Origin of the sequence: Plectonema radiosum NIES-515, assembly GCF_025753815.1 — a bacterium.
GTDB classification, from domain to species: Bacteria; Cyanobacteriota; Cyanobacteriia; order Cyanobacteriales; family Nostocaceae; genus Hassallia; species Hassallia radiosum_A.
In genome coordinates this window covers 1-47,910 of sequence record NZ_JAOWRF010000133.1, presented here as the reverse complement: position 1 = coordinate 47,910, position 47,910 = coordinate 1, and the positions used below count along the sequence as shown (strand labels likewise).

General features: G+C 40.0%; 42 protein-coding genes. 21 read left to right on the top strand and 21 right to left on the bottom strand.

From position 1 onward, the window contains the following. Positions 1–22 precede the first annotated feature (22 nt). The gene (locus tag OGM63_RS08555; RefSeq protein ID WP_263745092.1) at positions 23–1,045 is read right to left on the bottom strand and encodes a glycosyltransferase family 4 protein; all 1,023 of its coding nucleotides are present in this window, start codon (positions 1,043–1,045) and stop codon (positions 23–25) included. 1,086 nt (positions 1,046–2,131) lie between these two features. On the opposite strand from OGM63_RS08555, the gene OGM63_RS08550 reads away from it, so the two are divergent. The 3 genes from OGM63_RS08550 (at position 2,132) to trpE (ending at position 6,551) form a co-directional block, all read left to right on the top strand. Beyond that, entirely contained in the window at positions 2,132–4,171 is a 2,040-nt protein-coding gene (locus OGM63_RS08550) for a DICT sensory domain-containing protein (protein WP_263745091.1), read from the top strand. A 219-nt stretch (positions 4,172–4,390) separates the two neighbouring features. Beyond that, the gene (locus tag OGM63_RS08545) at positions 4,391–4,810 is read left to right on the top strand and encodes a photosystem I reaction center subunit II PsaD (protein WP_263745090.1); all 420 of its coding nucleotides are present in this window, start codon (positions 4,391–4,393) and stop codon (positions 4,808–4,810) included. A gap of 205 nt (positions 4,811–5,015) precedes the next feature. Then, positions 5,016–6,551: an anthranilate synthase component I gene (gene trpE, locus OGM63_RS08540; RefSeq protein ID WP_263745089.1), complete on the top strand. Its 1,536-nt coding sequence runs from the start codon at positions 5,016–5,018 to the stop codon at positions 6,549–6,551. A gap of 2 nt (positions 6,552–6,553) precedes the next feature. Here the strand turns inward: trpE and OGM63_RS08535 are convergent, their stop codons facing one another. The 4 genes from OGM63_RS08535 to OGM63_RS08520 form a co-directional block, all read right to left on the bottom strand. Further along, the gene (locus OGM63_RS08535; protein ID WP_263745088.1) at positions 6,554–6,817 is read right to left on the bottom strand and encodes a type II toxin-antitoxin system RelE family toxin; all 264 of its coding nucleotides are present in this window, start codon (positions 6,815–6,817) and stop codon (positions 6,554–6,556) included. After that, entirely contained in the window at positions 6,810–7,100 is a 291-nt protein-coding gene (locus OGM63_RS08530; protein ID WP_263745087.1) for a hypothetical protein, read from the bottom strand. Before OGM63_RS08530 ends, OGM63_RS08535 begins: the two co-directional genes overlap by 8 nt. 83 nt (positions 7,101–7,183) lie before the next feature. Then, the gene (locus OGM63_RS08525; protein ID WP_263745086.1) at positions 7,184–9,337 is read right to left on the bottom strand and encodes a Piwi domain-containing protein; all 2,154 of its coding nucleotides are present in this window, start codon (positions 9,335–9,337) and stop codon (positions 7,184–7,186) included. 95 nt (positions 9,338–9,432) lie between these two features. Next, a complete protein-coding gene (locus OGM63_RS08520; RefSeq protein WP_263745085.1) occupies positions 9,433–10,251 on the bottom strand; it encodes a PD-(D/E)XK nuclease family protein in 819 nt (272 codons plus the stop codon). A 363-nt stretch (positions 10,252–10,614) separates the two neighbouring features. Here OGM63_RS08520 and OGM63_RS08515 point away from each other — a divergent pair, with 363 nt between their 5' ends. From OGM63_RS08515 to OGM63_RS08500, 4 genes are all read left to right on the top strand, one after another. Continuing rightward, positions 10,615–11,202: a Uma2 family endonuclease gene (locus tag OGM63_RS08515; protein WP_263745084.1), complete on the top strand. Its 588-nt coding sequence runs from the start codon at positions 10,615–10,617 to the stop codon at positions 11,200–11,202. 628 nt (positions 11,203–11,830) lie between these two features. Further along, a complete protein-coding gene (locus OGM63_RS08510; RefSeq protein WP_375340469.1) occupies positions 11,831–13,540 on the top strand; it encodes an ABC1 kinase family protein in 1,710 nt (569 codons plus the stop codon). A 224-nt stretch (positions 13,541–13,764) separates the two neighbouring features. After that, a complete protein-coding gene (locus OGM63_RS08505; RefSeq protein WP_263745083.1) occupies positions 13,765–14,139 on the top strand; it encodes a hypothetical protein in 375 nt (124 codons plus the stop codon). A gap of 260 nt (positions 14,140–14,399) precedes the next feature. Further along, complete coding sequence (locus OGM63_RS08500) at positions 14,400–15,281, top strand: hypothetical protein (RefSeq protein ID WP_263745082.1); 882 nt, start codon at positions 14,400–14,402, stop codon at positions 15,279–15,281. A 470-nt stretch (positions 15,282–15,751) separates the two neighbouring features. Here OGM63_RS08500 and OGM63_RS08495 read toward each other — a convergent pair whose 3' ends face one another. The 7 genes from OGM63_RS08495 to OGM63_RS08465 all read right to left on the bottom strand — a co-directional run bounded on the left by OGM63_RS08495 (position 15,752) and on the right by OGM63_RS08465 (position 24,042). Beyond that, positions 15,752–16,672, bottom strand: a complete 921-nt coding sequence (locus OGM63_RS08495) for an Npun_R2821/Npun_R2822 family protein (RefSeq protein ID WP_263745080.1) — start codon at positions 16,670–16,672, stop codon at positions 15,752–15,754. A gap of 10 nt (positions 16,673–16,682) precedes the next feature. Further along, on the bottom strand, positions 16,683–17,687 hold the full coding sequence (locus OGM63_RS08490; protein ID WP_263745079.1) for an Npun_R2821/Npun_R2822 family protein: 1,005 nt from the start codon (positions 17,685–17,687) through the stop codon (positions 16,683–16,685). A 26-nt stretch (positions 17,688–17,713) separates the two neighbouring features. Next, entirely contained in the window at positions 17,714–18,670 is a 957-nt protein-coding gene (locus OGM63_RS08485; protein WP_263745078.1) for a glycosyltransferase family 10 domain-containing protein, read from the bottom strand. A 37-nt stretch (positions 18,671–18,707) separates the two neighbouring features. Next, the gene (locus tag OGM63_RS08480; protein WP_263745077.1) at positions 18,708–19,931 is read right to left on the bottom strand and encodes a glycosyltransferase; all 1,224 of its coding nucleotides are present in this window, start codon (positions 19,929–19,931) and stop codon (positions 18,708–18,710) included. A 34-nt stretch (positions 19,932–19,965) separates the two neighbouring features. Further along, positions 19,966–22,200 (bottom strand): ABC transporter ATP-binding protein, encoded by a 2,235-nt coding sequence (locus tag OGM63_RS08475; protein ID WP_263745076.1) that lies wholly within the window; start codon positions 22,198–22,200, stop codon positions 19,966–19,968. A gap of 72 nt (positions 22,201–22,272) precedes the next feature. Further along, on the bottom strand, positions 22,273–23,445 hold the full coding sequence (locus OGM63_RS08470; protein ID WP_263745094.1) for a glycosyltransferase family 4 protein: 1,173 nt from the start codon (positions 23,443–23,445) through the stop codon (positions 22,273–22,275). 462 nt (positions 23,446–23,907) lie between these two features. After that, positions 23,908–24,042, bottom strand: a complete 135-nt coding sequence (locus OGM63_RS08465) for a hypothetical protein (protein WP_263745075.1) — start codon at positions 24,040–24,042, stop codon at positions 23,908–23,910. 480 nt (positions 24,043–24,522) lie between these two features. Here OGM63_RS08465 and gloB point away from each other — a divergent pair, with 480 nt between their 5' ends. From gloB to OGM63_RS08445, 4 genes are all read left to right on the top strand, one after another. Beyond that, the gene (gloB, locus tag OGM63_RS08460) at positions 24,523–25,296 is read left to right on the top strand and encodes a hydroxyacylglutathione hydrolase (protein ID WP_263745074.1); all 774 of its coding nucleotides are present in this window, start codon (positions 24,523–24,525) and stop codon (positions 25,294–25,296) included. A gap of 401 nt (positions 25,297–25,697) precedes the next feature. After that, positions 25,698–26,156, top strand: coding sequence for a 50S ribosomal protein L9 (gene rplI / locus OGM63_RS08455; protein ID WP_263745073.1), 459 nt, complete (start codon positions 25,698–25,700; stop codon positions 26,154–26,156). A gap of 346 nt (positions 26,157–26,502) precedes the next feature. Next, a complete protein-coding gene (dnaB, locus tag OGM63_RS08450) occupies positions 26,503–27,858 on the top strand; it encodes a replicative DNA helicase (protein ID WP_263745071.1) in 1,356 nt (451 codons plus the stop codon). A 145-nt stretch (positions 27,859–28,003) separates the two neighbouring features. Continuing rightward, the gene (locus OGM63_RS08445) at positions 28,004–28,270 is read left to right on the top strand and encodes a ribbon-helix-helix domain-containing protein (protein WP_263745069.1); all 267 of its coding nucleotides are present in this window, start codon (positions 28,004–28,006) and stop codon (positions 28,268–28,270) included. Positions 28,271–28,477: 207 nt separating this feature from the next. On the opposite strand, the gene OGM63_RS08440 is transcribed toward OGM63_RS08445, so the two are convergent. Together OGM63_RS08440 and OGM63_RS08435 are read right to left on the bottom strand one after the other, a co-directional pair. Then, on the bottom strand, positions 28,478–28,999 hold the full coding sequence (locus OGM63_RS08440) for an FKBP-type peptidyl-prolyl cis-trans isomerase (RefSeq protein ID WP_263745068.1): 522 nt from the start codon (positions 28,997–28,999) through the stop codon (positions 28,478–28,480). 84 nt (positions 29,000–29,083) lie between these two features. Next, positions 29,084–29,407 (bottom strand): phasin family protein, encoded by a 324-nt coding sequence (locus tag OGM63_RS08435; RefSeq protein WP_029634212.1) that lies wholly within the window; start codon positions 29,405–29,407, stop codon positions 29,084–29,086. 141 nt (positions 29,408–29,548) lie between these two features. On the opposite strand from OGM63_RS08435, the gene OGM63_RS08430 reads away from it, so the two are divergent. From OGM63_RS08430 to OGM63_RS08420, 3 genes are all read left to right on the top strand, one after another. After that, positions 29,549–29,857: a TIGR03792 family protein gene (locus tag OGM63_RS08430; RefSeq protein WP_263745067.1), complete on the top strand. Its 309-nt coding sequence runs from the start codon at positions 29,549–29,551 to the stop codon at positions 29,855–29,857. 1,330 nt (positions 29,858–31,187) lie between these two features. Next, positions 31,188–34,007: an AMP-binding protein gene (locus tag OGM63_RS08425; RefSeq protein ID WP_263745066.1), complete on the top strand. Its 2,820-nt coding sequence runs from the start codon at positions 31,188–31,190 to the stop codon at positions 34,005–34,007. Between the two features lie 153 nt (positions 34,008–34,160). Beyond that, positions 34,161–35,177 (top strand): sulfate/molybdate ABC transporter ATP-binding protein, encoded by a 1,017-nt coding sequence (locus OGM63_RS08420; protein WP_263745093.1) that lies wholly within the window; start codon positions 34,161–34,163, stop codon positions 35,175–35,177. 28 nt (positions 35,178–35,205) lie between these two features. Here the strand turns inward: OGM63_RS08420 and OGM63_RS08415 are convergent, their stop codons facing one another. From OGM63_RS08415 to OGM63_RS08390, 6 genes are all read right to left on the bottom strand, one after another. After that, positions 35,206–35,409 (bottom strand): DUF6887 family protein, encoded by a 204-nt coding sequence (locus tag OGM63_RS08415; RefSeq protein ID WP_263745065.1) that lies wholly within the window; start codon positions 35,407–35,409, stop codon positions 35,206–35,208. Next, the gene (locus OGM63_RS29775; RefSeq protein ID WP_263745064.1) at positions 35,406–35,591 is read right to left on the bottom strand and encodes a DUF6888 family protein; all 186 of its coding nucleotides are present in this window, start codon (positions 35,589–35,591) and stop codon (positions 35,406–35,408) included. The genes OGM63_RS08415 and OGM63_RS29775 overlap by 4 nt, the downstream gene beginning before the upstream one ends. A 231-nt stretch (positions 35,592–35,822) precedes the next feature. Then, positions 35,823–36,209 carry a hypothetical protein gene (locus OGM63_RS08405; RefSeq protein ID WP_263745063.1) on the bottom strand — a complete coding sequence of 129 codons (387 nt, stop codon included), beginning with the start codon at positions 36,207–36,209 and terminating at the stop codon, positions 35,823–35,825. 47 nt (positions 36,210–36,256) lie between these two features. Then, positions 36,257–36,913, bottom strand: a complete 657-nt coding sequence (locus OGM63_RS08400) for an Alr2735 family protein (protein WP_263745062.1) — start codon at positions 36,911–36,913, stop codon at positions 36,257–36,259. A 963-nt stretch (positions 36,914–37,876) separates the two neighbouring features. Then, on the bottom strand, positions 37,877–38,929 hold the full coding sequence (gene hisC, locus OGM63_RS08395) for a histidinol-phosphate transaminase (protein ID WP_263745061.1): 1,053 nt from the start codon (positions 38,927–38,929) through the stop codon (positions 37,877–37,879). A gap of 179 nt (positions 38,930–39,108) precedes the next feature. Further along, positions 39,109–39,858 carry an SDR family NAD(P)-dependent oxidoreductase gene (locus OGM63_RS08390; protein WP_263745060.1) on the bottom strand — a complete coding sequence of 250 codons (750 nt, stop codon included), beginning with the start codon at positions 39,856–39,858 and terminating at the stop codon, positions 39,109–39,111. 357 nt (positions 39,859–40,215) lie between these two features. Here OGM63_RS08390 and OGM63_RS08385 point away from each other — a divergent pair, with 357 nt between their 5' ends. From OGM63_RS08385 to OGM63_RS08360, 6 genes are all read left to right on the top strand, one after another. Further along, the gene (locus tag OGM63_RS08385; protein WP_263745059.1) at positions 40,216–40,596 is read left to right on the top strand and encodes a general stress protein; all 381 of its coding nucleotides are present in this window, start codon (positions 40,216–40,218) and stop codon (positions 40,594–40,596) included. 285 nt (positions 40,597–40,881) lie between these two features. Further along, positions 40,882–41,451: a DUF981 family protein gene (locus OGM63_RS08380; RefSeq protein WP_263745058.1), complete on the top strand. Its 570-nt coding sequence runs from the start codon at positions 40,882–40,884 to the stop codon at positions 41,449–41,451. Positions 41,452–41,636: 185 nt separating this feature from the next. Beyond that, positions 41,637–41,861 (top strand): pentapeptide repeat-containing protein, encoded by a 225-nt coding sequence (locus tag OGM63_RS08375; protein ID WP_263745057.1) that lies wholly within the window; start codon positions 41,637–41,639, stop codon positions 41,859–41,861. Between the two features lie 231 nt (positions 41,862–42,092). Then, the gene (locus OGM63_RS08370; protein ID WP_263745056.1) at positions 42,093–42,542 is read left to right on the top strand and encodes a hypothetical protein; all 450 of its coding nucleotides are present in this window, start codon (positions 42,093–42,095) and stop codon (positions 42,540–42,542) included. 480 nt (positions 42,543–43,022) lie between these two features. Continuing rightward, positions 43,023–44,243 carry a geranylgeranyl reductase gene (gene chlP / locus OGM63_RS08365; RefSeq protein ID WP_263745055.1) on the top strand — a complete coding sequence of 407 codons (1,221 nt, stop codon included), beginning with the start codon at positions 43,023–43,025 and terminating at the stop codon, positions 44,241–44,243. Positions 44,244–44,930: 687 nt separating this feature from the next. Continuing rightward, entirely contained in the window at positions 44,931–45,659 is a 729-nt protein-coding gene (locus OGM63_RS08360; RefSeq protein ID WP_263745054.1) for a choice-of-anchor K domain-containing protein, read from the top strand. Between the two features lie 333 nt (positions 45,660–45,992). Here OGM63_RS08360 and rpaA read toward each other — a convergent pair whose 3' ends face one another. After that, positions 45,993–46,736, bottom strand: coding sequence for a two component system response regulator RpaA (rpaA, locus tag OGM63_RS08355; protein WP_263745053.1), 744 nt, complete (start codon positions 46,734–46,736; stop codon positions 45,993–45,995). 186 nt (positions 46,737–46,922) lie between these two features. Here rpaA and OGM63_RS08350 point away from each other — a divergent pair. After that, positions 46,923–47,910: YheT family hydrolase (locus OGM63_RS08350; RefSeq protein WP_375340468.1), on the top strand; the 988-nt coding region annotated here is incomplete at its 3' end.

The window sequence follows — 47,910 nt, the reverse complement described above, 5'->3', positions numbered from 1 at the left end:
CTCCCCCACACCCCGCTCCCGTTCAAAGCACCATCGCGTAAGCCCTTTCATACTCATCGGTCATAGACTCGACGCTAAAGCGGCTAACAACATACTCCCGACAAGTATACCGGTCTATTTTCATCGCATCTGGCAGAACTTCAATCATTTGTTCGAGAGAGTGACAAACAAAACCAGTTTTGCCGTCAGCAATTACTTCTGGTACTGAACCTAACCCCATACCAATTACAGGTGTACCAGTTGCCATTGACTCAATCATTACTAAACCAAAAGGCTCTCTCCAATTAATTGGGAATAAAGTGATTGTCGCTCCACCAAGAAGTTTAACTTTGTCTTCGTGGGAAATTTCACCTAAGTACTGAATCTGTTCCCCATCAATTAGCGGTTCGACAAGTTGAGTATAAAAATCTTTGTCTACAACGTCAATTTTGCCAGCCATTTTCAAAGGTAAACCAACCGCACGCGCTATTTTAATCGCTTGGACTGGTCCTTTTTCGGGAGATATTCGTCCGACAAAGGCAAGATATGCAGGTTGTGTTGGTTCGGGATAAAACGAATAAACCGCAGTGTCAATGCCGTTGTAGACGGTATGGATGTAGTTTAAACCTAAGCTATTTTCTCGTTGTGCCTCGCTTATACTGATTAAAGGTTGCCAAGAAAATTTTTGGAATATTTTTTCGTTATCAGGTGTGAAAATGCCATGCATTGTATGAACGGTGGGCGTTTTCACAAAACTGCAATAACTAAGGGCGCTATAGCCTACATGGGAGTGAATAATGTCGAAATGATCGGCTTGTTGATAAACTTCGGCAAGCATCATTTGCTCGTAAATTGATGGCTCTTTAATTTTGGGGTCGAGCCGCAAAGCTTGGGGATGAACTGAGCGGATCTTTGCTGTAGTAATTGAGTCACCAGAGGCAAATAAAGTAACTTCATGACCGCGCCGAACTAATTCATCTGTGACTAGCTTCACAATTAGTTCTGTACCGCCGTAGCGAAAGGGAGGAACACGCTCCCATAAAGGAGAAATTTGGGCAATTCTCATGTCTCACCTGAGCCGTTAAATTTCAGCATATGGTCTGAATAAATTTGAATGCAAGAAACTAATTGTTTCTGGAAAATTCAGATCCTATGCCATGTATGTTTGTTTAGTGTTGAAAGCCCTGATGGTGGAAAATCACGTAATTTGTATCTGCTTTTAATTAAGGCATTGGAGAATGATTTTTTCGGCTTTTTTATTTAATATGCCATCATTCTCCCTTCACCAAGGCTTGTTTTGCCAATCCAATATTTAAGCCGATTTTACTCAGTTGTAATTGCATTAATTGCTGTGAGTAAAAGGCAGAGATTTTACTTGTGCTACATTGCTTGAAAAATATTGATTTTTATTGACTAAAGCATATTACCTGAAATTGCTATATTTAGCAAGACGCTGAATAATTACGTGCAATAAATACTAATAGAATATCCGTAATTGAGTGGTAAAAATATTAAGTGCAATGTAAATAGTGATACATTTAAAGGTAGATTTACAACAATCAAATTAAAATATTTAGAAAAGCATAAAACCTTTTATTTAATAGCTTTTGTGTGGAAAAAAGGTAATTGCACACCAAAGCTACTCATTCAAAATATGTACTCATGTGTGACAAATATCAACATTGCCGACAAGAAAATAGTTGGTTAAGTTTTGTATTATTTTTGGATAAATATTTATACAAATTGGTTGCATGATACTGAGAAAAGCTTTTTAATCTAAGTTGTCGATTATGTAATCTAACTGCTTCTTCTTTGGTTCTGCCTGATGGAGAATCGAATTTATATTTCGGGAATTGCCTGCAATACATGGAGGTTAGAGACGTTACATGTAACGTCAGAACATTGTTCGTTGTGGTGTATTTGATTCTTGAGGATAAATATACTAGGAACGAAAGACTTTGAATTTTGTAAAGAAACTCCTATACGTTCGGTTTAAGTGATATGGTAGCGGTGCGCTTTTGGGAAAGCTGAAAAATATATTCAGGATTCTTTACATATTGCAACTATCTACTTAACTTGAAAGTCCGTTGTAATTTGTACAATGCAGCTGTGACGTCGATATTGTCCAACTTGGGCTTCGTTAAAGACATTCATGAGCATTTCGACTTCTGTGTTGAGCGATCTGCTACAGACGCTACCTCACGTGCGACCCCAGCTATATTTCAAAGCTTCTCTAACAGCGCTCTCCCATGCGATGGAAGATCAGGTTTTGGCGGCAACTTTAGACCATCCCTTGGTCATTGCGAGCTTCCAACGAGAAAGATTTTACCGCCAAGAAGCTCATCGATATCAGCGACTTGCCGATCGCAGCAATCAAGTATACGTGTTAGCTGCACCGGAAACGGATTTCACTAATAGTTCGGAATACTACGAAAAAATCGCCTTTGAGCAAGAAGATGGCTTAAGTCACGAATGGCATTTGGTGGTGATTGCCCAAAACTATGCAACTTGCTTGGTCTGCCGAGAAAGCCAAGGTTCTGTGACTAAAAATAAGCAGATGCCAGAATTAAACATCGGTTTGGATATGGAGACAGCGCGAAGATTTGAGGGGATTTGGACTAGTGAGCGAGAAGTAAGTATAAAAGCAGCCGAGTTGCTATTAGACAGAATTATCGTTTACAGACCAGAATTGGTAGACAAAGTTGAGCAGGTCAGCCAGAGATTTGGTATTGGGGTGCATCGGGGTAACAGAGGGGTGACTCAGGATTTGCTGTCCAGCTACTCAAAAGTAGAAGAAATACCTTTAGATTTTTGTGACATTGACACTGACCCGTTTGTGCAGCGTTTGGTGACTTACTTACAAGCAAGCCAGTATAAATTGCACAAAGCTTATCGTTCAATTGCCGCTCAAGCACGCAAAGAGCGCTTGATTAACTCGATTACCACCGCAATTAGGCGATCGCTTAATCCTCACGAAGTTCTCCAAGTCGCAGTCCAAGAACTAGGAGAACATCTAAAAGCTTCGAGGTGTTTAATTTACCGCGCTCAAGCTACAGATGCAAGCGCGAAAATAGAACACGAGTTTTTGAGTCCTGGTGTTTTATCTGTTGTCGGGCAAACTTGGCATTTACGAAATAATCCTTTATTTGGGGCGATCGTACAACAAAGTGAGGGTATCAGTGTTGTCAATACTGTAGGTGACGATCGCATTAACAGTGATAGCGAACTTTCTTTAATCACCAAAAAATTTGCGATTCGTTCAATGCTGATGGAACCAGTATTATTTCAAGGACGATTGTTGGGCATAGTCGAGTTGCATTATTGCAGTTTGCCTCCCCATCAGTGGCAAGCTGGAGAATTGGATTTAGTCAAAGCGATCGCTACCCAAGTTGGCTCGGCTCTGATCCAAGCTGAAGCTTATGCTAACCTAGAAGACCTCAACCAACAACTTGAAGCCCTCGACCGCACCCGCAGCAACCTCATAGCCATCACCGGGCACGAACTCCGCACCCCTCTATCCACTATTCAGGTGTGCCTGGAAAGCCTCGCCAGCGAACCGGATATGCCTCTAGAATTGCAACAAGTGATGCTGAGTACCGCTCTAACTGACTCCGAACGAATGCGGAAACTGGTGCAAGATTTCTTAACACTTTCTAATTTAGAAAGTGGTCGGGTAGAATGGCATCCAGAATCTTTGACCATAGAAGAGTGCGTGGAATTAGCAATCAGCCGCTTTCGCACTCGCCCGAATACAGAAAAGCAGCCAAAAATCAAGAGTAAAATTGCCCAAAATTTACCTTTGATCAGAGCGGATGGCGATTGGTTAGTAGAGGTACTAGCAAAAATCGTCGATAACGCTTGTAAATTTACACCTCCCCAAGGAGAAATCACCATTAAGGCGACTCGCAATAGCGATCAAATGCTTGAAGTGACTGTGGCTGATACTGGACGTGGTATTGAACCGAATCGATTAGAAGTAGTTTTTGACCGCTTTTATCAAGAAGAGGGAGCGTTGCGACGTACAACTGGCGGCACTGGTTTAGGACTAGCAATATGTCGTCAAATTGTCAATGGTTGGGGTGGAGAAATTTGGGCTTCCTCAACTGGCAAAGACAAAGGCAGTCAGTTTCACTTTACCATCCCCATTGTCAGTCAAAAAAGTGAGGAGTTGAAAATGGGGCATGGGGCATAGGGCTTTTTTAAGAGGGGAAAAGGGTAAAGGGTAAAGGGTAAAGGCATGGAAATAAAGAGTTATTTAAATATACGTATTATATTTTTCTTCCCCTTTCCCCATTCCCCTTTGCCCAATGCCCAACAATTAACAAAGAACTGTTACAGTCTATAACGCGATCGCAACATGACCCAGGTCGCAGTGTTACGATGCCCTAAAAACGTTGAGAGACAATTTTTTATGGCAGAAACACTAACTGGACAAACTCCCATATTCGGTGGCAGCACTGGCGGTCTGCTTTCAAAAGCATACGAAGAAGAAAAGTACGCTATCACCTGGACTAGCCCCAAAGAACAAGTGTTTGAAATGCCTACAGGCGGCTCTGCTATCATGAACCAAGGCGAAAACCTGCTTTACTTGGCTCGTAAAGAATACGGTATCGCTCTAGGCGGTCAACTCCGGAAATTCAAAATCACAGACTACAAAATCTACCGGATTTATCCCACCGGCGAAACTCAGTATCTCCACCCGGCTGATGGTGTCTTCCCTGAAAAGGTAAATCAAGGTCGTGAGAAAGTGGGTTATGTCCCACGCAACATCGGCAGCAACCCCAGTGCAGCTAAACTTAAGTTTAGCGGTAAATTTCCTTCCGATGTATAGGGAATAGGGACTGGGGACTGGGGACTGGGGACTAGGTAAATGAATTATTATCGATGCTTGATCGTCAATTCCCAATCCCTAACAGACATCTCCATAAAAAACGTAGAGACGTTCCAATGGAACGTCTTTACAAGGGTTTCGCGCGGGGTGGCGTAATAATTTTTACCAGATGTCTAATCGCCAATTTTAAATACCTAAGCTTTTTATGATTTTTCCCGATTTTGCCGAATTTCAAGAGCAAGCTAAACAAGGTAATTTTGTCCCAGTGTATCAGGAATGGGTAGCAGACCTGGATACGCCCGTATCTGCTTGGTATAAAGTATGCGCGGGTCAGCCTTATAGCTTTTTGTTGGAGTCGGTAGAAGGTGGCGAAAAACTGGGACGTTATAGTTTACTGGGTTGCGATCCTTTATGGATTTTGGCAGCAAGGGGAAATAACACCACTCAAACCCACAGAGATGGTTCGCAAATTGTTTTTGAAGGCGATCCATTTGCAGCTTTAAGTAAATGTCTGGAACCTTTTCATCCAGTAAAGTTACCGCAATTACCACCGGGAATTGGCGGTTTGTTCGGATTTTGGGGCTATGAATTAATTAATTGGATTGAGCCGCGCGTGCCAATTCATGCCCAAGATGAGCGTAATATTCCGGATGGGTTATGGATGCAGATAGACCACCTGTTGATTTTCGATCAGGTGAAGCGGAAAATTTGGGCAGTTGCTTATGCTGATTTACGTGATGTAGAGACCCAAAATTTTGCGTCTTTACAAGCAGCATATCAACAGGCGTGCGATCGCGTCACCCAGATGGTTCACAAGTTATCTTTGCCTCTGTCGCCCCAAAATACTATCTTGGAATGGACACCGCCAGGTAGAGGAGTGGGGGAGAGGGAGAGTGCGGGAGTGGGGGAGTATACGAGCAACTTCACGCGAGATGAATTTTGTGCCCAAGTTGAAAAAGCAAAGGATTATATCAAAGCTGGTGACATTTTTCAAGTAGTTGTTTCCCAGCGATTATCAACAGAATACACTGGCGACCCCTTCGCGCTTTATCGTTCTCTGCGCCAAATTAATCCTTCCCCTTACATGTCTTACTTTCACTTCAATGATTGGCAAATTATCGGTTCCAGTCCAGAAGTGATGGTGAAAGCAGAACGCGATGGAGATGATATAATCGCCACAGTCCGCCCAATTGCCGGAACCCGTCCACGAGGGAAAACAACCCAGGAAGATGCAGCTTTAGCCGCAGATTTGCTACAAGACCCCAAGGAAATCGCCGAACACGTCATGCTGGTAGATTTAGGGCGTAACGATTTGGGGCGGGTATGCGAAAGTGGTAGTGTGAGAGTTGATGAATTAATGGTGGTAGAAAAATACTCTCATGTAATGCATATTGTCAGTAATGTTGTGGGTAAACTAGCGTCGGGTAAAAGTGCCTGGGATTTACTCAAGGCTTGCTTTCCAGCGGGTACAGTCAGTGGCGCACCCAAAATTAGGGCAATGGAAATTATACACGAATTAGAACCGTGTCGGCGGGGTGTATATTCTGGGGTGTATGGGTATTACGATTTTGAAGGACAATTAAATAGTGCGATCGCTATCCGGACAATGGTAGTCCATGATGGTAAAGTCACCGTGCAAGCAGGCGCCGGTATGGTAGCTGATTCCCAGCCAGAAAAAGAGTATGAAGAAACCTTAAATAAAGCACGGGGGCTTTTAGAAGCGATTCGCTGCTTGCGGTGAAGTTATGAATCGTAAACTTCGCTACGGTGAGCGATCGTATCTACCAACACTTGCATAGTTTCATCATCAATTGAGTAAATAACCCGATAATCACCAACCCGAAAACGGTAGTAACCTGAATAGTTTCCCTTGAGAGGTTTAATGTTTGGGTGAAAGCGAGGATTTTGCTGTAGCAGTTCTAAGCATCTAGCAATCTTTTTCGCAAGCGCTTTGTCAGCCTCAGCATAGAACTGTTGAGCATCAGGATACAAGATTACTTCATACATCAGAGCGAATCGCTTTCCAATTTACTAAGCTAGCCTTGGAAATTGTTTCTCGATTCTTCTTGATTTTTTCCAGAAGCCCAGGAATTTTCTCAAGTTCTTGAGTTGCTTCCTCACTCTCTTTATCTGCAAGGTAAGCTACAAAGTCAGCGACAACTTGTAAGCGTTCTAAGGATAATTGTTTGAGGTGTTGATTGATTTTATCTTGGATTTGTATCGCTTTAGCAAGAGCGATCGCTTCTGTGTTTTCGCAACTTTCTTCAATCGTGTTAATTGTGTCTTCCATTCTAGAAATCTCAGCGTAGAAAGTTGGAATATTTAGCTTTAATATAGCGCTTGGGGATAAAAGGTTGTGGAGTGCGATCGCGACTACAGCCAAAACTCGCAATCACCTTCCAACTTACTGCTTGGATAAATACCCCTTAATCGCAGTTTTGCCATTTTATGCGCTCCATATACTGGCTTTGGCAAGCGAGGCATTTTTAATGAACCATAATGCAGCAAAGTAAGTTTCAAGGTAGTTTCAATTATTTGTTCTATAGGAGGAGATATTAAAACTCGGTGGTTTCCAACAATAACTGTTAAGCGTAAAGGAAGAGCAAGACCCATCTTCTCAATTACCTGAGTTGTTACCAGAACTGCTTCGCGAGAAGAAATACGCAGCGCTAAACCTTTTTCCGGTGCAGTTATGACTTTATTGATCGCGTTATATAGTCGAGGAATATTAGATTTTTTACACTCTATTAATATAAGTTTGCAGCCAATTGCTTCAGCCCATTGTAGTAGATTAGCTATTTCTTGACCGCAAAAGCGTCCATCACGATAAATAAGTACAGTTTTGCTTTCTAGCTCATTTGCTGGTAACAATCGTTCTAGCACTCGTTTAGGAATTTCTTCACCTTCAATCAAAGCATCTTCTAGCCGATAGCGAATAAACTCTCCTTGCTTGCCATAAAGACGAATACTTGCACAAGCATTAACTGTTCCAGACAGTTTTGCCTTAGACTCTCTAGAAATATCCAAACCAATGAAATAGTCAGCAATAGATAAAGATTCAGCCAGGACAAATGGTAAATTACCCAGCTTGGCGAGAATTCCTGGAACCACCTGATGGAGAACATATTTGTAATTTTTGGGATTTCTCAAGGTATGCTCATAAATCATCTGGCTAGCTATCTGGCGAGTGAGCAATAGGTCGTATATTTTATGATAAAGACTACCCCCCTCTTGCTCATCAGCATTACGGTCACTCTGGGGTAAAAACGCCAAAACTACATCAGGTGGAGTCTCTATTAGTTCATTGACTGCTTTCTCCACTTTGACTCTTGCTTCAGTTCCGCTTAAGTTTTTTAGCGATATTGAGTCGCTAAAAAATAGGCTCTCAAATTTATAGCTTTTTAACCGTTGCTTAAGTTCTTTCTGAAAGACATCTAAAGATAAATCACAAAGGTTCAAAACAGTAATCCGAATAGGTCTGGATGCGTCACTATATTTAAAATGACGGCGGTAAACACCACCTTTAGAAAGACCTGTGAGGATTTTGCTTTGAATGCCAATAAAGCCGTTGCCAAATAGCAGGGGTGTATCTTCAATCGGAACAGGAGGTTGCCAAAACAATTCTCGATTCTGAACGCTGTTGATGCTAAGTCCTAGCTCAAATCCATAAGCACCTAAAGCCTGATTTGCTTCTTTTTTGTAGTCAACTAAAAGTTCTTTCCGTTTTTGGTAAGGAATTTTAGTTTGATTAAGTAATTCTCCCCACTCTACCCCAAATCGGCTGGCTGTTTCAGATGTGACACAGGGACGCAAAGCTGTCATACCATATTCATATAGCTTTTTACTTTTGCCAAACTTGACAGCCACTAAGAGTTCGTCAGATAAAACATCTTGCAAAGCTTGCTTACTAATTTCGCTCTTTGCCAGACCAATAAGTTTTTGCTTATGTTCTAAGGTAGGCTGCCTAATAAGCTGGGTGATAATACCGTTACCTTCTATATCACGAGAACGAACATTCAGACCAATTAAAAGCTTCTCTGGGTTTTGCTTGTCGAGATGATTTAAATAAAACTCAGCCAAATTATTGATTGATAAAAACTTGCTCTTAATTGTTAAAGTAATACCAGGCTGTAAAACTTCGTTGATTTCGATAGGTTCTGCCCAAAACCTTGGCTCTTGCCTTACTTGCACACCATTTTTATACGGAATAGTTTTTGGCGAAAAGGGATACGTTTTAGCTGTCTTTAATATCTGATAAGCCAGTTGAGAAATAACATTTGCTGGTGCTGTTCGAGTAAGTGGAACTTCTTGAAATTGCCAAGTGCGATCGCTAAAGTCTGTTAATCCTTCTTCAACAACCTGTTCGAGGATATCTTGCCACTCTTCAGCTAGAAGACGGATAGGGTAATTGGGAATTGCCAGAGCATAAAAATATGGCTTATCCCAAATAACGACAATTTGGGGTAAGGTACGACTAAGATGGAAGCTCAAGCGGATGCCTTCCTCCTGTTCCAGATCAGGACTCAATTGAAAGCACATTATATTAAGATGTGAAAAATTTAGACGAAAAATTTCGCTTGAAAATGCTGCTGGTTTATGAACACTTACAGTTGCAGTCGCAATCACCTCAAAACCTCACACACAGAAAATTTGCAAATTGAACTAAATATGCAGTAGTTACAGGAAGTACCAGGATTAGGGGGAAATATTGTCGCAAAATCATCTGGATTTTCCCAGTAACGCTTTTTTTCCAACTCATGCTGTTTCGCTATATCTTGTAGCTCTATCTGCACGAATTTAAGTTGTTCTGAAGTGGCTATAATTATGTCAGATGTTAAGCCAATTTCTAAGTTGTAGAATGAGGCAACAGATGGTTGTTGTGGATAGAGATAGCTAGCTGCTAACAGGTAAACGTAAGCCTGTCGTCGGTCAAAGTCTGATTTACCTGTCTTGAAATCTAAAATATGAATAGTACCATCTGGCTGTTTAAAAGTGCAATCAGTTGGTGCATATAGGTTGAAACAATAACTACCCTCTTGGATAATTATCGGTGAAGGAAATCCCTCATCGCCTTTGCTCAACTGAATAATTTGTTTGCCAACTAAAATAGGTTCTTTACAATAGTTCTTCAGAATCCGAATGATTCGCTCTTGAACTTCCTCTGGCTCTTGATTTAGTTTCAAAATAGCTGCAACTTTTTCCACACCATCAGACTGTGACAAAAGTTTGGGGTCTTGATAAAATTCATAAACCCCGGCTTGTGCTAATTTACCAATTCGCTGATGTTTGTTGTCTTCCAAGAGAACTTTAACTTGAGGTTCTTTCTGACGAACTTTCTTAAAGCCTCGGTTCATATCACAAAACAAGAATTCTTGACCCACTCGTGAATTTGATAAAGACCAAAGATTATAACTTGCAAATGGTAGCCAAGCTTGTCTCATAAGTTTCAATTTCCTATGATGGAAGCTGGTGTTTGGCGTACCTGCTCTAAATCTCGAATCATAGACAGAATTTCTCTGTATTTAGTTAACAAGAGACTATACACTAACTTATGCTTAGTGGTCAAAGCTTTTAGAAAAAAACTATATGCTATATCTGGAAATTGACTTTTTGCCAATAATTATTTATGTAATTCCATAGGACTTACGCCTGTGTGTGTTGGTATCTTACGTTTTGTTGCAAGTTGTGTGGTGTGCGTTTTCCATCACGTCGTAAAGCGATGCCTACGGCAGGCAGAGCGATCGCATTAATATATAAGATTAAAATAGAAAGTATTCACCATCCACAAATCTTTAGGTAAGTTTATGGAAGCACTGCAAATTGCCTTACCTTCTACACTAAAATTGAATATCGATTTGACTGATGAGCAATATTTCCAACTGTGCCAAAACAACCGCGATTATCGATTTGAATGCACAGCATCAGGGGAATTATTAATTATGCCACCTACAGGTAGTGATACTGGCAGACGTAATGTTAAAATAACCACTCAACTAGATATTTGGAATTCTCAGAATAATTTAGGCGAAGTTTTTGACTCTTCAACTGGTTTCACCCTACCCAATGGTGCTAAACGTTCCCCCGATGCTTCTTGGGTGAAAATTGAGCGGTGGAATGCTTTAACCCCAGAACAACAAGAAAGTTTTGCTCCAATTTGTCCTGACTTTGTAATTGAGTTGCGATCGCGTACTGATTCTCTCAAAGAATTGCAGGATAAAATGCAAGAATATATTGACAATGGTGCAACATTGGGTTGGTTAATTGACCGCAAAAACAAGCGAGTCGAAATTTATCGTCCTCTTAAAAAAGTAGAAACTTTAGAAAATCCTGCTTATTTATCAGGTGAAGATATCTTACCTGGATTTGTGTTGGATTTAACGTTGATATTATAAGAAAATTATAAGTGCGATCGCTCCTGTCAAAGACGGCAGCGATCGCACAAATCCCAAACTAACCAAAACGCGATAACTACGTTAAGCTTCCCTAAGGCAGTTATTTGAACCACACATCAAAAAACAAAACCTATGTAGAGACGTTACATGTAACGTCTCTACAATAAGGGTCTATTTACCCGAAAATTGCTGTAATTGCATAAACAAAGGGGTAAAGAGACAAACTTTATTTACGTCTTATGTCACTTTGCACCTTTGATTTCTCGCCAAGCCTTTGAATTTAGGTTTAACCACAGGCTTGGAAGTATTTTAACCTCAAGCCGCAACACTATTAGATATTTTACCAGCTTTCCTAACCTTTACAAAACTTTACAAAGCCTATTTTCTTAAACTTTCTGCAAGAAGTCTTTGTACTTTTATAAAGTATAATTAAGAATAAAGATAAAAAAAACGGGGAACCGACCAGGCTAACATTGCCTTGAAAGTTACCCGGAAATGTAAAAAGTTTAATAGTTGTAGATAGTTGTAGATAAAAACTACAAACATATTGTCTTTTGAACCAACTTGTGATTGGGCAAGACAAGCAAAGAAAACAGTAAAATTATCGGTTTAAGAGGCAAAGGTCGGCGTGGGTCAGTATCAACTTGCTCAGTTAATGAGCTACAATCCAAATGCGATCGCTCGCTACTACAGCTTGCGTCCCTGGCTAGCGATCGCACGGGCAATAAAGGTAGTTTGGTTTTTTGCAGGATTTATTCTTGGTTTAAAGTGGGATGAATGGCGTGGAGAAGTTGAACGAAACAAGTTCAAACGAGCCATCCAGTTGCGACAAATATTAACGACTTTGGGTCCAACTTTTATTAAAGTAGGTCAGGCTCTCTCGACCAGACCGGATTTAATACGCAAAGATTTCTTAAACGAACTGGTAAAGCTACAAGACCAGTTGCCACCTTTTGATAATGCGATCGCTTATGGGATTATCGAAACTCAACTCAAGGCAAGCGTTGCAGAAATTTATAGCGAATTATCACCAACTCCAGTCGCTGCGGCTAGCTTAGGTCAAGTATACCGTGGTCGTCTCTACAGCGGCGAAGAAGTAGCCGTAAAAGTGCAACGACCCAACTTACGTCCAGTAATTACACTCGACCTTTATCTAATGCGCTGGGCAGCCGGTTGGCTGAGTCCTTGGTTGCCACTCAATCTCGGTCACGATTTAAGTTTAATTGTGGACGAGTTTGGCACAAAGTTATTTGAAGAAATCGACTACATCAATGAAGGTCGCAACGCGGAAAAATTTGCGAGTAACTTCCGCAACCATCCGCAAGTCAAAATACCAGCTATTTATTGGAGTTACACCAACACTTGCGTTTTAACCCTGGAATGGATTAACGGCTTCAAACTCACAGATACGAAAAACATTCGCGGTGTCGGTTTAGACCCAGAAGCGATTATCCAAATTGGTGTCACCTCAGGTTTACAACAGTTGTTAGAACATGGTTTCTTTCATGCTGACCCCCATCCGGGTAACTTGTTTGCCATACCTGATGGTCGCATGGCTTACATTGACTTCGGCATGATGGATCAGCTAGAGGAAACCACCAAAGAAACTCTTGTAGATGCGTTGGTGCATGTAGTCAATAAAGATTATAATGAGTTCGCCGAAGACTTAGTAAATTTAGGGTTTCTCACACCAGAAACGAATATTGCTCCGATTGTGCCGGCATTAGAAGCGGTGCTGGGAAACGCAATTGGCAAAAACGTCAAGGATTTTAATTTCAAAACAATTACCGATGAATTTTCGGAATTGATGTATGAATATCCTTTCCGCGTTCCTGCGAAGTTTGCCTTAATTATTCGTTCTTTGGTGACGCAAGAAGGTATTGCTTTAAGCCTCAATCCTAATTTTAAAATAGTCGAGGTAGCTTATCCTTACGTAGCACGAAGGTTGCTAACAGGGGATTCTCCAGGATTACAGCGACGCTTATTAAATGTGTTATTCAAAGATGGAAAATTCCAGTGGCAGCGATTAGAAAATTTAATTGCGATCGCTCGCACTGATAACAACTTTGATTTATTACCAACAGCGCAATTAGGTTTACAATATTTACTGTCTGATGAAGGCAAGTTTATCCAAAGACAGTTGCTGCTTGCTCTAACTGAGGATGACCGTCTTCACACCGAAGAAGTTCAACGACTGTGGAATCTGGTGAAAGATGACTTAAAGCCGAATCGTTTGTTGAATGTAGCGATCGGCATTTTGACAGAATTTTCTAGAGAAAGTGCAGCCGCTATTTTACCAACTGCTACATCCCTTGTTTCTTTTGGAAAAAAACAGTAACAACACACGCTGTGGAGAATGGGGAAGGCAAGGTAAAGATTGCCTGTACTCAAAAGTAGTATATTCCTGAAGTAGGCAGGCTTAATTAAATATAAGATAAAACCTCAAAGAGCCGACCGCTTTCCTCTCCTTACCCTCGTAAGGATTGAGGGTGAGGTTTTATATTTAATCTAAACCACCCACTTACTCCCTATTCCTAATTACCATATAAATCAGGAGTTTTCATGTATTATTACCCTCTACATCCACCATACTTTCTGTTAGCTGTAGGCTTATTTGTTGCATTAACCTCTGGTGCAGCCTTATCTGGAACCCTAAAGTTAATTATGCAAAAATTGCAATTAAAGAGTGCAGAAAATTTCGGTTCTCGTTTCTGGATAAAAAAATTATTTGTCCCATTTCTCGGAATCGCTGGTGGTGTTTGTTTATTTCTTACATCAGGTTTTGAGATATTCGGTTTTCCACCGTTCCTTGCTTATATAATTGGTGTAACAGTTTCTCTTTTAACAAGCGTGCTAGTTTGGTTGCAGTTAGGAAGTATGCTGGCTTTTATAGAACGTCAAGGAACAGCATCTCTAGATTTAGATTCTATGCCTTGAATATAAATTTGGACACATAAATCCTGTGTCCAAATTTATTGTATTATGTCAAGTGCGTTCGATCGCTTTTTATAAAAATTCTACGTCTTTTTCTGCGACTCTGGATGAATTTTGATAATACTCTAAATCGAAAATTTAAAAATATTTTATTTAATATTGTTTAATTTATTCAACTACATCTTAAGTAAAACTACTGAATTTAGTAGCTGTACTTAATTGTCAGAAAGTTTTTTCTATCTCAAGTAGTAAATTAAAAAAAAATGAATCAAGCAGAGCCAGAATTTTGCTTTTGCACTATAGCATTTGGTAAGAAATATCGCGCTCTTGCCTTGTTAGTAGCACAAGATATAGAGAGATATTCACCGAAAACTTGTTTTATAGTTTTAACAGACAATCTCAGCGACTTTAATAAACAACCCAACATTTTAGCCTTTAAGCATCGCTCCCAGAACGTTAAGTTTTATCATGACAAAAGATTTGCGATCGCAAAAGCATTATCTCTCTTTAATTCCTGCATATTCATTGATGCAGATATGCGGATACTAGCACCAGTGCCAGCAGATATGCAATGGATTAAAAAAGTAGGAATAACAGCAAGAACTTGTGAAATTATGCCCAAAAAGTATGCCAAAGTTCTTGCAGGGACTGCTAGTGCTAAATTGGAGAGAGAATTTAAAGTCACCAAAAAAGCTGCACAAAAGCTAAATATAGACCTAGAAAATGAAAAGGTAAAATTTGTTTACGAGTATTTATTTGCAATTACAAAAGACTCTGGAAAAGAACTTGAATTTTTCAAACAATGGGAGACACTCGGCAATTATTTTGAATTAAATGGAATTTATGATGGGGAAGGAAACGCAATAGGTTTAGCTGCTGCTAAGGCAGGTTTAGACGTTAGATCAAGTGAAATGGATGGTATTTCCTTTTTTAAGGATAAAACCGAATTAGTCAGAATCCAAAAGGGACAGTCAAAGATAGAGGAGATGTCCATATATTTTGAGCAACAGAAAATGCTCGAATACCCCAAGCGATCGTTTATGGAAAAAGTCGCAGTTAAACTCCGTCAAAGCATTACTCATTTATATAATTTAGTGCGTTTGAGAATTGTTACCTTGAGTAAGTTTGATTTTTATTATCGATAATATCATGTCCGTTTAATTGACATTAAGAAAAAAATCCTAACCCCAAGAGACGTAGCACTTGGTAGTCTCTACATCATATGTAATCTACCCGACATGATATAAGTAGGTGAAAATTCAGCGTTGCTGATTTCAAATATGAATTCTAAATTTTGGGGTTTGATTGTAACATTAAAACCCTTATTGTAGAGACGTTCCGCTGGAACGTCTATGAGCGTTGAATTAGTATTTTCATATTAAAATTCAGCAATGCCGAAAATTCGCAGCATCCAGATCCCCGGCTTCTTTAAGGATGCAGAAGAGCGAATAGGGGTTAACACCCCTCATTTTACCAAAAACCCTCGTAGAGACGTTCCGAACCGAAGGTCTCTACAATCGTCTGGAATGACTAAAAATCGTTATGCGAGGGGTAATACCCCTGATTCATCAACGGTATCCTTTAAGAAATCGAGGATCTAGCTTTTCAGAAAAACTTACTTTTTAAGAAAGCGGAATAGAGTTTTAATTTGACTTAAAGTTTGCTGCCAAGAACTTTTTTTGACCTTAACTGGGAAAATTGGTGGTGGCAATGATGGATTTCGATTGCGGTAATACTCCCAAATTTCCCAATAAGGGCAACCAGGTTCAATTCGCATTCCTGCCCAGTGAAGAAACTGTAGAGGTTGATTCAACTTAGAATCTATAAGTATATACCCTTGAGCTTGAAAATGAGGGCTACCTGCCCAGTTCCCAGGTGCTTTACCAGGTCTATTAACTATATTAAATCGGCGCTTTATATGCTTTAATACGAGATAGTTAATGATAGGTTGATCGACTGTTGATAAATCAAAATAGTCTGGATGCGCTGCAACTTCCTTAAGTGCTTTCCAAACATCTTCTTCGGAAATCACATGCTTTTTGGAAGCCCAAAAACCGCTATTAAAAACATCTTTGACCTCATGAAATGAGAAAAGTTGATTTTCTAATATTGGTTGTTTAAAGACTTCAAAAATACCACTTACGTGTTGATAGTCATAACAGACAAAATCATATTCTTTTAGATATTTGAGATTATCAATTATTTTATCAAAAACAATGATATCCGTATCAATATACAGAAACTCGTCGAAAATTCCAAACCAGCAAATTAGCTTGCGAAGCAAATTCGGTCGTTCAAATAAATCTTCACCACAGATTTGATTAGCTTGGTCAGAAAACTTCTGAATAAATTCCAAGTCTTCATAAATATTTACTTTGGTAAAATTGCTAATAATGTTTGCGATCGCTTGATAATTTTCATTGTATGGAATCATCACAATTGGCGTATCCTGGTCATAAAATCGGATACTGTTAATTAAAGCGATCGCATTATCCATCACCCGGTCGTTGGCAACAATATAAATTCCGCGATTCATTTCTTATTCCTCAAGTTTTTAATCCTAATTTTTTGAAAACTCTCATAGTTAAACTAGGAGGTGCATTGTAATATCTTGGCTTAGTTGTAAACTTTGGTCGCTTTTCTGGTTCATGTAAATAGCGATAGTGCAAGAAAATATCTCTATAGGGAAAATCAATATTTTCACCATTGCACACTCTATCAAATAGACTAGATGACAAACCAATATAATGCAGATAAGTAAGTTGGCTATCTTTGTCGTACAAAAGGTTATCTCTTAACTCAAAGTGCCCAGAAGTAACAGCACAACCAGTTATTTCATTAGGAGGTAATTGCAAAGATAAGTTATAAACTGGGATATTGCATCGCATGACCATATAGTTCAAAACAGATTGATTTGGGGCTTTCATCAATAAAATTTCTGCTTCCCCACTTTCTAATTTTGATACTATGTAATCCCGCTCTTCTGGGGTAAATAAACCCTTAGTCCCGGCATAAAAACCCGCGCAAAAAATATCTGAGCTTATGCGTTCTTTGCTGAAAATAGTTGCTAATTTTTCCGATTCAGTATTGAAAATAAATGATGGATCTTTGTACTGAAAGTCATAAACAATTAGGGGATGAGCCTGCAATTTTTCAAAAACTAATTGCAGAGAATTTAAGATTAAAATATCTGCATCAAAATAAGCAAACTTATCAAAAAGACTATTATTGTCAAAAGCGCAGTATCGACGATTCATGCCAATTCGACGCACCCCTTTAATGCCTTGTTCTTCCCAAACTTTTAAAGCAGTGGGATGTGTTTGCCACACTCGCAGAGAAAAATCTTCCCAACTTTTAAACAATTGGGCATCATTTAACAGAGTCACATTTTTTCTAGTAGCGACTTCTGCACTAACTTTTTCAATGTTGTCGTCATAGGCAATTACACATACTGGAATATCTGTACCTACATTGACTTCAACACTATTAAGAAAAGCTACGAGTTGGTTATAAACTACATCGTTGCCGATTGTATAGATACCATTAGTCATGGAAATTTCCTGAATTAAAATTTTATTTATGTAATTTGGTTAACTGCGTTATCTAACCAATTCAGCAGATTTAATTTGTGCAAAATAATCTGCCTAGCTTCAGCGATCGCTTCTTTCGCTGCGTACCAAGCATCAGGAGTAGACGTTACTTCCTGAATGTATGCCAAACCCTTTTCATCTATACTTGGTAGTCTCAAAAAGCTTCCTGGTGGCAATAATTTATCAGCGGCAGAACCACCGTAATAAATTGGCAAACACCAAGCCAAAATAGAATCCCAAAGCTTCTCACTCACATACCAATTATTGTCAGCATAATTTTCTATTGCCAAGTTGTAATAATAGGGAGCCATGCAATGCCATTTATTATTAACTTTGCCATTTCCCTCTGCCCAATTTGGTAAATCTCGTCCATATAAATCGAATACTAAACCGCTTTGTCGCAACATTTTTAAAAAATTAAGACGTTGCTGATGATTTGCCGTGCGATCAATTCCCGATGTAATCCAACTGCAAGGACGAACCTTTTCTGGAGGTGGCATTTCGTTCAGTTCTCTAAACGAATTTGCATGATACCAAATAGCAGGCATATACTCAGGTATTGGTGCAAAATCATCGGGACCAGAGACATAACCGCAGTATTTAGAAGCGTTTTCGTAATCAGCAATTCGCTTTGATTTTAACTCTGTAAATGGTGGTTCTCTGACTAAAGAAATTATTCTTTCTTTTGATACTCCTCGTAGTATATTTGTTATATTTTCTTTCTGGTGTGGCTGTGTTTTAAACTTATTAAACCAGCTTTTTTTGGCAACAGGCTTAACAAAGTCGCAAAAGTTGTATAACAATAGAAAATCTGGTTTTGAGCTATTTGCTTGTATTTGAATATTTTTCCACTCACCAAATGCATGAGGTGTTTGATGCCAAAGCCAATCACTTTGGTTAATAGCTTGGTAGCTGGTAATCATGCCTATACTTTTTTTCATCATGCTTTCGTAAATTTATTTCTTACTTTTTTTTGGCAATTTAATCTTCATTCAGTGTCACTGGACGCATATAAGTATCAACATAGCTAAGAGTTTTTTTGATTCTATCTTCCCAAGAAAACTGTTTACCAAAAGTTATACTATCTGTATAACCTTGTACTTTTCTCGGATATTTTTCTAATATATGCTGGATACATTCAGCAAATTTTTGCGGATTATCTGGTTCACACCAACCTGCTATTAAAGGTGTATTTTTGAATTCCATTAAAGGTGGAATTTCTGTCACTGCAATGGGAGTTCCAGTAGCCATATATTGGAAAAACTTCACTGGATTCGTAAAATTTGCAGCTTCACCAGAACAGTGAGGATGCGCTAAAACGTCCGCAGCTTGCATCAAGCTAACCAATCGTTCTCTTGGGAGAATCCAGCCTAAGAATTTAACATTATTGATATTTTTATCTTGAGCAATTTTTTGATATTCTTTGACTTGGGAATCTTTTCCTCCTGTAATAGCAAACTGAATTTGTGGTAAATATTTTGCCGCATCAATTAAATCATCAATTCCTTTGAAGCGGTACAAAGCACCAGAATAAACAACCAGATGCTTGCATCCATCGACAAGTAATTCTTGACGCCATGCTTGTGCTTCTTCCGGTTGTCTTTGTAAAAATGCTTGATTAAACCCATTGTGCAGCCAGATAACTTTTTTTTCCGGCATTCCATATTTTATCAAGCTTTGTCTAATGATTTCAGACTGAGTTATTGCTAGTTGAAAATATGGACTATTAATAATTTCTGGCTCAAATTGTTTGTCTGGAAAATAATGGCGTTCGTAGATAACAGGAATCTGATTCTTGATGGCGAGTTTAACAAATTGCCAATCTTGTGTATGAACAATTTTAGCATGGGGTTGGATTTGTTTAGGAAAATAATACTTTGAGACTATTTCTTGAGTATTGAACCATCTTTTAGCTATGCGGTCAATGGGCCAGGGCAGAGGTAATGGTAAAATTTTGAGAGCTTCATCAACGTTGTAAAAATCGATGAATTCTTGATGTGGTTGTTTGGGTTGAGAAGGACGAATTAATTCTAGAGGATTAAAAGTAGCCTTGTGCTTATTTCCATAAATCAAAACTGTGGAATAACCTAAATTAGCTGCGGCATTTGCACAAAGAACATCATGAATTTGATGTGCCGTATTTGGCTGCATATTTAGTTCTCTGGCATAAAAAACGTATTTATTTTTTTGATGAGTATTTGGCATGATTATTTATTTTAGGTAATCTGTAAATATGTATTTACTTTTGATAACTGGTTTCAAAATCTTTGAGAGTGCCAAGTAGATGTACTGCGTCATTGTAGACAGATTTGGTAACTTTATATTCTTCGTTTTTTTGTTCTATTAAATCATCAGTTAGAGAACGAAGAGAATAGAGCATCGGATTTAGATGAGTACGGAATTCATTAGAGATATTGTTCAAAATATTATCATGATGATTTTGCTCACTAACTAATGTTGATTGGTAGCTATTATGTAAGTTGAGCATATCGTCAAAAACATCAACAGCGTTGAGAATTATAAAAGCAGATTTATAAGATTCTGCGATTAATTCCTGCCGCTCTTGGGGATTGTCTACCATATCATCAAGTATTAAGCGCAAAAAACCAATCATTGAGTTAAGACGCGATCGCATCTCATGAGAAATTCTGATCAAGCTTTGATGAGGTTTGGTCTTCACTTGGGAGCGATCGCTAAATTGCATCGAGTACAAACGTGAATAGTAGCCATTCTTGCTTAACAGTTCTTCATGAGTTCCTACCTCAACAACATGTCCTTGATCTAATACGGCAATTTGATGAGCTTTTTGGACTGTGGAAAGTCGGTGTGCAATTACCAAAGTAGTGCGATCGCGACTGAGATCGTCAATTGCAGCTTGTACCAAACGTTCAGAAACAGTATCTAAAGCGCTCGTAGCTTCATCGAGAATGAGAATTTCCGGATTTTGCACCAATGCACGAGCGATCGCTAATCTTTGTCTTTGTCCACCAGATAACATTACCCCGCGATCGCCAATCATCGTTTCAAATCCCTGAGGCAATTTACTGATAAACTCATAAGCATTTGCCCTTTGCGCTGCGGCAATAACTTCATCTTCCGTAGCTTCCGGTTTTCCGTAGGCTATATTATTCCGCACCGAATCATTGAATAGAAACGTATCTTGACTAACAATTCCCATCGCTTTTCGTAAAGACGTAATATCAAAGTCACGCAGGTCAGTTTTGTCAATGGTAATACTGCCAGATATCGGGTCATAAAATCTTGGTAAAAGGTCTGCAAGGGTTGACTTACCCGCACCCGAACCACCTACCAAAGCCAAAGTAGTGCCACGGGGTAAATATAAATCGACATCTTTCAACACCAATTTCTCTTGATTGGGGTAAGAAAACGAAATGTTATGGAAATGCACTCCTTCCTGTAATTTTGTGTAGTCTAACTTTCCCCTGCTCATTAAAGGTTTATTATCGAGTCGTAAAAACTCTGTCACCATATTTACGCTGCTAGTGGTATTAGCAAAAGCACTGCGGACAGTATTTAACTGAGAAATTAACGGCAAAAGCCGCAAAAGCACTAATAAATATGTAAAAATAACCGCTGAAAGAGACGCAATTTGTGATGCAAAAAAGGTGCGACTTAAAAAGACAATTAGCAGTAAAGCCGTAATTCCCATCACCTCACTAACCGGTGCGATTATCTCGGAATTAGCCTGGGATTGGTACTCTGCTTTTTCGCGATCGCGAATTAGTTTTTTAATTCTTTGATATTCCTTCTCTTCATTACCAGTTGCCTTGACTAAGCGAATTCCACTCAGAGTTTCTAGTGTACTGATTGAATAAGCTTTAGACATCTCTGACAATTGCTGACCAAAATTTTTGGAACGACCTATAGCATACTGATTAATTAGCATTACTAAAGATAGCAAAAACGTAGCTGCAATTGTCAATTGCCAAGAAATTGATAACAATAAGCCAATAAAAACTAAAATTGTCATTCCGAGAATAACTAATTTAACGGCATTCCCTATCGCACTAGCCGCACGATTAATTTCTCCACCAAGACGGTTGATTAAATCACCAACTTTCATCTTGGCATAATAATCTATATCAACTTCTAGTAATAACTTTACTCCTGCTTCTCGCATATCTGATGTTAGCATCCGCGTTAAAGTACTAGATGCTAACGTGCTAGCATAAGTTGCCGCATTTTTTAAAATAATTGTAAATATAATTGCCCCTGCCATCAACGGTAATCTGTAACTTTCCGATACCTGATCGAAGGGATACATAATTAATTTGAGAATACCAGGAGCGCTGGTTAAATTCACTTCTTGTCCGACGATTTTTAAAATCACTGGTACAATTAGTGCTGTACTTATTCCATTAAATAAAGCTCCAGAAAACCCCAAGATTATTGTGATAATAATCCAGCCTGGATAAGGTTTAGCAAATTTTATTAGTAGCTTATTGCCCAACATACTGTATGTATTTACTCTCAGAATATTACGTATTAATAATACCGTGAATGACACTTATACATCCATGCACTACTATATCTGTTGCATGATTTTTCCTAAAGTAGCTGTCATTGCATCAATACTGTAGTATTCCACACATCTTTCTCTGGCTAGCTTTCCTCGCTCATTTGCTTCATCTAAATGCTGGAATATGTATTGAATTTTCTCCGCTATTTCAAGAGGGCAACTTGGCTCAACTAGATAACCAGTTTCACCTAAAATATCAGGAATATCTCCTACCCGTGTTGCTAAAACTGGCTTTGCCATTGCCATTCCATCAGTTAATTTCAATGGAAACTGAGCTAAAGCTGCTGGGGTATTCCGTTGAGGGACAACAATAACGTGCGCTGCTGCGACAATTGCAGGCATTTCTGTAGATGGATATTTTGGTAATTTAATTATCCAACGTCCCCATTTTTCAGTGAGTTCAGCATCATAGTTATCATAAGGGCTGCCACCAACAATTACCAGTCTTAAATCTGGTTCATTTAGTTTATCTAACGCTATCAATACATCTTCAACACCTTTGTATGGTCTTGGCGCACCAGGAAACATTAAAATGCGATAGCCAGTCAGTCCATAACGTGTTCTGCTTTCTTCAGGATCGTAGCGTGAGGGATCAAATAGAGTAGTGTCTTTACCATTGGGCAAATAAAAGCCACCAAATCGCTCTTTTAAAAATTTGGTGTGAATTGTAATAGCATTAGCATTTTGTGTCATCCCTTCAACCCACTTTAAATAAAGCGGATGATCCGGATATCTAAGAGCACCATCTGATTTAAAAATGTCTCTAGCAAATTGCTTAATTGAAGGGTGATATTGCCACTTATCACCACCATGCCAACTTAATTCCCAGTCGTCTATATCTAAAATTACAGGTCGATGATTATTTAATTTTTTTAGCAAAGATAAACCGAAGGTTGTTGGTTTCGGTCGCATTGCATAAATAATATCACCATCAAGTTTTTTCAGAAGCCCAGAAGCTGATACGATAAATTTTGGATAGTTGTAGCCAACAAAGCTACTAACTGGAATTTCCGATTGAGGAATTACTGCCGGCTCGTCACCAAAAACAAATCCGACAATTTCTACTTGATATTGAAGCTTTTGGAGTGCTTGAGCTAGTAAAAATGAACGAACACCTCCACCTCCCCACCTTCCTGCTCCAGCGCTCGATAGGTCACTGACAAGTATTGAAACTTTCAATTGAGTTTTGCTTTGCTGTAAACTCACAAGATTTTGCTGTTGTTAATGTGTGCAAAAAAAGTAGTAGATTCACCACACCCTTGTTTGAAAAGTAACATTTAAATATTGGTGATACGGAATGTAAAGATTTTATGTTACTTGCAATCAGAAAAATCAAAATCAATCTAACCTTACATCTGCTACCATTTCAATAGAAAATTCACGGATCAATCAAACTTTTTTTAATTAAGTATAAAAGTTTACTAGTAATTTTACGGTAATTAGCGAAAATATTATAGTATTGCTATTTATGAACTGGAGCAACATTTATTAATATTTATTTACATCAATCGTTTTAATTCTTGTATTTACATCCAATAAACTTATTTATTTATCGTTATTAAAAGTCATGATAAATGTGGCATATTAACTTTTTTAGTGTTGAGTTATAGATAGATAAATAGCCACAATTATCTACGGATGCTACCAGTCAATTAATTTTAGCTGACCTGTCTGGATATAATCAAATACACGATTAATTTGGTGACGGTTTCCTTCGCTACGATTACCTTCAGCGAGCACGGTAGAGGTAAGCAGGATATGATCTTGACGACTCATCTTTCCTGAGCGGAGAATTCGATCTACAATCTTTTTAACAGCCGATTGACATTGATTATTAATGTCTGTGTACGTAAAATTTTGGTAATTCATATTCCTCTACTTGGATGCAAAAAAAGAAATGGCAATACTTGCTCACCTTTTTTGCAAAAGGGAACTGTAGAAAAATTAAAAGATTATTAAATTTCACAGCTTAGAGCAAATATCTGTGATTTATTTTGTTTGGATACTGAGGCTTATTAGTATCTTTATAAAGAAACTAACTAGATAAATTTAACTTTGCGTTTACTACTCAATCCAGAGTATATTTACGTAATTTATGTCTGAAGGTAGGTTTTTTTGATTTTGAAGGTAAATACGGTTGTAATTTATGACAATTTATGGTTATTTTCAGCTATGATTAAAGAATTATAAATAGTTAATATAGTTTGTAAAGTAGACCTGTCGCTGCTAAGTGAAACATAGGATGAGGGTTGTGTCATGCAGGTATTTCGTCTTGACGCATTATCAGACAATTACATCTTTTTGCTTTTCGATGCAAAGCAAAATATCGCTGCTGTAGTCGATCCGGCGGAGGCTGAACCAGTATTAAAGCAACTTGCTAAACTAAACGCTAAGTTGGTGGCGATTTTTAATACGCACCATCATCAGGATCATGTTGGTGGCAATAAAGACTTAATGCAAAAATTCCCGGAAGTGACGGTTTATGCTGGTGCTGAGGATCGGGGGAGAATACCAGGACAGGAAGTATTTCTTGCAGAAGGTTCTATTGTTCAGTTTGCAGACAGAATCGGAGAAATTGTCTTTGTTCCTGGACATACCCCTGCTCACATCGCTTACTATTTTCCCCCAGGGCAACCAGGTGAAACGGGGGAGTTATTCTGCGGTGATACGCTGTTTGCTGGGGGTTGCGGTCGCTTATTTGAAGGAACTCCTACACAAATGGTGGATTCCCTGAGTAAACTACGCTCTCTACCGGATGATACGCGGGTTTGGTGCGCCCACGAATACACTTTAAAAAATCTTCAATTTGCGCTGACTGTAGATACAGAAAACGCCGATTTACAAAATAGATATGATGAAGTGAAGGCTTACCGCAGTCGGGGAGAAGCGACTGTTCCTTCGCTACTGGGGGTGGAGAAGCGGACAAATCCCTTTTTACGTTGGGAGCAGCCGACGTTACAATCATGTGTTAAGAGTAACGACCCAGTACAAACCTTTGCCCGTTTGCGGGGGATGAAAGATAAATTTTAGTTAGGAGTTAGGAATTAGGAGTTGGGAGTTAGGAGTTGGGAGTTGGGAGTTGGGAGTTGGGAGTTGGGAGTTGGGAGTTGGGAGTTGGGAGTTAGTGGGAGCGGGGGAGCGGGGGAGCGGGGGAGCGGGAGTTAGTGGGAGCGGGGGAGCGGGGGAGCGGGGGAGCGGGGGAGCGGGGGAGCGGGGGAGCGGGGTGATCGAGAAGCACTCACAGATTAAGGACTGGTGAAGTTTCTTGTGGCTAATGGTTGCGATCGCACCCTACATGAAGCTAGGATCTGTAAGCTTTAAGCTATATGCTCCGATTAGCTTGTGGGAACACAGCTACAAATCATGTGAGTTACCCTGCCCAAAGCTAAAAACAGACAGATTTTACCGGAAAGAGAGAAAAAAGAAAAACGATGGCGAAACGCGTACAGTTAGTTTTAAACAAAGATGTCAACAAGCTGGGAAAATCTGGTGACTTAGTAGAAGTTGCTCCTGGCTATGCTCGTAATTATCTGATTCCACAGAAGCTGGCAATTAATGCTACTCCTGGTATTCTAAAGCAAGTTGAACGCCGTCGCGAGGTGGAACGTCAGCGGCAATTAGAACTCAAGCAACAAGCGCTTGAGCAAAAAGCAGCTTTGGAAAAAGTTGCTACCTTGAGAATTGCCAAGCAAGTTGGTGAAGGTGAAGCGATTTTCGGTACTGTCACTACTCAAGAAGTTGCAGATGCAATTAAAGAAAGCGCTGGACTAGAAGTAGATCGGCGCGGTATTACTATACCTGATATCAGCCAAACAGGTACTTATAAAGCTGAAATTAAGCTGCATTCGGAAGTAACCGCACAAATGGATATTGAAGTCGTATCTAACTAACGGCTTTTTGTTAAACCACAGATACACACTCTGTTAATTTGTGTTGGTCTGTGGTTTGAAAGTTTGCTATTGAGTGCGATCGCAAATTGTCGCGCTTGGAAGTGGGTGAAATTAAACTTAAAACAACGTAGTGAGCCAGCGCGGTCTTGGGGAGCCACCTCTGTGCGCGGGTTCCCCGCGTTGAGGAGAGTGGCGTGGTCTCCCCCATGAGCGACTTCAGAACCCGGAGGGTGAGCGGTTTACCGCTCAAATCTTCGTTTTTAAGGGCTGAAGCCCTTACTACTTAAGGAATCCCAGGGATTTTGTCAGAGATATAAAATCCCGCTCTTTATATATAAAATAGTTTATGGCTGAAGAACTAAGTTTTCAAGGTGATGGAAGCGATCGCTTGCCACCCCAAAATATCGAAGCGGAAGAAGCGATTTTGGGGGGAATTTTATTAGACCCAGAAGCGATCGGACGAGTTAGCGAAAGTCTTATTCCAGAAGCTTTTTATATTAGCGCTCATAAAGACATTTATCAAGCAGCACTGCGTCTTTTCGCTCAACATAAACCCACGGATTTGCTGGCGGTGATTAATTGGCTAGCTGACCATGATATGCTTGCCCGCATTGGTGGCAGAAATAAATTAGCCTCTCTTGTAGATCGCACCGTTTCCGCTGTTAACATCGACGCTTTAGCATCGTTGGTTACAGAAAAATATCTGCGGCGTCAGTTAATTAAAGCCGGGTCAGAAATTGTCCATCTCGGTTTCGAGACAGAAAAAGAATTACCCATAGTTTTAGATCAAGCAGAACAGAAAGTTTTCAACGTAACTCAAGAACGTCCCCAATCAGGTTTAGTTCACATTGCTGACACTTTAATTAATGCTTTTCAGGATATAGAAAATCGTCATCAAGGTATAGCTTTACCGGGTGTTCCCTGCGGATTTTATGATTTAGATGCCATGACTACAGGCTTTCAGCGTTCTGATTTAATCATTGTCGCTGGCAGACCATCAATGGGAAAAACGGCCTTCTGCCTCAATCTGGCTCAGAATGTTGCTACTTCTTATAAATTACCCGTTGCTTTTTTCAGTTTGGAAATGTCAAAAGAGCAATTGGTGCAGCGATTATTAGCTAGCGAAGCGGGAATTGAAAGTGGTTATTTGCGGAGTGGACGCATTAGCCAAACTCAGTGGGAACCTTTAAGCCGTGCTATTGGTATGCTCTCAGAAATGCCAATTTATATTGACGATACGCCAAATATTACCGTTACACAAATGCGGAGTCAAGCGCGACGTTTGCAAGCAGAACAGGGAACAGAATTGGGATTAATTGTCATAGATTACTTGCAATTAATGGAAGGTGCCGGCGATAATCGCGTACAAGAATTATCCAGAATTACCCGCAATCTCAAAGGTTTAGCTCGTGAATTAAGTGTGCCTGTTATTGCTTTATCTCAGTTGAGTAGAGGTGTGGAAGCGCGTACTAATAAGCGTCCGATGTTGTCTGATTTGAGAGAATCGGGTTCCATCGAGCAAGACGCCGATTTAGTTATTATGCTTTATCGAGATGAATATTATACGCCAGATACACCTGAGCGCGGTGTGGCTGAAGTGATAATCGCTAAACACCGCAATGGTCCTACAGGAACTGTGAAACTTTTGTTTGACCCACAATATACTAAGTTTAAAAATTTAGCTAAACAAGGTAATTATTGACCACCAGGTTCAAAAACTTAGAATTATTTAAATATTATTAAATGGGTTGTCAAGAACCAATAAGAAAATGCCTAGCGCTTTGGTTGAACACTAAGAGTGTTGTTATAACAAGCTTAAAGCTGTAAATAAACTAAAAGTATAAATCATGAATATCCAACTAAAACCTGAACTAGAGCAAATTATCGAAGCGCAAATTGCTACAGGTAGATATGCGGATGCGGAAGAAGTTCTTAGTAAAGCCTTGAAGCTGCTGTTAGAGTGGGAAAAAGGTTATCAGCACTGGGTAGAAGAAACACGACAAAAAGTTGAGGTTGCGATTGTTCAGTTGGATAGAGGAGAAGGTATTGATGGGGAAGTTGTAGTTGAGCAACTACGACAAAAATTGCGTCAAGCGAGAGAAAAGCAAGGATGAAACAACATATTATCTCTCCAGAAGCAAGCCAAGATTTAGAAGATTAGTAGTTGGTTGAATTTCCAGCGTTGCTGAATCGCGATATAAATCTAGATGTAGAGACGCTTGGGTATCGCGTCTCTACATGGGTTTTGATATTACACAAAATCATTTTCATACATGAAATCAGTAACGCCGAATTTCCTACCAACTACTAACAACTAACCATTACCCAGCTTTCAGCAATTCCACATCAAAAAGCAGGGTAGCGTTAGGAGGAATTACACCACCAGCACCACGTGCACCATAACCTAACTCTGGGGGGATGATTAATTTGCGACGACCGCCTACTTTCATAGTGCTAAGTCCTTCGTCCCAACCTTTGATGACTTGTCCGACGCCGAGTTGAAAGTCGAAGGGACGATCGCGATCGCGTGAACTATCAAACTTTGTACCATCTTCTAAAGTGCCGATGTAGTGTACTGTCACTTTTTGTCCGGTTTTAGGAGTAGCACCAGTCCCCTCTTTGATTTCGACATACTTCAATCCAGAGGGGGTAGTGACGACATTTTCATCAGCCATAGTTTTGCTCGCTATCAGGGTATTGTTTTCAGTTACAGTAGTGGATGCTGGTGTAGTTTGAGTCAAAGGTAGAGCAACAGATGTATCCTGTTTTCCGCCAACTTGAGCCAATACTAAAACCACTACACAGACCAGCATGAAACCCACGCTAAGTAAAATTGCTTTCATCGGTTAGTCCTCCCTACATAGGTGGTCTAGGATTCTTGTTTACCACTAGGACAAGACTTAGTTTAAATCAGAAAGCGCATCCTACTAACGCCAGAGCTTATTTTCTAAATCGCGAATTTGACGCTCTAGACGATCAATTCTACCGCGTAGTTCGTCCACTTCTGACTGGCGAGCAACACCAAAATCCTGCATCATATTTCGCATTTGCCGTTGCATATTGCCTTCAAAGTTGCCCTGTTCGGACTTTAACTGCTGTGCAATATCATCGATTACTGCTTTGGCTTGTTCCGGATTGAGTTTGCCATCCTTGACCAAATCATCCCCCACTTGCTTGAGTTTGTCTGCCACCAAAGAGGTTGTACCAATACCAACCATTAATAATTGTTGCACCCAATTGTTGTTGTCCATATTTTTTTCCTATTAGTTTTTTTAAAGGAGCCGATTCTTGCTTTTGTGTGTAAGTAATTAAAGCTATGCTGAAAGCAAGCGCTATTTTAGCCTACAACTCTATTTTGACAAATTTGCACTATTATACAAGGAATAAAAGGTGTGGTTATCGAACTACTCAAGATGAAAATACCGCCCAAACTGCGAGAAAAATATATTCAAAAGGATGCAGAAATTTGGACAGCAGCGTTGGCTAAGTATCCAGGATTTATTGGGAAAGAGGTTTGGATCAACCCCAACGATCTCACAGAAGTTGTCTTGATAATTCGTTGGGAAACTCGTGAACATTGGGACGCTGTACCCGAAGCAGTTTTGCAAGCGATCGCTTTGAAGTTTGACACAGCGATGGGAAAATCCTATCCTATTGTGGAGTCTACTGAATATCAAGTGCGGAAATTTCCCTATTCCTAAAAGCTGTGCCCCTAGAGCTAGCTTGAAAAAAATAGTTATAATCATGTTCTTATTTGACAAAAAACCAGCCGAGGTACTTGCCCTCTGCCGAAGAACTACCCGACTCTGACGAGACACCTGCGGATAAAAAACTGCAACAATTAATACCAGGGTTGTTGAAAGCAATACTGCTGATCTGATTAATTTGGGAATTGGTTGTTCACTGTGGAAATTATTGCGGAGTAACGCGAGAATGGATGTATTGATATGATGACCAGTTGAAACGATATCCCACACCACAAGAACAAATTAAACAAGCAGAACAACCAGGGCAAAGACTAGTCTAACAATTGCATAGACGCTTATAAGGCTTGTCGTTAGACATCCCTTGGCATAGATCCTGATACTCTTGATTAAAACCATGCCTTTTAACTTGCCGCTTTACTCAGACTGATATATAATGTTGGTCAAAATTGAATACATACACCAGCATCATTTTTTACTGGTTAACTGTTTTGAGAGTAACTCACACAATAAAAGCTTGTTTTTGTAGTTCTTAGCGAAGACTTAGTAAAAGATTTATTAAAATATATCCTGAATAATTTTTGACAGCAAATTATCAAAAAATTGATATTATTGCTACAAAATATTCATCCCATTTTGGGATTTATCAAATAAATATTTATCTTCAAATAAAGAGATAAAGTTTTGATGAAAACATAGATGCTCTACTACCAAAATTCCGGAACTTGTTATAAGGTGTTAATTATTACCAATAATATACATAAATTTGTGAGTTGCAAAAAAAACATTACCAGAGTATATTTGATAAATTATAAATCTACCAGTGATAGTGTTATAACCTTTTTCTTTCATAGTTAGGAAAGACTTACGCAAAAACTCTACTAAACTCTGATTTCTCTGTGTCCTCTGCTTACTCTGCGGTCAATACGGCAAGCTGCTTTGCGTCTACGTTTTTTCATGAGTTTGCCTAAGTCCTAATAGTTGAGATAAAGGTTGACACTATTAGTTTTAATTTTTTTTGCCGTTACCAAGTGCATCTATTTTTGGAAAAGTCAGATTGACAAACTCAAACAAATTGAGCTTGTCAAAACTTTGGGCATGAAAAAAATAGAAAATTGCTGTACTTTATCTATTTTTGGGCATCCTGTCAATAAAGCCAGATTTATAGCTGATAGAACTGCTCTATAAGCTAACTAAACTCAAATCTGGTTTGATTTTTCATGAGTAAGAAGTACCAGCGAATGAAAAAGCTCAAAGACTTATTGTCCAGCTAATTTCCTATTAACTAAAAATTGCGTACCCTTTAATTTCTAATTGTAGGATATCAATGAGCAATCAATCGAGACTAATTTCTGAGATGGATGTAAAACCTCAACCTGTTTGCACCCATTACATTAGCTCCACAGAAAGCTTCATCAAATTTTCCCAAACAGATATTGAGGAATCAATCACAAATCGTTTTCAACAACAAGTAAATAAATATCCCAATTCAATTGCTGTAAAAAGCAAGATTTCAACACTAACTTATGACCAGTTAAACAAAAATGCCAATCGTTTAGCGCGAGCTATTTTAGCACAGCGAGGAGAAAGTAAAGAAGCGATCGCACTGTTAATAGAACAAGGTGCAAGTTTTATTACTGGTATCTTTGGAGTATTGAAGACCGGAAAAATTTATGTACCTATCGATCCTTCAATACCGATTGTGAGACTTACCCACATTTTAGAAGATTCACAAGCTGTCTTGGTTGTGACTAACAATCAGAATCTAGCTGTAGCTTGTGAATTAACTCAAAATCGATGCCAAATATTAAACATAGACGATATTGATTGCAGCCTTTCAACTGATAACCTAGAGTTCTTAATATCTCCTGATACTCCTGCTTGTATTATTTATACGAGCGGGTCAACTGGTAAGCCAAAGGGAGTTTTGCACAATCATCGCAACGTGCTGCATAACTGCATGAATAATACCAATGCTTTGTGTATCAGCCCAAGCGATCGCTTGACTCTTCTCCACTCCTGTGGTGTCATGGGAGCAATGAGAGGCATCTGTAACGCTTTGTTAAATGGTGCATCTATCTATCCTTTGAATGTGAAAGAAGAAGGATTAACTAGTTTAGTAAACTGGCTGCTTGAAGAAGAAATCACTATTTATCATTCAGTAGCGACTCTCTACCGCCAGTTTGTTGGTATTTTAACAGCACAAGAGCAGTTTCCCAAACTTCGGGTACTCATATTAGGTGGTGAGTCTGTCTTGCGGAGAGATATTGATCTTTATAAAAAGCATTTTTCTGCAAATTGTGTTGTATTTGTTAGTCTAGGTTCAACTGAAACCGGAACTGTTCGCCAATTTCTTGTTAATAAAGATACCCAAATCGAGGGCAGCACCGTACCGATTGGCTACCCGGTTGAAGATATGGAAATTTTACTCCTTGATGAAGCAGGTAAAGAAGTGCGTTGCGGTGAAGTAGGGGAAATTGCCATCAAAAGTGAATATTTGGCTTTAGGCTATTGGCAAAAACCCGAACTGACAAAAGCTGTATTTCGAGTTGAGCCAAAAAAAGCAAGGGATGTCGTCAGACAAGCTGCAACGGATCTACGCATCTATTACACAGGAGACTTAGGACGCTTTCAGCCAGATGGCTGTCTGGTTCACATGGGACGAAAAGACTTTCAGGTGAAAATCAGAGGCTTTAGAATCGAAGTCACTGAAATCGAAATGGCACTTCTTTCTATGGATGCGATCAAAGAAGTCGCAGTTATTGCCCGTGACGACATACCAGGAGATAAACGCTTGGTAGCCTATATTGTTCTTAACCAAGATTCAGCACTTAGTAATAGTGAATTGCGGCATCATTTGCTTGGGAAACTGCCCGACTATATGGTGCCGAGTGCTTTTGTCTTCTTGGATGCCTTACCATTAACACCTAACAATAAACTAGACCGTCTTGCCCTGAGAGTACCTGATGCTAGCAAACAAGATACCCAAGCAACTTTTGTTCCTCCCTGCAATGATTTAGAGCGGAGATTGACGCAGATTTGGGAAGAAGTTTTAGGTATTCAACCGATTGGGGTGAAAGACAATTTCTTTGATTTGGGAGGACATTCTTTAACAGCAATTAGCTTATTTGCGCAAATAGAGAATAAATTTGCCAAAAAACTTCCCCTAGCAACTCTTCTTCAATCAGGGACTGTGGAAGCTCTTGCTCAGACGATCCAAGCACTAAGCACTGATAATCAAACGACATCAGAATCAGTCGCTACCACACAGAACAAATCCACAGATCCTTGGTCATCGTTAGTAAAAATTCAACCCAACGGTTCCAAACCACTTTTGTTTTGTATCCATCCCCTTGGTGGAGAGATTCTTTGTTACCGCGATTTGACGAGGTATTTGGGGTCAGAGCAACCTGTTTATGGGATACAACCGCAAGGGCTAAATGGAAAGCCTCCCTTAACAAAAGTTGAAGACATGGCATCGCACTACATTAAAGAAATTCAAACAATTCAGCCCAATGGTCCTTATTATCTAGTTGGTTACTCGTTTGGGGGCATACTTGTTTTTGAAATGGCTCAACAACTTTATCGGCTAGGTCAGGAAGTAGGTATTCTCGTGATGATTGATACTTGCCGTCCGGGTTATAGACAGCGATTGCCATTTGCGAAACGAATTGCCTTGCATTTAGATCATCTTTCACAATTAGGACTTGCCTACGTTAAGCAAAATGCTGAGGGTTGGAGCCGGTGGGGTAAGTATATGCTCAAACATAAATACAAGCATTATTTGACTTCTGCGCGTCATTTATTAAATGTTGTGCATCGTTTAGCAGAAAATGACAAGCACTTGAAAATTATCGACGCTAATGTCCAAGCTCAGAGCGAATATAGTTTTCAAGTTTATCCGGGTAAACTGACTCTTTTGCGGACTGATGATAAAAGTCGGGAAGAAGTTGTAGGTGTAGAATACGATCCTCAATTTGGCTGGGGTGAATTAATTGTCGGAGGATTAGATATTCATTACGTTCCCGGATCTCACAATTCCCTGCTCTACGAACCTCATGTACAAGTGGTAGCAGAAAAATTAAAGGTTTGCCTAGATAAGGCTTACACCAAGTTTCTTGGTACCGAAGCGATGCCCAAAGAATGATTTGTGAGTTATTGGGTATTGGCTGTAAAAAATTACTCTTAACCACTACCCATGAGCAATCTTATTAATCCAAAAGCACCTGTGTGTGATATATGTATATAACACCGTTAACGTACCTACGAACGGGTGATTAGTTCCAGAGGTGCAGAATCAGTGGGCATTGTAGTTGAGAACGTATCAAAGCAATTCGGCAGTTTCAAAGCGGTTGATGATGTCAATCTAGAAATTAAAAGTGGCTCTCTTGTCGCTTTGCTCGGACCATCGGGTTCGGGAAAATCTACACTGCTGCGGTTAATTTCGGGTTTGGAAATGCCGGATAATGGCAAAATATTTCTCACTGGTAAGGATGCCACATATCAAAGTGTGCAAGATCGCAATATTGGGTTTGTGTTTCAGCATTATGCTTTGTTCAAGCATCTGACTGTGCGGAAAAATGTAGCCTTTGGTTTGGAACTTCGTAAAGCACCGAAAGGCAAAATAAAGGCGCGGGTAGACCAGTTGCTGGAGTTGGTGCAATTGAGTGGATTAGGCGATCGCTATCCTTCACAACTTTCTGGTGGTCAACGACAACGTGTAGCTTTGGCACGAGCGCTAGCTGTTGAACCTAACGTTTTATTACTTGATGAACCTTTTGGCGCACTTGATGCTAAGGTGCGTAAAGACTTACGCGCATGGTTACGACGCCTCCATGATGAAGTTCATGTTACCACAGTTTTCGTCACTCACGACCAAGAAGAAGCGATGGAAGTTTCAGATGAGATTGTGGTGATGAATAAAGGACGTGTGGAACAGGTAGGAACACCAGCGTCCATTTACGATCATCCAGCTTCGGCTTTTGTAATGAGCTTTATTGGACCGGTGAATGTGTTACCGAGTTCTTCGCGGATTTTCCAAGGTAACGGATTTGATTCGGCAAACCCAGAAATGTTTTTACGTCCGCAAGATGTAATTATAGAAACTTCTCCCAACGGCTCAAGTGTACCAGCTAGGGTAAGCAGGTTGATACATTTGGGTTGGGAAATTCAGGTAGAATTAACTTTAGATGATGGACAGGTGGTGACAGCGCATTTAACACGCGATCGCTTTGACCAATTAAACTTGGAACCACAACAGCGAGTGTATGTCAAACCTAAGGATGCAAAGTCTTTCCCGCTTTATTATTCGATTTAATTGGGGTGTAATGCGCGAGCGATCGTTGCTAAATATTTTGATCGAGTTTCTCTTGAATAGCTGCTAGCACCTTTGCTTCCCAGTTTGGATCGTCAAATTTAATTACAACTTTGTCAGGTCGAGAATGCCGCCTATCCATATAGATGTAAAATGCCTGTTGGTCATCCCGATGTGCTAATATATAGCGTTTTAGCTCTTGGTCAGTCATTGCAGCGTAGTTAACTTGGGTCATGACTCAAAACTCCCGTCTAACTTAACTTCAAACTCAATCTCTTCATTTCGTCCAGCCAATATAAACAGATTCAGTGTTCGTTCATCTAAACGTACAATGTGGATGGGCTGGAACATCAAGTTAGTTAGTAGATGGCAAAGTCGATACAGGCTTTCAAGCTGTGCCGCTGTCGGGTTCCTCATGTATTAAGGATATAAATGGAAATAACTAGTAAAAAGCTTAACCAGCGAAAGTCCGTAAAGATTTCTGGGCATAGTTACGACACTTCCATGATAAAGTTCATATTACCACAGTTTTCGTCACCTACGACCAAGAAGTACCATAAGCAATAATTATTTTGATGTAAAACTCTACTGAAAATTGTTTAAAAGCCTACAAAGCAAATTTCATTTAAGATGCATCATCACTCATAATTATCGGTTATAAATTTCCTCACGGCTGAGTACATCATCTACTTGAATAGAATTTTCAGTCAATTCATCAATAATATCTATGAGTCGAGATGACTTTTTATTGACCAAAACAATTACTTTAATATCATCTCCTTCAGCGAGTTCTTGTTTGTACTCTTCAGGAATCTGAATTAAACCATTTTGAATCTTTGCTTGAAACTCAACCGCATTTAGCATATGATCGTCTCTGTTATATTGTTGAGATAACTCAATTTTAGTATAGTTTTGCGTCAAACCGAGCGCGTTTTTAAACGCAGAGGGACGCAGAGTAAGCGCACTCATTTCGCAGAGTTTTTCGTAATTTAATATTAAACGTAAAATGGCGATCGCCACAAAGTTGATCGCCATACATTTCTCAAGGCTGTATCCGCAATAAGTTAAACTTAATTTGCTTTTTATTCAACGAATTTTATCCGCCCTTGCTGATATGCTAAACGTAAAGCTATAGCTTCCGCGACGATTTGTTGTGGTAATAATCCCTCTTCATCGATCATCTTTTGTAGCGTGGTTCCGGTTCTTTCATCTACTTCGTGAATTGGGGGAATTTGACAGTATCTAGCCCCATTTTTCGTGCGACGCCAAATACTCGGTTTTTGCGGTTTTGGTTGCTTGGGAGTGCGGTGCTGTTTGATTAACTCTCGTACCGCAGTTTGGGAAATTTCTGCTAAATCCAGCAATTGATCGAGTACTGGCTGGTATTTATTGCTATTTTGTGCTAGCTGAAATATGGTTGCTGGTTCGATGGGTGCTAAATTATCGGGAGAGAATTTCTCAAAAGCTGCTGCTACCTTCAGATATTTTTTCTCTTCACCTAAAAAACCATACTGTGAAAGTACTTGTTTATACTCTTTTTTTGAGTGCGTCTTTTTCAAGTCAGCTAAAAAGAAAGCATAACGTAGAATAGTTTCGGTGGCATCAGAAAGCGCTCGAAAGTAGAAGTTTTTGGGATCAACGCTTTTGTTTTCTTCAGCGTATTGCTCAATGTGAGTTTGAGCAATTGCTCGATCTACTTTGGTTGCAATTGCACCTTTCTCTTGTGTCTTCAGTAACATGAGACTAAATATTTAGGTAGGTGTGAGATGATTGATTTGATGGTGAAGCCTTACCCTTGCTGTTAATTCAAATATTTTGAACCTGAGAATAGACTTAGGGGTGGTTGAAACAAGGATTTTTTTATAAAATAATCTGAGGTATTGACAGGATGGCGATCGCCTTTACTAATTTGTCGTATCTATAAACTAGAACAATTGTACTACAATTTTAACTAAAAAATCTCCATGCGTGGGAAAAGTTTGGATAAATAATCAAAGCTTTATATATGTGCGGTTTGGGGGTGATGATGCGATCGCCCTCATTTTACCAAAAAACCTGGTAGAGACGTAAAGAGTGGAACGTCTCTACAATCGTGTGGAATGACGAAAAATCGTTCTGCGAGGAGCGATACCCTGCATTTACAGCAATTTTTAGCTTATTTGAACCACATTATTTTTATCTCACGCAAAGTCGCAAAGCCGCAAAGGAAGAAATACAGAAAACATGAGTGTGGTCTAAATACATGAAAACTGCTGTAAGAACGCGATCGCTTGTCAGGTCAGATCCTCGACTTCTTAAAGAAGGGGGATCTCGTATATGCGTATATCCCCCACCTCGTTACAAAATCAGAAACGGATCGCATATCTATTTCAGAATGCCTGTAAGATAACAATGAAACTTCAGAGAAATCACTGAAGTAAATTAAATCATTTGCTTATAGCGCTTCTCGGTTGCGTGCAATACGCGGTGTAGAGACTTCGTCCGATCGCGTCTTTACATTTATTTTTTGAACATGTATGTGATTCAAAATCCCCGACAACTTTTGCGAAGTCGGGGAGCTGTTGTTTGTCAAATTATCCCGTCAATATGCAACGCTAAATAAACAGCTTCACCTACACGGAAACTGTTGTACAAAGTTGCCAAATTCTAGGTTTTGAATCGCGAAATATCTTTGCTCTGGTGAAGTAAGTGAGGGCGATCGCTTACTTCATCAAATTACTCAACGTCTCCACCAATACTTGATTTTGCTCATCAGTACCAACTGTAATCCGTAATTTATCATTAATTCCCGGCTGGGGGAAATAACGTACCAAAATTCCCCTCGATTTCAAGCCATGATAAAGATATTCGGCATTTTTTTCTTTCGGCTGTACCAGCAAAAAGTTACCTTGAGAATCCCATACTTGGAAATTCAACTGTCTCAAGTCTGCTGCTAAGTTTGTGCGCGATCGCTTCACTTTATCGGCACAACCATTTTTATAAGCTTGATCGCTCATCGCGGCTGCCCCAATTTTACAGGCGATCGCATCAATATTATAGCTATCCTTCACTTTATACAATCCACTCAGCAACTGCGGATTTGCGATCGCAAACCCCAAACGCAATCCTGCTAAGGAGTATCCCTTAGAAAGTGTGCGAATAGCAATGACATTCTCAAATTCTTCAACCAAAGAGAGTGCATTCTCCTCAGCAAAATCTACATAAGCTTCGTCAATCACCAAAACCCCAGATAAACTACTTGCTAATTTCCGCAGTTGGGAAGTTGAAACCACATGTCCCGAAGGACTGTTAGGAGAAGCAATAAATGTTACAGAACCATTAGCGCTGATTAGTTCTGCCAAAGGTAAACGGTAGTCGTCAGTGTAGGGAATTTCGACAATTTCCGCTGATTGCATCTGTGTCAGCGTACTATATAATACGTAAGTAGGCGTAGGATAAACTACTTTGCGTCCTGGTTCAGCACAAGCGCGAATCACCAAGTTTAACACTTCATCACTGCCATTTCCGACAATAATCCAATCAGCAGGAACTTTCAAAGCTTCACTTACAGCGCTTCTAAACTCCTGTGCAAACGGATTTGGATAGCGTCGCAACCATTCCGCATCAAAGTTACGCAGCACTTCCAACACTGCCGGTGAGGGAGGATAGGGGTTTTCGTTGCTGTTGAGTTTGATGATTTGGCTATTAGGTTGAGGCTGTTCACCAGGAACATAGCCAGCCATTGCATCAATATTCGCACGGAAGTATTCATTCATTGCTTGAGATGCTACTATGGAAAATTTTTTAGTCAGGATTCGGGTTTTTGACTATTAGACATCTCTAGAAATTAATGATGCGTTATCTAAAACCCCAAGAGACGTAGCACTGCTACGTCTCTACATCCATTTTCACGATGTTTGACTATTGACTCTTTTGACTTTGAGCAAAGCGACGCTTACCATCCTTGTTCAGTTGATCGAATGAGGATTTCGTTGACGTTAACGTGCTGCGGTTGAGTGACTGCGTAAACAATTGCCCCCGCAACGTCTTCGCTTTGCAGTGGTGTGATAGAGTTGCGCCTTTCTATGGTACGCTGTTTAGCGATCGCATCAGTTATATGACTATCTATTTCGGTGTCTACCATCCCAGGTTCAATAATCGTAACGCGGATGTTGTCTTTATACACTTCTTGCCGTAATGCTTCTGAGAAACCGTTGATACCCCATTTTGTCAAATTATAAACACCGATGCCCGCCCGCGCTGTTCTACCCGCCACTGAGGAGATATTGACGATATGCCCCGCTTTTTGTGCTTTAAATATTGGTATAGTAGCATGAGTCACATAAAGCACTCCCAAAAGGTTAATGTCTATCATCCGTCGCCAATCTGAGGTATCCGCACCATCAATATCACCAGCTAATGCCAAGCCTGCATTATTTATCAGTATATCTACGCGACCATAGTGAGCATGTACCTTTTGCACCAAATTCTTTGCTTGAGTTTCGTCTGTCAAATCCGCAACAATTGGCAAAGCCTCACCACCACTAGCTTCTATGCGTTGTGCCAACTCATCTAAGAGAACTCCACGTCTCGCGGCGATCGCCACCTTTGCCCCTTCTGCGAAGAGTGCGATCGCTGTGGCTTCACCAATCCCAGATGAAGCTCCGGTGATAATTGCTACTTTAGAGTCTAATTTACCTGCCATAAATACCTCCTTGGGAATGGGTAATAAAGACAAGGGGACAAGGGGACAAGGGAGAATTATACCCATTACCTTATAGATATTAGTTTCAAAACTCAAATCTGGAAAGATTGTGACTATGAATAATGAGAAATTTGGCACTTTTTTGGAGATTATCACGATACCTTGACATATTTTTCCGAAATTATTTGATATGTGATATTTTGCTGACTTAAATAAATTTGAAAATCGTCATGTTAAGTAACAGTTAATTCAAGAATTAGTACGAAATATCAATACTTTAAAGCTATACTTATGACTGATGAAAAAATATGTCAACATAGCTTAAATTAAATCTAGTTAAAAGGAGTATAAGTAAAAATGGTTTTCACAACATGCAAATACGCTGTGGGTATATTCTCAATTCGTCAAGATGTCGAAGCTGCCCTTGGTGAACTGAAAAACGCAGGTTATTCTTTAGAGAAAGTATCGCTTTTGACTAATGCCTGGATTAAAAGCGCAATGGGTGAAGAAGACAGTATCAGTAGTGCTTTAGCAAAAAGGGGTATCCCTAAAGAAAGAGCCAAATTTTATAAATCTCAATTGTTCGAGGGTAATTTTTTACTTGTATTAGAAAATGTCAAGGATGAAATAGACGATGCGAAAGCGATTCTTCAGCAACGGGGTATTCAAGAGTGGGGTGTTTATCATAAGAAAGTTAGATCCAAATGGGGGAAGAAAGGTAATAAAGTAAGTGCGTAACAAAAAATTTTTAAGTAGTTATAATTAAAAGTCATACCAAAGATGTAGTAAAATACATGCCATTGGATAGATGTGGAAATCAATAAATTCACCAAAGTTTTAAAAAGACGGGTTAGTGAAGCATTTTTAATTGATTTGAAAATAAATTCACAAAGCGATATCTAACAGACTTAGACAAAGAAGAAATACAGTGTTGAGGTCGAGCAATGCTTTTATCCATCAAAACAAAGTTAAAGCTAAGTAAAAAGCAATAAATTATTATGTGTAAACACGCGGAGGTGAATTGTGTTTATCGATTACATCACGCTAATGCTGATCAACATGGTAGCCGGGTTGTTTTTACTGGCTTACTATCTGTATGAGGGGATAGATAACCCTCGTCAGAAACAGTGGATTCCCGGTTTTGGGATTGTGGGTGCGATCGCTCTGACCACTGGTTTGCACATGATCTTGACTTGGCCCGTAATTGGTAGCTTTAATATAGCTTTTGGTGAAACTACCGTTTTATTTGGTGCGTTGTTCATGGCAAGTGCGATCGCTCTTTCCCAAGGATGGGAATTATTAACAATAGGCATTTACGCTTTTTTTGTTGGTTTAGTAGCGATCGTCATCGGTTCACGCATTATCAGCCTGGGGCTAACAAAACAACCACTCATATCAGGCATCGGCTTTATTTTAACAGGGTTGGGCGGCATCTGTGCCGCGCCAACACTCTATTGGAAAAATCGAACTTTGCGATTAATTGGTGTAGCTGTGCTGATATTAGCCGGTTTAATTTGGGGATTTATTGGCTACAACGCTTATTGGATTCATTTAGAAGGTTTCCAGAAATGGGTTCCCACACCAATGCGTTAATTGAAAAATAACTATCGTAGGGTAGGGGTATTTCTGATTTATTTATGGATTAATAGATATAGCAAAAGCCTTACGGAGAAAAGCCATTCACCTTCTCGGTTCTAAAGAAACGGAGATTGGATAGACAAATATCCAATTAATTGGTGAATAGCCCCTAATCGACTAGTTGCGGTTAAAACTTCCGAATGCTTCTCCAGTTCGGAAATACTTTAAGTGACGCAGATTTGAGCGAGGCAAACCTGAGCGCAGCAAATCTCGATCAAGCTGATTTGACAGGAGCTGATTTAACTGTTGCAGATTTGAGTCAAACAAATTTGAGTCAAGCCGATTTGAATGGGGCAAACTTGAATGGGGCAAACTTGGAAGGAGCAAATCTGGAAGGAACCATTTTGGATGAAAATCAAAATTGATGAAATTTGATATTCAGTAGACATCTTTGGAAATTAATTATACATTGCCCGAAACCCCTGTAGAGACGTAGCAATGCTACGTCTCTACGTCTTTTATATCAGATGTCTATTGGGCTAAAGTGTCTTAATTGTCCTTCTAGAAATTTCTTTCTGCTTAAGTGTCTTATCTGTCGTTGTGTCACTTTATCATAGGTGTTAAGTTACTTATGACAAATTAATATTGTGAAAATCATGAAAGGTATTACTGGAATCGGAAAACGACTGATATCAATGTTTTTGGTGATGGTTGTAAGTAGCTTGATGCTTTTGACATCTCCAGCGATCGCTGCTAATTCGGTAATTCTTAATCAGGAAAATGCTAAAACGGAAGTACTGCAATCTGACAAACCTGTGGTTTTAATTTTAGTATCAAAATATACACTTGAAATTTTTAAGACTTCCTTAGAAGATTTAAAATCAAAAGCTGAAAAGGTTTTTGATGATAAATACAAAATTGCTATAGGCTACTGGGAAGATGGCTTAGAAATCTCTTATGGGATTCCTAATCTACTAAAATTTCCACCTGCTACTGCGGTTACTGTTTTTAAATCCGGTGAAAGGAAAGAACTTGGGTTTATAACTGACCCAACTCTGACCACGCAAGTTTTAGAAGGACTAAAGTCTGACTTTGAAAAGAGCTAACTTTTAATAAGGAATTGTTGGTAAAAAATAGTCTGCTGTAGAGACGTAAGCTAGCTACGTCTCTACGAGGATTTGGGGCTTAACACCAACGGTATTGACTTATATTTCTTTCTTCTACCTTCCACATAAAAAAGTAACCAATATAGGACTCATATTTGATTTTTGAACAAAACTCAGTACACCTTTATTCCTTCTTCCCAGTCCCCAGTCCCCAGTCCCTAGTCCCTTACCTCTACGAGTGATTCAGAAATCAAATCGGATTCCTATAGAACCTGGGTAAAGTTTGACCGCTTCCCCAGGTTTTTGATTATTTAATCATCAATGGTAAGCCAGTCATATTAGGGCTGTGTGCGTTTTGGCTTTTGTAGCGAAAAATTAAGGAATGTTGCATTTCACGCTTTTGGGTAAGCCAGAAAGACAAAACAGCCAAAAGTACATGGTAGTATACTTTCGGTAAATGTCAAAATTGGGAGAAGACCTTTGACACTAAGGGTTGCTGTTGTTGGGTCAGGTCCAGCTGGTTCTTGTGCCGCCGAAACCTTGGCGAAAGCTGGAATTGAAACTTACCTATTTGAGCGCAAGCTAGACAATGCCAAGCCTTGTGGCGGTGCAATTCCCCTGTGCATGGTGAATGAGTTTGATTTGCCTCCAGAGATTATCGATCGCCGAGTGCGGAAAATGAAAATGATTTCGCCCTCGAACCGTGAGGTTGATATCAATCTAGTAAATGAAGACGAATATATAGGAATGTGCCGTCGCGAAGTGCTGGATGGCTTCTTGCGCGATCGCGCGGCAAAACTCGGCGCAAATTTAATTAATGCCACTGTTCATAAACTCGATTTTCCTATAAACAATACAGACCCGTATACCATCCATTATGTTGACCATACCGAAAGCGGCGCACAGGGTATTGCCAAAACCCTCAAAGTCGATTTAATTATTGGCGCAGATGGAGCAAATTCCCGCATCGCCAAAGAAATGGATGCCGGGGATTATAATTATGCGATCGCTTTCCAAGAGCGCATTCGTCTACCCGACGACAAAATGGCATATTACAACGACCTTGCCGAAATGTACGTCGGCGATGACGTTTCTACCGACTTTTACGCCTGGGTTTTCCCCAAATACGACCACGTAGCCGTCGGAACCGGCACAATGCAGGTTCACAAAGCCAGCATCAAACAATTACAGGCTGGTATCCGCGCTCGCGCTGCCCAAAAACTCGCCGGCGGTCAAATTATCAAAGTCGAAGCACACCCGATTCCCGAACATCCCCGTCCTCGTCGCGTTGTCGGTCGCATCGCTTTAATAGGTGATGCTGCTGGTTACGTTACCAAGTCCTCTGGTGAAGGCATTTACTTTGCCGCAAAATCTGGGCGGATGTGTGCCGAAACAATTGTAGAAATGTCCAACGGCGGTGTCCGTATTCCCACGGAAGCCGATCTTAAAGTTTATCTGAAGCGTTGGGACAAAAAATATGGACTCACCTACAAGGTGTTGGACATCCTGCAAAATGTCTTTTATCGTTCCGATGCTACCCGCGAAGCATTTGTAGAAATGTGCGGTGACATGGACGTGCAGCGGCTAACTTTTGATAGCTATCTGTATAAAACGGTTGTTCCAGCCAACCCGATCACTCAACTCAAAATTACCGCCAAGACTATTGCTAGCCTACTTCGTGGTAACGCCCTCGCGCCCTAAAGGGAGAGTTCTTGGCATGGGGGAAAGAAGAATTATTCTCCTTGTCTTCAAGGAGTCCCCCACTCCCCCTGCCCCCCTGTCCCTATTCGATGTCTATTATTCTCTGACGGTATAAGTAATCGCCACAATAAATGACAAATTGTTTGTTATAATAAAAACATAAACTTACATACGTAGAGAAAATCTAAGTATGTTTGCTAATAAGTAAGATACTTCTATCAAGTGATTATTTCAGAAAAACTGAGCAGTCTACCGACCAATATTTTCAGTAGTTCCGGTAGCAGAGCAGTCTACCAAGCATCTACGAATCAATTTAGACTAATACACGCATCAAAAAAAGTGAAAACTTTCGGTTGAGATCGTGAAAAAGCAGGGAAACAGGGAGCTTTTAGCAGGAGAGAAAAACCACGCCACTTGCGGGTGGAACCACAAATGAGCGTGTTAAAAGGAGCACAGAGGTTTCGCCGACAATTCCACTCGGTTTGTACCTTTTCCCAAGCATTGCTGCAAAGCTGCCTCTGATCAAAAGCTGTTTAGAAAATAAACTGCTTTAAAAAGAAATTACGAATTGAATATAAAGATTTCATGAAAATGAGAAGAATAGCTTGGCATGTGTTCCGTATATTTACTACTGTGGACGGGTCGCCTACTTGAGACGAACTCCTGAATAGGAGTTGTAGCCTAACTATGAAACTAAGTTTAGTTTTTGTTACTAGTTTGTCTGCTGCTGTTACTGCTTTAACAGCACTTGGTTTCTCCAGTCAAGCTCAAGCTCTAACTTTTTCAGGTCAATCGAGTGGTGCGTGGGGAGAACCTACTCCAGGGAGCATAAATACTAATCCCGTTTATTCGGGTGTGGGAACTAATTCATTTAGCTGGGGAGATCCTGATGACTTTGGCACGGGTCCCAATCAACTTACCTTTAATGGAGATTCATTTTCTAGTGAAATTGGATCTTTATTTAAGATAGGTAATTTAGCCTACTTTAATGGAGCAGTTACCCCAAATACAAGCGTTGATTTCGTACCTTTAAATCTCCATGTATCATTCGGCGATCGCGTTAATGTGAGTGAAGTTTTTAACTTCGGCTTTCAGTTAGTCAATACACCCAACGATTCACCGAATCCTGCGGACAACGCAGATTTCGTTTATGTGGGTAAAAACTTTGGCAATCGCAATTTTACCTTTGCTGGCAAGAAATATGCACTCTCGCTAACTGGCTTCAGAGAAAAGGGAAGCACTACTGATGTCAGCGAGTTTCGAGTTCTTGAAGGAGAAAAAACCACAGCAGGCATTTTCGCTAAAATCACTGAGGTTCCATCAGATACAAAAACGATTCCCGAACCTGCGACTGTTGCTGGTTTGTCCCTTTTAAGCATCTACTTGATTTCCCGTCGGAAATCCGCGAATGGCTAAATTTTTGGGGAAAATTAAATACACAAGGCAAGATTGGCACTCTCTGAATTTTTTCACAAGAGAGTGCCAATTTATGTCTTAAACTACCCACGATCAATTCCGGGAGCTTTACGACTATTTAAAAAAGCCATTACACATTTTTTCAAGCCCTGCCTGGGTAGCACTAATTCCGGAAAGATTGTCAAAAACTCAACTACCCCTCCTCTGTGTTTCTGCTGTGTAAAAATGTGGCGTGATGTGCGTTTCGTTTTTGACCCGAAGCACCATACACACCACTAAAGAGGGATGGGGAATTTCGCGGAATTAGTTAAACTGACCCAATTGAGAGTTATTTTACTCGACTAGTGAAGTGGAAGCACTCTCAGTGGATGGAGGAACGCTGGGTAACTCAAGGCAGTATCCCGCACCATATACGGTCTTGATGTAGCGCGGATGGCGGGGGTCTGGTTCTAGCTTAGTTCTCAGATGGCGGATATGCACTCGAATCGTTTCAATGTCATCATCTGGATCGTAGCCCCAGACTTCCCGAAGGATTTCGCTAGGAGAAACTGTCTGTCCGTGACGTTGCAATAAACAGTGAAGTAACTCAAATTCCAGGTGAGTCAGTTTCACAGTGTCCTGGAACCATATCGCCTCAAATCTTTCTGGAACGAGGGTCAACGATCCATAATTGAGAATTTCGCTGTGTTTGGCAGCTTGGGGAATGCGGTCAGTACGGCGTAATAATGCTCGTACTCGCGCCAGCATTTCTTCAACTTCAAACGGCTTGGTGAGGTAGTCATCCGCGCCGGCATTGAAGCCTTCTACCTTATCCTGAGTCTGGCTTAAAGCCGTCAACATCAACACGGGAATTTCAGAGGTGCGATCGTCCCGTCGCAGGCGTTGGCAAACGGTAAATCCATCTACTCTGGGCAACATCAGATCGAGCATGATTAAGTCTGGTTGCAGCTGGAGAGCCAGCGCTTGACCTTTGATGCCGTCTTCAGCTTGGCTGACATCGTAGCCAGCCATTTCCAAGTTGACGGCTACAAGTTCGGAAATCGCTGGGTCATCGTCTATGACAAGAATCCTCGGCATTCGGAAAAATTTACTACTACTAGTTAAGGATAATTAAGAATCTTTGGGAGATACAAAGATTGCTTTAATGATTATAAAAAAGATTTTAAATCTAAAATAAACATTAAGACTAAAGTACATTAAAATCTATATATTATGTGTTACGCTGCCTACAATCCGCCTAGAATTTTGCAAAACGGTGTCGCAATGACCGTATATGCCGCTTTGTGGGGCAGACGTTATTGGCAAACTACTGCTCAACACCCTGAGCCACCTTATGAAGAAAAAATATTTACAGGTGGACAAGGTGTACCAATTTATGGCTTAGTTGCTATACCAAAAAACGCTCATAGCACGATTGTTGGTACTTACGGCATTACAGGCGAGTTAGAAAAAGAATGGTTTTTGAGAGTGCTGGGACGCAAAGCATACGCTCAAGGATACGCTGTAGTGTTGTTTGATTGGCGGGCACACGGCAAAACAGCAGAATTATCGCCGACTTTGACCAGTGATGGTTTGTATGAGGGGGAAGATTTTGTTCGCATAGCGGCGGCTGCTAAGGCTATGGGATGCCCTGGAAAGTTTTGGTTTACGGGATATTCCCTAGGAGGGCAATTGGCGTTATGGGCGGTCAAAGCCGCTGTAGAATTAACTAGAGGAAATAAGAATTTAGGAATAACAGAAAGTGAGATTGGCGGTGGTGCGGTAATTTGTCCGAGTTTGGATTCTTTGCGATCGCTTTCTTATTTAGTTAGACAACCCGTTGGTAAATATTTTGAAGCTGGTATCGCCGGCAATTTAAAAAAACTCGCATTGCGAATCCACGATCTGCATCCCGGAACCATTGACCCAGAAGCGATTGAACGCGCTAACAGTATTTGGGGTTTTGATGAAGAATTGGTAATTCAGCGATTGGGTTTTCCCACCGTTGAAGCTTATTACAAAGCAAGCAGCGCTTTACAACTGCTGCCAAAGCTGGAAAAACCAACTTTAATTATATACGCCCAAGACGATCCATTTTTTCATCCAGCGATCGTACCAGAATTAGAAGCCGCTTGTGAAGAAAATCCGATGATAGATTTGTTACTAACTCCTCACGGTGGTCATATCGGCTATTTGAGTAGTAAAGAAGGACAGCAAAAAGCACAAGACCCAGACCCGTGGTGGGCTTGGAACCGGACTTTAGAATGGCTGG

Excerpts from the sequence above, each read along its gene's own strand:
- OGM63_RS08425 (WP_263745066.1), top strand. The coding sequence starts at position 31,188 with ATGAGCAATCAATCGAGACTAATTTCTGAGATGGATGTAAAACCTCAA.
- OGM63_RS08465 (WP_263745075.1), bottom strand. The coding sequence starts at position 24,042 with ATGAGTCGTCAAGATCATATCCTGCTTACCTCTACCGTGCTCGCTGAA.
- OGM63_RS08555 (WP_263745092.1), bottom strand. The coding sequence starts at position 1,045 with ATGAGAATTGCCCAAATTTCTCCTTTATGGGAGCGTGTTCCTCCCTTT.
- rpaA (WP_263745053.1), bottom strand. The coding sequence starts at position 46,736 with ATGCCGAGGATTCTTGTCATAGACGATGACCCAGCGATTTCCGAACTT.
- OGM63_RS08415 (WP_263745065.1), bottom strand. The coding sequence starts at position 35,409 with ATGACCCAAGTTAACTACGCTGCAATGACTGACCAAGAGCTAAAACGC.
- gloB (WP_263745074.1), top strand. The coding sequence starts at position 24,523 with ATGCAGGTATTTCGTCTTGACGCATTATCAGACAATTACATCTTTTTG.
- OGM63_RS08495 (WP_263745080.1), bottom strand. The coding sequence starts at position 16,672 with ATGAATCGCGGAATTTATATTGTTGCCAACGACCGGGTGATGGATAAT.
- OGM63_RS08550 (WP_263745091.1), top strand. The coding sequence starts at position 2,132 with ATGAGCATTTCGACTTCTGTGTTGAGCGATCTGCTACAGACGCTACCT.
- OGM63_RS08490 (WP_263745079.1), bottom strand. The coding sequence starts at position 17,687 with ATGACTAATGGTATCTATACAATCGGCAACGATGTAGTTTATAACCAA.
- OGM63_RS08535 (WP_263745088.1), bottom strand. The coding sequence starts at position 6,817 with ATGTATGAAGTAATCTTGTATCCTGATGCTCAACAGTTCTATGCTGAG.
- OGM63_RS08500 (WP_263745082.1), top strand. The coding sequence starts at position 14,400 with ATGAATCAAGCAGAGCCAGAATTTTGCTTTTGCACTATAGCATTTGGT.
- OGM63_RS08520 (WP_263745085.1), bottom strand. The coding sequence starts at position 10,251 with ATGAGACAAGCTTGGCTACCATTTGCAAGTTATAATCTTTGGTCTTTA.
- OGM63_RS08485 (WP_263745078.1), bottom strand. The coding sequence starts at position 18,670 with ATGATGAAAAAAAGTATAGGCATGATTACCAGCTACCAAGCTATTAAC.
- OGM63_RS08505 (WP_263745083.1), top strand. The coding sequence starts at position 13,765 with ATGTATTATTACCCTCTACATCCACCATACTTTCTGTTAGCTGTAGGC.
- OGM63_RS08385 (WP_263745059.1), top strand. The coding sequence starts at position 40,216 with ATGGTTTTCACAACATGCAAATACGCTGTGGGTATATTCTCAATTCGT.
- OGM63_RS08445 (WP_263745069.1), top strand. The coding sequence starts at position 28,004 with ATGAATATCCAACTAAAACCTGAACTAGAGCAAATTATCGAAGCGCAA.
- OGM63_RS08370 (WP_263745056.1), top strand. The coding sequence starts at position 42,093 with ATGAAAGGTATTACTGGAATCGGAAAACGACTGATATCAATGTTTTTG.
- dnaB (WP_263745071.1), top strand. The coding sequence starts at position 26,503 with ATGGCTGAAGAACTAAGTTTTCAAGGTGATGGAAGCGATCGCTTGCCA.
- OGM63_RS08515 (WP_263745084.1), top strand. The coding sequence starts at position 10,615 with ATGGAAGCACTGCAAATTGCCTTACCTTCTACACTAAAATTGAATATC.
- OGM63_RS08545 (WP_263745090.1), top strand. The coding sequence starts at position 4,391 with ATGGCAGAAACACTAACTGGACAAACTCCCATATTCGGTGGCAGCACT.
- OGM63_RS08440 (WP_263745068.1), bottom strand. The coding sequence starts at position 28,999 with ATGAAAGCAATTTTACTTAGCGTGGGTTTCATGCTGGTCTGTGTAGTG.
- OGM63_RS08435 (WP_029634212.1), bottom strand. The coding sequence starts at position 29,407 with ATGGACAACAACAATTGGGTGCAACAATTATTAATGGTTGGTATTGGT.
- OGM63_RS08530 (WP_263745087.1), bottom strand. The coding sequence starts at position 7,100 with ATGGAAGACACAATTAACACGATTGAAGAAAGTTGCGAAAACACAGAA.
- OGM63_RS08390 (WP_263745060.1), bottom strand. The coding sequence starts at position 39,858 with ATGGCAGGTAAATTAGACTCTAAAGTAGCAATTATCACCGGAGCTTCA.
- OGM63_RS08480 (WP_263745077.1), bottom strand. The coding sequence starts at position 19,931 with ATGCCAAATACTCATCAAAAAAATAAATACGTTTTTTATGCCAGAGAA.
- OGM63_RS08360 (WP_263745054.1), top strand. The coding sequence starts at position 44,931 with ATGAAACTAAGTTTAGTTTTTGTTACTAGTTTGTCTGCTGCTGTTACT.
- rplI (WP_263745073.1), top strand. The coding sequence starts at position 25,698 with ATGGCGAAACGCGTACAGTTAGTTTTAAACAAAGATGTCAACAAGCTG.
- trpE (WP_263745089.1), top strand. The coding sequence starts at position 5,016 with ATGATTTTTCCCGATTTTGCCGAATTTCAAGAGCAAGCTAAACAAGGT.
- OGM63_RS08375 (WP_263745057.1), top strand. The coding sequence starts at position 41,637 with ATGCTTCTCCAGTTCGGAAATACTTTAAGTGACGCAGATTTGAGCGAG.
- OGM63_RS08400 (WP_263745062.1), bottom strand. The coding sequence starts at position 36,913 with ATGTTACTGAAGACACAAGAGAAAGGTGCAATTGCAACCAAAGTAGAT.
- OGM63_RS08405 (WP_263745063.1), bottom strand. The coding sequence starts at position 36,209 with ATGGCGATCAACTTTGTGGCGATCGCCATTTTACGTTTAATATTAAAT.
- hisC (WP_263745061.1), bottom strand. The coding sequence starts at position 38,929 with ATGAATGAATACTTCCGTGCGAATATTGATGCAATGGCTGGCTATGTT.
- OGM63_RS29775 (WP_263745064.1), bottom strand. The coding sequence starts at position 35,591 with ATGAGGAACCCGACAGCGGCACAGCTTGAAAGCCTGTATCGACTTTGC.
- OGM63_RS08475 (WP_263745076.1), bottom strand. The coding sequence starts at position 22,200 with ATGTTGGGCAATAAGCTACTAATAAAATTTGCTAAACCTTATCCAGGC.